37 protein-coding genes, 10 tRNA genes and 6 rRNA genes (1 of these 53 cut by a window edge) are annotated in these 57,671 nt (G+C 46.5%); 18 read left to right on the forward strand and 35 right to left on the reverse strand.

Translation table 11 applies throughout. The features are described from left to right. A protein-coding gene (locus OCU36_RS12825) for a sodium:solute symporter family protein (protein ID WP_261838311.1) crosses the window boundary here: on the forward strand, nucleotides 1-448 show its 3' portion. The gene continues 1,256 nt to the left of window position 1, outside the view; 448 of the gene's 1,704 nt are visible here — the last part of the coding sequence; its start codon lies beyond the left edge, outside the window; its stop codon occupies nucleotides 446-448. A 183-nt stretch (nucleotides 449-631) separates the two neighbouring features. Here the strand turns inward: OCU36_RS12825 and OCU36_RS12830 are convergent, their stop codons facing one another. Together OCU36_RS12830 and OCU36_RS12835 are read right to left on the reverse strand one after the other, a co-directional pair. Further along, nucleotides 632-4,063 (reverse strand): hybrid sensor histidine kinase/response regulator, encoded by a 3,432-nt coding sequence (locus tag OCU36_RS12830; protein ID WP_261838312.1) that lies wholly within the window; start codon nucleotides 4,061-4,063, stop codon nucleotides 632-634. Between the two features lie 118 nt (nucleotides 4,064-4,181). After that, nucleotides 4,182-5,378 carry a 3-phenylpropionate MFS transporter gene (locus tag OCU36_RS12835; RefSeq protein WP_261838313.1) on the reverse strand — a complete coding sequence of 399 codons (1,197 nt, stop codon included), beginning with the start codon at nucleotides 5,376-5,378 and terminating at the stop codon, nucleotides 4,182-4,184. A gap of 231 nt (nucleotides 5,379-5,609) precedes the next feature. On the opposite strand from OCU36_RS12835, the gene OCU36_RS12840 reads away from it, so the two are divergent. The 9 genes from OCU36_RS12840 to fis all read left to right on the forward strand — a co-directional run bounded on the left by OCU36_RS12840 (nucleotide 5,610) and on the right by fis (nucleotide 15,428). After that, complete coding sequence (locus OCU36_RS12840) at nucleotides 5,610-7,442, forward strand: DUF294 nucleotidyltransferase-like domain-containing protein (protein ID WP_261839740.1); 1,833 nt, start codon at nucleotides 5,610-5,612, stop codon at nucleotides 7,440-7,442. Nucleotides 7,443-7,453: 11 nt separating this feature from the next. Beyond that, complete coding sequence (locus OCU36_RS12845) at nucleotides 7,454-8,086, forward strand: 3'-5' exonuclease (protein ID WP_261838314.1); 633 nt, start codon at nucleotides 7,454-7,456, stop codon at nucleotides 8,084-8,086. A 218-nt stretch (nucleotides 8,087-8,304) separates the two neighbouring features. Next, nucleotides 8,305-10,254: an acetate--CoA ligase gene (gene acs, locus OCU36_RS12850; RefSeq protein WP_261838315.1), complete on the forward strand. Its 1,950-nt coding sequence runs from the start codon at nucleotides 8,305-8,307 to the stop codon at nucleotides 10,252-10,254. Nucleotides 10,255-10,575: 321 nt separating this feature from the next. Continuing rightward, a complete protein-coding gene (gene aroQ, locus OCU36_RS12855) occupies nucleotides 10,576-11,025 on the forward strand; it encodes a type II 3-dehydroquinate dehydratase (protein WP_261838316.1) in 450 nt (149 codons plus the stop codon). An 80-nt stretch (nucleotides 11,026-11,105) separates the two neighbouring features. Continuing rightward, nucleotides 11,106-11,564, forward strand: a complete 459-nt coding sequence (accB, locus tag OCU36_RS12860; RefSeq protein ID WP_261838317.1) for an acetyl-CoA carboxylase biotin carboxyl carrier protein — start codon at nucleotides 11,106-11,108, stop codon at nucleotides 11,562-11,564. 15 nt (nucleotides 11,565-11,579) lie between these two features. After that, nucleotides 11,580-12,923, forward strand: a complete 1,344-nt coding sequence (gene accC, locus OCU36_RS12865) for an acetyl-CoA carboxylase biotin carboxylase subunit (protein ID WP_261838318.1) — start codon at nucleotides 11,580-11,582, stop codon at nucleotides 12,921-12,923. A 189-nt stretch (nucleotides 12,924-13,112) separates the two neighbouring features. Then, entirely contained in the window at nucleotides 13,113-14,000 is an 888-nt protein-coding gene (prmA, locus tag OCU36_RS12870; RefSeq protein ID WP_261838319.1) for a 50S ribosomal protein L11 methyltransferase, read from the forward strand. A 139-nt stretch (nucleotides 14,001-14,139) separates the two neighbouring features. Beyond that, nucleotides 14,140-15,108: a tRNA dihydrouridine synthase DusB gene (gene dusB / locus OCU36_RS12875; RefSeq protein WP_261838320.1), complete on the forward strand. Its 969-nt coding sequence runs from the start codon at nucleotides 14,140-14,142 to the stop codon at nucleotides 15,106-15,108. Between the two features lie 23 nt (nucleotides 15,109-15,131). Further along, nucleotides 15,132-15,428, forward strand: a complete 297-nt coding sequence (gene fis / locus OCU36_RS12880) for a DNA-binding transcriptional regulator Fis (protein WP_004729744.1) — start codon at nucleotides 15,132-15,134, stop codon at nucleotides 15,426-15,428. Between the two features lie 129 nt (nucleotides 15,429-15,557). On the opposite strand, the gene zntR is transcribed toward fis, so the two are convergent. Beyond that, entirely contained in the window at nucleotides 15,558-15,989 is a 432-nt protein-coding gene (zntR, locus tag OCU36_RS12885; protein ID WP_261838321.1) for a Zn(2+)-responsive transcriptional regulator, read from the reverse strand. A gap of 324 nt (nucleotides 15,990-16,313) precedes the next feature. On the opposite strand from zntR, the gene purH reads away from it, so the two are divergent. Both purH and purD read left to right on the forward strand, forming a co-directional pair. After that, nucleotides 16,314-17,906 carry a bifunctional phosphoribosylaminoimidazolecarboxamide formyltransferase/IMP cyclohydrolase gene (purH, locus tag OCU36_RS12890; RefSeq protein ID WP_261838322.1) on the forward strand — a complete coding sequence of 531 codons (1,593 nt, stop codon included), beginning with the start codon at nucleotides 16,314-16,316 and terminating at the stop codon, nucleotides 17,904-17,906. A 328-nt stretch (nucleotides 17,907-18,234) separates the two neighbouring features. Beyond that, a complete protein-coding gene (purD, locus tag OCU36_RS12895; protein WP_261838323.1) occupies nucleotides 18,235-19,524 on the forward strand; it encodes a phosphoribosylamine--glycine ligase in 1,290 nt (429 codons plus the stop codon). Between the two features lie 96 nt (nucleotides 19,525-19,620). On the opposite strand, the gene OCU36_RS12900 is transcribed toward purD, so the two are convergent. Beyond that, a complete protein-coding gene (locus OCU36_RS12900; RefSeq protein WP_261838324.1) occupies nucleotides 19,621-20,319 on the reverse strand; it encodes a DUF1481 domain-containing protein in 699 nt (232 codons plus the stop codon). Nucleotides 20,320-20,366: 47 nt separating this feature from the next. Further along, nucleotides 20,367-20,639, reverse strand: coding sequence for a nucleoid-associated protein HU-alpha (hupA, locus tag OCU36_RS12905; protein ID WP_004729753.1), 273 nt, complete (start codon nucleotides 20,637-20,639; stop codon nucleotides 20,367-20,369). Nucleotides 20,640-20,908: 269 nt separating this feature from the next. Here hupA and OCU36_RS12910 point away from each other — a divergent pair, with 269 nt between their 5' ends. Further along, a complete protein-coding gene (locus OCU36_RS12910) occupies nucleotides 20,909-22,093 on the forward strand; it encodes a CNNM domain-containing protein (protein WP_261838325.1) in 1,185 nt (394 codons plus the stop codon). A gap of 80 nt (nucleotides 22,094-22,173) precedes the next feature. Here the strand turns inward: OCU36_RS12910 and OCU36_RS12915 are convergent, their stop codons facing one another. Then, nucleotides 22,174-22,761: a YjaG family protein gene (locus OCU36_RS12915; protein WP_261838326.1), complete on the reverse strand. Its 588-nt coding sequence runs from the start codon at nucleotides 22,759-22,761 to the stop codon at nucleotides 22,174-22,176. Between the two features lie 71 nt (nucleotides 22,762-22,832). Here OCU36_RS12915 and OCU36_RS12920 point away from each other — a divergent pair, with 71 nt between their 5' ends. Beyond that, nucleotides 22,833-23,759: a D-2-hydroxyacid dehydrogenase gene (locus tag OCU36_RS12920; RefSeq protein WP_261838327.1), complete on the forward strand. Its 927-nt coding sequence runs from the start codon at nucleotides 22,833-22,835 to the stop codon at nucleotides 23,757-23,759. A gap of 84 nt (nucleotides 23,760-23,843) precedes the next feature. Here OCU36_RS12920 and hemE read toward each other — a convergent pair whose 3' ends face one another. Then, entirely contained in the window at nucleotides 23,844-24,911 is a 1,068-nt protein-coding gene (hemE, locus tag OCU36_RS12925) for a uroporphyrinogen decarboxylase (RefSeq protein WP_017060530.1), read from the reverse strand. A gap of 332 nt (nucleotides 24,912-25,243) precedes the next feature. Then, complete coding sequence (gene nudC, locus OCU36_RS12930; RefSeq protein ID WP_261838328.1) at nucleotides 25,244-26,029, reverse strand: NAD(+) diphosphatase; 786 nt, start codon at nucleotides 26,027-26,029, stop codon at nucleotides 25,244-25,246. 165 nt (nucleotides 26,030-26,194) lie between these two features. Here nudC and rsd point away from each other — a divergent pair, with 165 nt between their 5' ends. Further along, on the forward strand, nucleotides 26,195-26,692 hold the full coding sequence (rsd, locus tag OCU36_RS12935) for a sigma D regulator (RefSeq protein WP_261838329.1): 498 nt from the start codon (nucleotides 26,195-26,197) through the stop codon (nucleotides 26,690-26,692). A gap of 268 nt (nucleotides 26,693-26,960) precedes the next feature. On the opposite strand, the gene rpoC is transcribed toward rsd, so the two are convergent. The 13 genes from rpoC to OCU36_RS13000 all read right to left on the reverse strand — a co-directional run bounded on the left by rpoC (nucleotide 26,961) and on the right by OCU36_RS13000 (nucleotide 40,889). Next, entirely contained in the window at nucleotides 26,961-31,163 is a 4,203-nt protein-coding gene (rpoC, locus tag OCU36_RS12940; RefSeq protein WP_261838330.1) for a DNA-directed RNA polymerase subunit beta', read from the reverse strand. A 90-nt stretch (nucleotides 31,164-31,253) separates the two neighbouring features. Next, the gene (rpoB, locus tag OCU36_RS12945; RefSeq protein WP_261838331.1) at nucleotides 31,254-35,282 is read right to left on the reverse strand and encodes a DNA-directed RNA polymerase subunit beta; all 4,029 of its coding nucleotides are present in this window, start codon (nucleotides 35,280-35,282) and stop codon (nucleotides 31,254-31,256) included. 234 nt (nucleotides 35,283-35,516) lie between these two features. Then, nucleotides 35,517-35,885: a 50S ribosomal protein L7/L12 gene (rplL, locus tag OCU36_RS12950; RefSeq protein ID WP_017631516.1), complete on the reverse strand. Its 369-nt coding sequence runs from the start codon at nucleotides 35,883-35,885 to the stop codon at nucleotides 35,517-35,519. 57 nt (nucleotides 35,886-35,942) lie between these two features. Continuing rightward, entirely contained in the window at nucleotides 35,943-36,437 is a 495-nt protein-coding gene (rplJ, locus tag OCU36_RS12955; protein WP_010435550.1) for a 50S ribosomal protein L10, read from the reverse strand. Between the two features lie 250 nt (nucleotides 36,438-36,687). Next, entirely contained in the window at nucleotides 36,688-37,392 is a 705-nt protein-coding gene (gene rplA / locus OCU36_RS12960; protein WP_261838332.1) for a 50S ribosomal protein L1, read from the reverse strand. A 4-nt stretch (nucleotides 37,393-37,396) separates the two neighbouring features. Further along, nucleotides 37,397-37,825 carry a 50S ribosomal protein L11 gene (gene rplK, locus OCU36_RS12965; RefSeq protein WP_010435555.1) on the reverse strand — a complete coding sequence of 143 codons (429 nt, stop codon included), beginning with the start codon at nucleotides 37,823-37,825 and terminating at the stop codon, nucleotides 37,397-37,399. 213 nt (nucleotides 37,826-38,038) lie between these two features. Next, entirely contained in the window at nucleotides 38,039-38,587 is a 549-nt protein-coding gene (nusG, locus tag OCU36_RS12970) for a transcription termination/antitermination protein NusG (protein ID WP_012605006.1), read from the reverse strand. A gap of 13 nt (nucleotides 38,588-38,600) precedes the next feature. Next, on the reverse strand, nucleotides 38,601-38,978 hold the full coding sequence (secE, locus tag OCU36_RS12975; protein ID WP_261838333.1) for a preprotein translocase subunit SecE: 378 nt from the start codon (nucleotides 38,976-38,978) through the stop codon (nucleotides 38,601-38,603). A gap of 223 nt (nucleotides 38,979-39,201) precedes the next feature. Next, nucleotides 39,202-40,386, reverse strand: coding sequence for an elongation factor Tu (gene tuf / locus OCU36_RS12980; RefSeq protein ID WP_261838232.1), 1,185 nt, complete (start codon nucleotides 40,384-40,386; stop codon nucleotides 39,202-39,204). 94 nt (nucleotides 40,387-40,480) lie between these two features. Continuing rightward, nucleotides 40,481-40,556: transfer RNA gene (locus OCU36_RS12985), tRNA-Thr, on the reverse strand. 13 nt (nucleotides 40,557-40,569) lie between these two features. Beyond that, nucleotides 40,570-40,644, reverse strand: a tRNA-Gly gene (locus OCU36_RS12990). A gap of 39 nt (nucleotides 40,645-40,683) precedes the next feature. Next, nucleotides 40,684-40,768: transfer RNA gene (locus tag OCU36_RS12995), tRNA-Tyr, on the reverse strand. A 45-nt stretch (nucleotides 40,769-40,813) separates the two neighbouring features. Continuing rightward, a tRNA-Thr gene (locus tag OCU36_RS13000) sits at nucleotides 40,814-40,889 on the reverse strand. A gap of 210 nt (nucleotides 40,890-41,099) precedes the next feature. On the opposite strand from OCU36_RS13000, the gene coaA reads away from it, so the two are divergent. After that, nucleotides 41,100-42,023, forward strand: coding sequence for a type I pantothenate kinase (coaA, locus tag OCU36_RS13005; RefSeq protein WP_261838334.1), 924 nt, complete (start codon nucleotides 41,100-41,102; stop codon nucleotides 42,021-42,023). A 7-nt stretch (nucleotides 42,024-42,030) separates the two neighbouring features. On the opposite strand, the gene birA is transcribed toward coaA, so the two are convergent. Next, a complete protein-coding gene (gene birA / locus OCU36_RS13010) occupies nucleotides 42,031-42,996 on the reverse strand; it encodes a bifunctional biotin--[acetyl-CoA-carboxylase] ligase/biotin operon repressor BirA (protein WP_261838335.1) in 966 nt (321 codons plus the stop codon). Next, complete coding sequence (gene murB, locus OCU36_RS13015; protein ID WP_261838336.1) at nucleotides 42,993-44,039, reverse strand: UDP-N-acetylmuramate dehydrogenase; 1,047 nt, start codon at nucleotides 44,037-44,039, stop codon at nucleotides 42,993-42,995. The genes birA and murB overlap by 4 nt, the downstream gene beginning before the upstream one ends. Nucleotides 44,040-44,105: 66 nt before the next feature. Here murB and OCU36_RS13020 point away from each other — a divergent pair, with 66 nt between their 5' ends. Together OCU36_RS13020 and pssA are read left to right on the forward strand one after the other, a co-directional pair. Further along, nucleotides 44,106-44,549 carry a GNAT family N-acetyltransferase gene (locus OCU36_RS13020; RefSeq protein ID WP_261839741.1) on the forward strand — a complete coding sequence of 148 codons (444 nt, stop codon included), beginning with the start codon at nucleotides 44,106-44,108 and terminating at the stop codon, nucleotides 44,547-44,549. Nucleotides 44,550-44,628: 79 nt separating this feature from the next. Then, a complete protein-coding gene (gene pssA / locus OCU36_RS13025) occupies nucleotides 44,629-45,969 on the forward strand; it encodes a CDP-diacylglycerol--serine O-phosphatidyltransferase (RefSeq protein WP_261838337.1) in 1,341 nt (446 codons plus the stop codon). Nucleotides 45,970-46,235: 266 nt separating this feature from the next. Here pssA and OCU36_RS13030 read toward each other — a convergent pair. From OCU36_RS13030 to OCU36_RS13085, 12 genes are all read right to left on the reverse strand, one after another. After that, nucleotides 46,236-46,312, reverse strand: a tRNA-Asp gene (locus tag OCU36_RS13030). Nucleotides 46,313-46,379: 67 nt separating this feature from the next. Beyond that, nucleotides 46,380-46,495: ribosomal RNA gene (gene rrf / locus OCU36_RS13035) — 5S ribosomal RNA — on the reverse strand. Nucleotides 46,496-46,630: 135 nt separating this feature from the next. Beyond that, nucleotides 46,631-49,524: ribosomal RNA gene (locus OCU36_RS13040) — 23S ribosomal RNA — on the reverse strand. A 351-nt stretch (nucleotides 49,525-49,875) separates the two neighbouring features. Beyond that, nucleotides 49,876-49,951, reverse strand: a tRNA-Ala gene (locus tag OCU36_RS13045). A gap of 14 nt (nucleotides 49,952-49,965) precedes the next feature. Next, nucleotides 49,966-50,042: transfer RNA gene (locus OCU36_RS13050), tRNA-Ile, on the reverse strand. A gap of 67 nt (nucleotides 50,043-50,109) precedes the next feature. After that, nucleotides 50,110-51,664 (reverse strand): 16S ribosomal RNA (locus tag OCU36_RS13055). A gap of 397 nt (nucleotides 51,665-52,061) precedes the next feature. Next, nucleotides 52,062-52,177 (reverse strand): 5S ribosomal RNA (gene rrf / locus OCU36_RS13060). A 135-nt stretch (nucleotides 52,178-52,312) separates the two neighbouring features. Beyond that, nucleotides 52,313-55,206 (reverse strand): 23S ribosomal RNA (locus tag OCU36_RS13065). Nucleotides 55,207-55,647: 441 nt separating this feature from the next. Beyond that, a tRNA-Val gene (locus OCU36_RS13070) sits at nucleotides 55,648-55,723 on the reverse strand. Between the two features lie 25 nt (nucleotides 55,724-55,748). Next, nucleotides 55,749-55,824: transfer RNA gene (locus OCU36_RS13075), tRNA-Lys, on the reverse strand. Between the two features lie 2 nt (nucleotides 55,825-55,826). Beyond that, nucleotides 55,827-55,902: transfer RNA gene (locus OCU36_RS13080), tRNA-Glu, on the reverse strand. A gap of 122 nt (nucleotides 55,903-56,024) precedes the next feature. Continuing rightward, nucleotides 56,025-57,579 (reverse strand): 16S ribosomal RNA (locus OCU36_RS13085). Together the 16S, 23S and 5S rRNA genes with 6 tRNA genes alongside form the textbook arrangement of a ribosomal RNA operon. Nucleotides 57,580-57,671: the final 92 nt, after the last annotated feature.

The following is a 57,671-nucleotide window of genomic DNA, read 5'->3' on the forward strand; positions in this document are numbered from 1 at the left end:
CGACAAGCAGGAGCTGTTAGCCGCTCGTCTAGCAGCCATCATCGCGATTGTCGGTGCTGGTTACTTAGGTATTAATCCACCAGGCTTTGTAGCACAGGTTGTCGCGTTTGCCTTCGGCTTAGCCGCCGCATCCTTCTTCCCTGCGATTATCCTAGGTATCTTCTACAAGAAGATGAACAAGGAAGGCGCAATTGCAGGTATGCTGTCAGGTATAGCCTTCACAGCAAGCTACATCATCTACTTCAAGTTCATAAACCCAGCCGCAAGCACACCTGAAAACTGGTGGTTTGGTATCAGTCCAGAAGGCATCGGTACGCTAGGTATGTGTCTAAACTTCGTCGTATCGATTGTGGTAAACAAAGTAACCGCTGAAGTACCACAAGATGTACAAGATATGGTTGAGAATATCCGTTACCCGAAAGGTGCAGGTGAAGCTCACGACCACTAAGTAGAGATATTTAGCAAATAATGAATCAGTACTGACATGTAGGGATTAGGTACTGACTCCAGAAAGCCGATGCATGATTCATGTGTCGGCTTTTTTATGAGGATCTTTTCATGCCCCCGCAACCGTCGAACACGCCTTATTTAAAGGCTAGCTGAGATCTTATCGATCCCATATGATCTTTATCTACATCACTCGATTTAAGACTGCCCTTAGTTTGAGTGGCTTCACAGGCTTAGCGATAAAGCTAAAGCCATTGGCCTTTATCACGGCCAACATCTCATCGGTTCTATCCGCGCTAATAATAACGCCTTCGAAAGCACCGCCAAGACGTAAACGACACTGTTGTAAAACTTCCAGTCCGGTTCTACCATTATCCAAACGATAATCCGAGAAAATGACATCTGGCTGCCACCCCTCATCTAAACACTTCAAACTTTCAACCAGATCAACCGCCGTCTTAACCTCACAGCCCCAACGACCAATCAAGTTTTCCATGCCGACTAAAATCTCTCGCTCATTGTCGACGCACAATATCTTCAGGTGTTCGATGTCACTGGTCGCCATTGGCATCGAAGCTTGCACAACCGGAGCCACTTTTTCCGCTCGAGCTAAGGTAATGGAAAAGACACTGCCTTGACCTGGCCATGAACGCATCGATATTTGATGACCCAGTACATGGGCAATACCTTTAGAGATGGCTAACCCTAAACCTAGACCTTGATCAGCACGTACTTGACTGCCTCGCGTAAACTCTTCAAAGATCTCTTGCTGTTTATCTTCATCGATGCCGGTTCCGTTATCCCACACATCAATTCGTACCTGTCCGTCGACGCGTCTCGCACCAAGTACCACTTTTCCTTCAGGGTTATAGCGGAAAGCATTGGTCAAAAAGTTCTGAATCACACGTCTTAACAACTTAGGATCTGAATGAATAAACAGTGATGATGGGATCATCTTAAATTGAATCTTTTGTTGTGTAGCAAGAGCGCTGAATTCCGCATTCAAATGAGTGAGAACATCGTGTACTGCAATCGCGTGAACATTGGTTTCTAATTTGCCGGATTCCAATCGAGAAATATCCAACAAGTCACCAATCAGATCTTCAGCGGCACCTAGCGCGCTTTCAATATGAGACGAAAGTTGTTTCACCTCTTGTTCTTTAGCCACCTCCGAAAGCGACGAAGCAAACAGACGAGCAGCATTCAGAGGTTGCATCAAATCGTGACTCACCGCGGCAAGAAAGCGACTCTTCGATTGTGATTCTTGATCCGATATTTGTGTCGCCTTCACCAAACGGTGATTCAACTTTTCCAACTCCTGAGTTCGCTCGTGCACTCTTGATTCTAAGCTCTCGTTGGCCTCTTTTAGTGCTTGCTCTGCTTGCCGGAATACCGTGATGTCGGTAAAGCTCATCACGAAGCCACCACTGGGCATTGGATTACCTTGCACTTCTATGACTCGGCCATCTGGGCGAATGCGGGAAGAGGTATGTCGAGTGCCTTGTTCAAGGTGAGAAATGCGGCGGCGAACGTGATCTTCCGGGTCACCCGGGCCACACAAACCTTGCTCCGCATTGTGACGGATAACATCTGAGATGGGGCGGCCAACTTGAATCAAACCGACCGGGAATTCAAACAATTCTAAATAACGTTGGTTCCATGCAACCAAACGCATCCGTTTATCGACCACCGCAATACCTTGACTAATGTGTTCGATCGCACCTTGCAGTAAGCCACGGCTGAAGTCATACAGTTCTGAAGCTTCATCAACGATGGTCGCCACTTCTTCAAGTTGCATATTTCTGCCCTGCAAAGCAGAAGTAAGTACTAACTTAGCAGACGAAGCACCAAACACCCCTGCAAGTACACGTTCGGCATGTCGAATCAAACTCGCAGGGGCTTGTTGATTAGGGAGTAGCGGCTGACCATGCTGTTGCCAATAACTGTTTAAGGCACTTTTGGCTCGCTTGCGCCCCACAAAACGTGATGCCAGCATCTCCAATTCAGCAACAGTGACACGGCTCTGATAGAGGCTCATGTTTTCATTCTCAGGCCATGGTGTACCAACGAATGCTGCTGATTGTAAGCGCTCACTTAAGCTTGGTCTGGTTGTCATCGAAACCACGGCATAACACAAAGTATTGAGCACAATACTCAATACCATGCCCCAATTTGAGCGGCTGATATCCCAACGACTGAATAACTCTGGCGGCGTAATAATCCACAACAATAGGTTAGTTTCACTATCACCCGCCAACATACTGGTTTGGCTCATCAAGGTAATCAACCAAATCAACGAGCCAACCATTAAGCCGACATACACGCCTTTTCGATTGCCCGGGCGCCAATACAAACCTCCGAGTAATGCAGGGGCAAATTGTGCAATCGCCGCGAAAGAAAGGAAGCCGATAGCAGATAAGGAATGAATCGTATCCAATACCTGATAAAAACCCCAGGCACCAAGCAAAAGCAGCAAGATTAACCCACGGCGAATCACCAATAACAAACCTGAAAAATGCTTATGTGTTCTTTGAGTCAGACGTACGCGACGCAACAGCAGTGGCATCACTAAGTCGTTCGACACCATGATGGCTAATGCAATCGTTGAAACAATCACCATACCACTCGCCGCGGATGTACCGCCAAGGAAGGCCAACAAAGCAATATGATTCGCCCCTTCAGCCATTGGCACACTGATAACATAACTGTCTGCTGGCAGGTGAGAGATCAATCCCTGACCAGCCCAAGCGATGGGTAACACAAACAATCCCATCAAGATTAGGTAAACGGGAAACACCCAACGTGCCGTGTGTAAATCTTGTGGGCGTTCGTTCTCAACCACCATGGTATGAAACTGACGTGGTAAACAAACAATCGCCAACATGGTTAACATCGTATGGATGATTAAGGTGGGGATATTGGGCGATTGATAAGTGGAGGTCGCCACATCAAGCAGGTCTATTTTATCGCTGCTCATCGCCAGATAAAGGATAAACAAACCGACAATCAAGAATGCTACGAGCTTAACGATGGATTCAAATGCCACCGCCATCATCATGCCACGATGGTGCTCCGTGTTGTCAATGTGTCTTGTACCAAACAGCATCGTAAAAATAGCCAAGGCGCCGACCACAAACCAAGAGACATGAACATCCTGATAACCGAAATCCGCCGCCAGGTTAGGCGCGACGATATCTAACCCCATGGTAATACCACGCAGTTGCAGAGCGATATAAGGAAGAATACCGACCACCGCGATAACCGTCACCGCGACCGCTAAGCCCTGAGACTTTCCGTAACGAGCCGCGATAAAGTCGGCAATTGAAGTGATGTGTTCACGCTTAGCGATCAGAATCAGCCGAGCCAAGATCCGCCACCCCAGTGTAAAGACCAGAATCGGGGCGAGATAAATAGGTAAAAAGGACCAAGGGTTATTGCTCGCTTGCCCGACCGTGCCATAGAAGGTCCAAGAGGTACAATACACCGCAATCGAAAGACTATAGATCCACGGTCGCCAACGTGATAGCCAACGAACCTGTCTGTCTCCATACCAAGCGATCAGAAATAACACGCCCAAGTAGGCTAAAGAGACGGGAATGACTATCCATCCTTGCATTGAAAATCCTTTTTTCATCCATAAAAAAACCTCTCCATAAGGGAGAGGTTTCATTTAACTAAGGATGGGTGATTAACTCAATCGCATCGCTTAAATTCTGTGCTTTAGACTCTAATTATCAGCATTGGCTATGTGATTCTGACGATTCTAAATCGGATTGATTCATCTCAACCACTGAACTTCTCTCATCCAACTTGATAAACAGAGCAAGTGCACCCATTGCAGCCATACCCCAGAAAATGTTCGCTCCCCATCGCTCATACCCCCAGCCACTTAAGGTGGTCATGAGTGCGATAAAGGCCCCGAGAGGGATCGCGTTATACAGAGCTTGTAGTGCCACCATCTTGTTCTGTTCTTGAGATTGAATGTATTGAATCGCGGCAATATGTGCCATAGCAAACGTCACGCCATGCAAAAGCTGAACGAGAACCAAAGCAACAATGGCGGTCGTCGAAGCCGTGATCCCCCAGCGAGTTATCACACCGAGTGCAGCAATGACAAACAGAGTACGCAATGTGAGGCCGGAAAAAAGTCGCTTACTTAGCGCAAACACCGCCACTTCCGCGACCACGCCTAAACTCCACAAATAACCAATAATCGCTTCAGAGTGCCCAGCTTCTTTCCAATAAATCGCACTGAAGCTGTAATAAGCCGCGTGACTCCCTTGCAACAATGCCACCAAGGCTAAAAATTTCACCACTGACGACTCACGCAGCAGTTCACCTAGTTTTGGTCGCGCCGCTTGTTGCTCAGATTGTGTGACTGGCATCACGTTAGGATTTCGCATCGCCAGAACCAATGACAACAACACCCCGGCAAGCGCCGTATACAAAATCATATCAGTGCCAAATTGTGCCACCAAATAGCCGACAACCGTTGAACCGGCGATAAAGGCAATCGACCCCCAAAGGCGAGTTCGACCGTAATCAAGCATCTTCAGACGACTGTAATGGTTCGCCATCGCATCCGAAAGTGGAACGATCGGTCCACAGCATAGGTTAAACAGTACCGTGGCAAGTAACATCAATAAAAAGCTGCCGCCGGTAAAGAAGTAGAACCCAACAAACAGTAACGCAGCAAAACTGAGACAACGTAAGGCAGGCATTAAATGTTCCACTTTATGAATACGTGGCGTAATCACTAAGTTAGCCACACAACGAGTTGCAAAGCCGATACCAATCAATACGCCAATATCACCCGCAGACACGCCTTGGTTTTCAAACCACAGCGCCCAAAATGGCAAATAAACGCCATAGGCAAAAAAGAAACCAAGAAAATACTGAGAGATCCAGCCATAGGGAGAAGGACTAAACATGCATAACCTATAAAGTGTGCGAAAAAAGCAGCACCAATTATGCCTATCTCACATGCGATGAAAAAGGGAATTATTACTGAGATAGTATTTCCGTATTCAATGGATTTGGATATCGCATTTCAATGAATCATTTCACACTCACCGATACCCACACTCGCATTTAGACTAAAGTCGTCTGGAGCTTCTCTGGTATTTTGTCAGACTGATTAAAGACGCCCATTTCTTGTTGTGATGCTTATGCCTGACAAATTTAATATGCAGCACCCACCCTTCAATAGCCTATCCGACGTGGAACAGTTGAAGCTTCGTGCTTCATTAGACGTAGTGTATTACCGCTCTCAGGAAGTGATACTGGAAGCTGATAGGCCAAGCCGACACCTGCACATTTTAATCAAAGGGGCTGTTGAAGAGCGCGCGAGCAGTGACGGTGAGATTTACGCTCACTATGCCAATGAAGATATTTTTGATGTCCGCAGTCAGTTTGAACCTCACACTAAACACCAATATATCGCGCTCGAAGATACATTAAGTTATCTGCTGCCCACCGATATTTTTCTCGAGCTTTACCACGCTAACGGCCAATTCGCCGCCTACTTTGATAGCAACCTATCGACACGTAAAGCACTAATTGAAGCAGCCCAGCAACAGCAAAATCTAGCCGAGTTTATCTTGACCAAAGTGGATGACTCTATCTATCACCCACCACTGATACTTGAACCAAACCAACCTATCAACCAAGTCACTCAAACCCTTAAAGAACAAGGGTTGGACTCGGCTCTCATTCATTTAGAACATGATGATCCAAAAGCTTTTGGATCATCATGTTCCTTACCATATGGAATCGTCACTCGAACCAATTTATTGCATGCTGTGATGCTCGATAATTTCCCACTGGATGCGCCCGTTGGTGAGATCGCAACGTTTCCGGTGATGCACGTGAACCAAGGCGATTTCCTGTTTAACGCCATGATTACCATGACCAGAAATCGAGTAAAAAGGTTGATGGTTTGTGATGGTAAAAATGCGGTCGGCATGGTGGATATGACACAGATCCTCAGTGCATTCTCCACCCACTCCCACGTTCTCACTTTACGTATTGCACGCGCCACCAGCGTTGAAGAATTGGCAATGGCCTCTAACAAACAGCGTCAACTGGTCGAAAGCTTACTCCGTAATGGGATTCGAACACGCTTTATCATGGCGCTGATTTCTGCGGTTAATGAGCAGATCATAGAGAAGGCTTTTGAGTTGATTATCCCGCCAGCACTGCATAATCACTGCTGCCTCATCGTGTTAGGTTCCGAAGGTCGCGGCGAACAAATTCTCAAAACCGATCAAGACAACGCACTAATCATTCAAGATGGTTTGCAGTGGCATCAATGCCAAAGTGCGATGAACGATCTCACTCATACCCTTCAACAATTGGGTTACCCACTGTGCCCGGGCAATGTGATGGTCAACAATCCGAAGTGGGTACACTCAGAACAAGAGTGGAAACAGACCCTCACCCGTTGGGTAAAAAAAGCCACGCCAGACACCGTAATGGATATTGCGATCATGGCAGATGCACACGCAGTGGCGGGTAATAGAGAGTTATTAAAACCAGTCAAACAGCACCTCAGTGATTTAATGCTCGGACAGGAATTGATTTTGGCGGAATTCTGCCGCCCGGCGCTGAACTTCTCGGTTCCCCTCACCCTATTTGGCAACGTCAAACAATCCAAGTCAGGGCTCGATATCAAACAAGGTGGTATTTTCCCTATCGTGCATGGTGTGAGAGCGCTTTGTCTGGAGCATGGTGTCACCGTAAACAATACCTTCAAACGTCTTGAACAGTTGGTCAGCCAAAAAGTACTCGAGCAAAGTACCGCGGATAATCTCAGTGAAGCGCTCAAGCAATTCTTTAAGTGGCGCTTAGCCCAAAGGCTTTCTCAGCAGCACAGCAGCAACAAGATTAACATCAAACTGATGGAGCGGGCAGACAGAGATCTGCTTCGTCATAGCCTGCATGTGGTGAAGAAATTCAAGCAATGGCTCGGCTACCACTATCAGATACGGGATTAGGCGATTGAACGATGAATAGGTTAGTTCGCTATTACTGGCACCACAAGCTCAAAGGCTCTCTTTACCAGCCTCTGTTTACTGCGCCTATTGATCATGAATATGTATCGCTCGATTGTGAAACCACCAGCCTAGACCCCAATCAGGCGGAGTTAGTCACCATCGCCGCAACAAAGATCATCGGTAACCGTATCATAACCAGCCAGCCCTTTGAGGTTCGGCTGCAAGCACCTCAATCGCTCGATTGCAATTCAATCAAAATCCACCGCATTCGCCATCAAGATCTAAAGCACGGCATCGAAGAAAAACAAGCTTTAATCGAACTGCTCGAGTTTATCGGTAACCGCCCTTTAGTCGGCTACCACATCCGCTATGATAAAAAAATTCTCGACCGAGCCTGCTTAAAACAGCTCGGATTTCCACTGCCTAACCGATTGATCGAAGTGAGTCAGCTTTATCAAGATAAACTGGAAAGACAGCTGCCCAACGCCTATTTCGATCTCAGTATCGACGCCATCTGTCGCCAACTCGATTTGCCTATCCCGGTCAATAAACATGATGCATTACAAGACGCTATCTCTGCTGCACTGATTTTCGTTCGCCTGAAACATGGTGACCTGCCCCGTTTCAACTCTTCATATTCTTAATTCAACCACAGCCTCTTCACATAGAGAGCAACCTCTCAAAAATGAACTTAACTCGCTATTTTGTAAGTGAAAAACAGCGTCTCATCCTAAAGTCTAATTGTGAAAATCGCCATCCTAGCCGAGAGTGATAGCACAAAGACAGTCCTGAAATTGACTTAAAAACTGAACACAAAGGAAGTTGCCAGTTCATTAGGAATGTAGGCACAAGGAGAGATGCAATGAGTGAAGCCCACGTTTATCCGGTAAAAGACAATATTCAATCAACCACACACGCGGATAATGACACTTACCTAGCCATGTACCAGCAATCGGTTTCTGACCCTGAAGGCTTTTGGGGTGAACACGGAAAAATCGTGGATTGGATCAAGCCTTTCACACAGGTAAAAAACACCTCTTTCGATCCTGGCCACATTGATATTCGTTGGTTTGAAGACGGCACGCTTAACGTTTCGGCTAACTGTATCGACCGCCACCTTGCAGAGCGCGGTAATGAAATCGCTATCATCTGGGAAGGCGATGACCCGGCTGATGACAAAACGCTAACGTTTAATGAACTGCACAAAGAAGTGTGCCTATTTTCGAATGCTTTAAAAGAGCAAGGCGTACGCAAAGGGGATGTGGTTTGTTTATACATGCCAATGGTGCCAGAAGCGGCAGTAGCCATGCTGGCGTGTACCCGTATCGGGGCGGTTCACACAGTAGTATTTGGTGGTTTCTCACCAGAGGCACTGTCTGGTCGTATTATCGACTCCAATTCTAAAGTCGTTATCACGGCTGATGAAGGCGTGCGTGGCGGCCGTGCGGTTCCACTGAAGAAGAATGTCGATGAAGCACTGACCAACCCTGAAGTGAAAAACATCGAGAAGGTTGTGGTATTCAAACGCACTGGCGGTGATGTGGCTTGGCACGAACACCGTGATGTGTGGTGGCACGATGCAATTGCTAATGTATCTGCAGATTGCCCACCAGAAGAGATGAACGCCGAAGATCCACTATTCATCCTTTATACGTCAGGCTCAACAGGTAAACCGAAAGGCGTTATGCACACCACAGGTGGCTACCTTGTCTATGCAGCGATGACCTTCAAATACGTATTCGATTACCAAGAAGGCGAGACTTTCTGGTGTACAGCCGATGTGGGTTGGATTACAGGTCACACATACCTTGTTTACGGGCCACTAGCTAATGGTGCAAAAACAATCCTATTCGAAGGCGTGCCTAATTACCCGAACACTAGCCGCATGAGTGAAGTGGTCGATAAGCATCAAGTTAATATTCTTTATACTGCACCAACCGCGATTCGCGCTTTGATGGCGAAAGGCAATGAAGCGGTTGAAGGTACTTCGCGTGACAGCCTGAGAATTATGGGCTCAGTGGGTGAGCCTATCAATCCTGAAGCGTGGGAGTGGTATTACAAAACAATTGGTAATGAGCAGTCTCCGATTGTCGATACATGGTGGCAAACAGAAACGGGCGGTATATTAATCTCACCACTGCCGGGGGCAACAGACCTAAAACCGGGGTCAGCGACTCGCCCATTCTTCGGCGTACAGCCCGCGCTGGTTGATAACATGGGTAACATCATTGAGGGTGCAACAGACGGCAACCTTGTGATTCTTGACTCTTGGCCAGGCCAAATGCGTACCGTACATGGCGATCATGACCGCTTTGAACAGACTTACTTCTCAACCTTTAAAGGCATGTACTTTACCAGTGATGGTGCTCGTCGTGATGAAGACGGTTACTACTGGATTACGGGCCGAGTCGATGACGTGCTGAACGTATCGGGTCACCGTATGGGGACGGCAGAGATAGAATCGGCTCTCGTCGCATTCGATAAAATTGCAGAAGCCGCGATTGTCGGTATCCCTCATGATATAAAGGGCCAAGCTATTTATGCATACATCACACTCAATGATGGTGAGTTCCCAACGGCTGAACTGCATAAAGAAGTAAAAGACTGGGTACGCAAAGAGATAGGCCCAATCGCAACGCCCGATGTGCTGCATTGGACAGATTCTCTGCCAAAAACACGTTCGGGTAAGATCATGCGTCGTATTCTACGTAAAATTGCCACCGGCGATACCAGTAACCTCGGTGATACATCAACCCTCGCAGACCCAAGCGTGGTTGATAAACTGATTGCCGAAAAGGCAGAACTCGCCTAAGTAATAAAGCGCATCGGCGACTTACTGTTTAAACTATCCCGCCTTAAACCGTCACCTTTGTGGCGGTTTTTTATGGTTGCTCTTGATCTCAAATCTCTTCGATAAAATTAAGGTCATTGCTTTTTTTTGTTAAGTTGATAACAATTGAATTCAACGCTCATAGGAGATTAGACCAGTAAATTGCTGCGATTTGCGCTGAATTAGCTATAATCTGGTTCTAATTTTTAAATTTGGGTTTTTCTCACTGGAAATCAATCCCAAATTTTCAATAAAATGGCAACATTCACGTTCGTAAACACGATAAAGGAAGATAGCCCCATAATGTCTACAAAGTTTCGCATTCTAGTTTTAAATGGCCCAAACCTTAACTTGTTAGGCCTTAGAGAGCCCGCACACTATGGCTCTCAAACACTTGAACAGATTATTAGCTCATTGACCGAGCAAGCGAAAGCACACGATGTTGAGCTGTCTCACTTACAGTCAAATCGTGAGTATGAACTGATTGAAGCTATCCATAGTGCTTATCAAAATGTTGATTTTATTATTATCAACCCAGCGGCCTTTACACATACCAGTGTGGCACTGCGTGATGCATTACTTGGCGTTGCAATCCCATTTATTGAGGTTCATCTATCGAATGTTCACGCACGTGAACCATTCCGTCACCACTCTTACCTATCTGATAAAGCAGAAGGTGTGATTTGTGGCTTAGGTGCCCAAGGTTATCAATTTGCTTTGACCGCTGCACTCAGCAAGCTCAACGCAAAATAAACATAAACATAAACAACGAACTATTACTAACCTACTCCGTCATAGAGTAAGTTCAATTAACAGATAAAGAGAAAGAAACAATGGATATTCGCAAAATCAAAAAGCTAATCGAATTGGTTGAAGAGTCTGGTATTTCTGAGCTAGAAATCTCTGAAGGTGAAGAGTCAGTACGAATCAGTCGTAACAGCACAGCACCTGTCGCACCGGTTCAATATGCAGCGGCTCCAGCTCCAGCTCCAGCTCCAGCCGCCGCTCCAGCTCCTGTAGCAGCACCTGCTGTAGCGGAAACACCTGCGGCACCAACAGGCCACCAAGTTCTTTCTCCAATGGTTGGTACTTTCTACGGCGCGCCAAGCCCTGATGCCAAACCATTCGTTAAGGTTGGTCAATCGGTGACTGCCGGCGAAACACTATGTATCGTTGAAGCAATGAAAATGATGAACCAAATCGAAGCTGACAAGTCTGGTGTTGTCACGGCAATTCTACTTGAAGATGGTCAACCAGTAGAATTCGATCAAGCTCTAGTAATTATCGAATAATAGAGAGCACTCATTATGTTAGATAAATTAGTCATCGCGAACCGCGGTGAAATTGCACTGCGTATTTTGCGTGCATGTAAAGAACTGGGCATTAAAACGGTAGCGGTTCACTCAACCGCAGACCGCGACCTTAAGCACGTACTGCTTGCGGATGAAACCATTTGTATCGGTCCAGCGCGTGGTATTGATAGCTACCTGAACATCCCTCGCATCATCAGCGCCGCTGAAGTGACTGGTGCTGTCGCGATTCACCCTGGCTACGGCTTTCTATCTGAAAATGCCGACTTTGCAGAACAAGTAGAGCGCAGCGGTTTTATCTTCGTTGGCCCTAAAGCAGAAACCATTCGCATGATGGGTGACAAAGTGTCAGCTATCACGTCAATGAAGAAAGCGGGCGTACCTTGTGTACCTGGTTCTGACGGCCCACTTGATGATGATGACGCAAAAAACAAAGCGCACGCTAAGCGCATTGGTTTCCCTGTCATCATCAAGGCATCTGGTGGTGGTGGCGGTCGTGGTATGCGTGTTGTCCGTTCTGAAGCAGAACTAACAGAAGCTATCGCAATGACTCGTGCTGAAGCAAAAGCCTGTTTCAACAACGACATGGTTTACATGGAGAAATTCCTAGAAAACCCTCGTCACATTGAAGTACAAGTGCTTGCAGATGGTCAAGGTAATGCTATCCACCTAGGTGAGCGTGACTGTTCTATGCAGCGTCGTCACCAGAAAGTTGTCGAAGAAGCACCCGCTCCAGGTATCACTGAAGAGATGCGCAAGTACATCGGCGAACGTTGTACTCGTGCGTGTATTGAGATTGGATATCGCGGTGCTGGTACATTTGAATTCCTATACGAGAACGGTGAGTTCTACTTCATCGAAATGAACACTCGTATCCAGGTTGAGCACACGATTACTGAAATGGTAACGGGTATCGACCTAGTAAAAGAGCAGCTGCGTATTGCTGCCGGTCAGCCTCTATCATTCACTCAGGATGATATTAAGCTACGCGGCCACTCAATCGAATGTCGTATCAATGCTGAAGATCCTGTTCGTTTCCTACCTTCACCAGGTAAGATTGAACGTTTCCACGCACCAGGCGGCATGGGCGTACGTTGGGAATCTCACATCTACACGGGTTACACAGTGCCACCACACTACGATTCAATGATTGGTAAGCTGATCACTTACGGTGAGAACCGTGATGTGGCTATCGCTCGTATGAAGAACGCATTGGGTGAGATGATTGTTGAAGGTATCAATGTCAACACTGCACTACAACTCGCGATAATGAACGACGAAAACTTCCAACACGGTGGTGCAAACATCCACTACCTTGAGAAGAAGCTTGGTCTGCAATAGCAGCTAGCCATCGGTAATACGTTCTCTGTAGGACGGTAATAAATGCTCACTTAGGTGGGCATTTTTGTTTTTAAACACTCGTGAAAATCCCCCCTATAATCCCTCTTATTATCCACGGTGTTTTGATGAATTTGCTCATATTTTCTGCTAGACTCCCCATCCAATTTTTCTCATATAGAAGATGCAGCCATGCCTTGGATTCAAATCAAGCTTAATGCGACCAATGAAAATGCCGAACAAATCGGCGACATGTTAATGGAAGAGACAGGTGCTCTTTCCGTAACTTTCCTTGATGCACAAGATACCCCTGTATTTGAGCCTCTGCCGGGTGAAACTCGCCTTTGGGGTAACACTGACATTCTCGCGCTTTACGACGCTGAGACTGATACAGGCGTCGTCCTAGCACAGATTAAAGCCAGCAACATGTTCCCTGCGGACTTTGCTCATAAAGTAGAGCAAATTGAAGACAAGGATTGGGAGCGTGAATGGATGGACAACTTCCACCCAATGAAGTTTGGTGAGCGTCTTTGGATCTGCCCTAGCTGGCGCGATATCCCAGAACCGGACGCTGTAAATGTAATGCTGGATCCCGGTCTTGCATTTGGTACCGGTACTCACCCAACCACCGCATTGTGTCTTGAGTGGCTTGAAGGTCTCGATCTAACAGGCAAAACGGTTATCGACTTCGGTTGTGGTTCTGGCATCCTAGCAATTGCTGCGATCAAACTGGGCGCCGCAAGAGTTATCGGGATCGACATTGATCCTCAAGCTCTGCTGGCCTCAAAAGATAATGCACAGCGCAACGGCGTGGCTGATCAATTAGACGTGTTCTTACCACAAGATCAACCGGAAGGTTTGTTAGCGGACGTCGTCGTTGCCAATATTCTTGCCGGTCCATTACGCGACCTATCAAGCATCATCAAGGGCCTAGTTAAGCCAAATGGTGTGCTCGCCATGTCGGGCGTTTTAGATACCCAAGCGGAAGATGTCGCGACATATTATCGTGATGAGCTTCACATTGATCCAATTATCGAGCAACAAGAGTGGTGTCGAATCTCTGGTCGCAAACAAGGCTAGACAAGACTTTCAGCGCTAATTGATTGAATTTTATGCCAATTACAAAAACAAATTGTAAATGCTCAAATATTAGTCTTTTCACGCAGCGAAAAAATGCGTAAAATGCGCGCCCTTGCTGGTACAGAACTGTGATGACGTTTTGAAAATCGGAAATTATCAACTTAAGAACAATCTAATCGTCGCTCCAATGGCTGGCGTAACGGATAGACCATTCCGTGAGTTGTGTCTTCGCTATGGTGCGGGGATGGCCGTCAGTGAAATGATGTCCTCCAACCCGCAAGTTTGGAAAACGTCAAAGTCTCAGCAGCGTATGGTACATGAAGGCGAATCGGGCATTCGTTCAGTACAAATCGCTGGTGCGGATCCACAGCTTATGGCCGAAGCTGCTCAATTCAATGTTGCTAACGGTGCGCAAATCATCGATATCAATATGGGTTGTCCAGCCAAAAAAGTGAATAAGAAGCTTGCGGGCTCAGCCCTACTGCAGCATCCAGAACTCATCGAAGATATTCTGAAAGCGGTGGTAAATGCTGTCGATGTTCCAGTAACGTTGAAAACGCGCACGGGCTGGGATACAGACAATCGAAACTGTGTCCAAATTGCTAAAATAGCCGAACACTGTGGCATACAAGCTCTTGCCCTTCACGGGAGAACTCGCGCTTGTATGTACAAAGGTAAGGCAGAATACAAACACATTAAAGCGGCAAAACAAGCCGTATCTATTCCGGTTATCGCTAACGGTGATATCGATAGCCCGGAAAAAGCGAAGTTTGTGCTGGAGTACACTGGCGCTGACGCTTTAATGATAGGTCGACCTGCCCAAGGACGTCCTTGGATTTTTAATGAAATCCAACACTATTTGGAAAACGGCACCACGATGGATCCGCTCCCGATTTCGGAAGTGAAAGACATCATGCTTGGTCATGTGAACGCTCTCCATGAGTTTTATGGTGAGTTTTTAGGCCCCCGAATTGCCCGCAAGCATGTGGGTTGGTACCTAAAAGAACATGAACAAGCGAGTGAGTTTCGCCGTACCTTCAACGCATTCGAAGCAGGTGATCTGCAGCTTGAAGCGCTCGAAGGTTTTTTTGATAACGTTGCACCATAATTACGAGAAGAGCTAGACCGAATATGTTCGAACAAAATCTGACTTCAGAAGCATTGACAGTAACTACAGTTACATCACAAGACCAAATCACGCAGAAGCCACTACGTGACTCAGTTAAAGCATCATTGAAAAATTACCTTGCTCAATTAAACGGTCAAGAAGTCAGCGAGTTATACGAATTAGTATTAGCTGAAGTTGAACAGCCACTACTAGACACTATCATGCAGTACACTCGCGGCAACCAAACTCGCGCAGCAACCATGATGGGTATTAACCGCGGTACTCTTCGCAAGAAACTTAAAAAATACGGCATGAACTAATCGTTCTTTCGTAATTTTTTGAATTGAAAGCCGAGCTCACTTTTTGAGCTTGGCTTTTTTTTGCCCGGTCGATAGTATCGCAGAGAGCGGACTGTACGGGAGATGCCCCTCCTCTTGATACAACACCGGTTAGCGGCAACAGCGCCCTTTGTCGACGTTGGCTGAGTCTAAGGCTGCCAGAATCGAACAATGGCTTGCATCATCGTCTACATGGCCACAACACGCATCATTAATCTTTTTAAGTGCGGTACGAATCTTAGTTAACTCGGAAATCTTCTCATCGATCATCTCTAGTTTTGCTGAGGTAATCGACTTCACTTCGGCGCAACTGTGCTGTGTTGCTTCTAAGCGAATCTCAAGCAATTCTTTAATCTCATCCAAACTTAGCCCCAACGCTTTAGATTTGAGAATAAACGTCACCTGTTTCTGGTTATTTTCATCATATAGACGATAACCCGATTCACTGCGACCAGCTGGCGCGATCAGGTTATTCTTCTCATAAAATCGTAAGGTATCGGCTGTCACGCCACATCTTTTCGCTAATTCACCAATCTGAAACATGTTCTGTCCTATTCTTTCGTCCATTCCACGATTAACCTTGTTGTTACTTTTCAGGCTGAAATGACACTTTTCATAATTAATTTTGAGATGCCAAACGATTGCGCGAGCTTTTTTGTAATAAATTAGTTAGAATCTGCGCCATCAAATTTGGTGTTGGTTATCTTATCGCTAAATCATAAGACGAACCCAAAAGGTCTTTACCAAAACTGACCAATATTTTATCTCTTACTGGTATCTAAGATACTCCACGCTGAGAAGATAGAAACAAGTTCTTTTTTGGCAAATATCTTTATTTTAACCCCATGAATTTGAGGAAATGGAAGCATGAATAACGCTCGTCCAATTCGCCGCGCTCTCATCAGCGTATCAGACAAAACTGGTATCGTTGAATTTGCACAAGCTCTTGCTCACCGTGGTGTAGATATCCTATCTACCGGTGGCACTGCTCGCCTGCTTGCTGAAAAAGGCATCTCTGTTACAGAAGTATCTGACTACACTGGTTTCCCAGAAATGATGGATGGCCGTGTTAAGACTCTGCACCCAAAAGTTCATGGTGGTGTTCTAGGCCGTCGTGGTCAAGATGATGACGTGATGGAAACTCACGGTATCAACCCTATCGATATGGTAGTTGTAAACCTATACCCATTCGCAGAAACCGTGGCTAAAGAAGGTTGTACCCTTGCTGACGCGGTTGAGAACATCGACATCGGTGGCCCAACAATGGTTCGCTCTGCAGCGAAAAACCACAAAGACGTGACTATCGTTGTTAACGCACACGACTACGAGCGTGTTGTGGCTGAAATGGACGCGAACGAGCAATCTCTAACGCTAGAGACTCGCTTTGATCTCGCTATCGCAGCATTCGAGCACACCGCTGCTTACGACGGCATGATCGCTAACTACTTCGGCACTATGGTTCCTAGCTACGGTGAGAACAAGGAAGGAGACGAAGAGTCTAAATTCCCTCGCACGTTCAACCAGCAGTTCGAGAAAAAACAAGACATGCGCTACGGTGAGAACAGCCACCAGGCAGCCGCATTCTACGTTGAAGCAAACCCTGAAGAAGCATCTGTTTCTACTGCTCGCCAAATTCAAGGTAAAGCCCTTTCTTACAACAACATCGCTGACACGGACGCTGCACTGGAGTGTGTGAAAGAGTTCGACCAGCCAGCATGTGTCATCGTTAAGCACGCTAACCCATGTGGTGTTGCACTCGGTGAAGACATCCTAGAAGCTTACGACCGCGCATTCAAAACAGACCCAACGTCTGCATTTGGCGGCATCATTGCTTTCAACCGTGAGCTAGACGCGGCAACAGCAACCGCTATCACTGAGCGTCAATTCGTTGAAGTTATCATTGCACCATCAGTTTCTGCTGAAGCAGTAGCAATCGTAGCGGCTAAGAAAAACCTGCGCCTACTTGAATGTGGCGAGTGGACAACGAAGACGACTGGCTTTGACGTGAAACGCGTTAACGGTGGCTTACTCGTTCAAGACCGCGACCAAGGCATGGTGTCTGAAGATGACCTGAAAGTGGTGTCTAAACGTCAACCAACCGCTGAAGAATTGAAAGATGCCCTATTCTGCTGGAAAGTCGCGAAATACGTGAAATCTAACGCGATTGTTTACTCGAAAGGCGATATGACGATTGGGGTGGGTGCTGGCCAAATGAGCCGCGTTTACTCTGCGAAAATTGCAGGCATCAAAGCGGCAGACGAAGGTCTACAGGTTGAAGGTTGTGTGATGGCATCTGACGCGTTCTTCCCATTCCGAGACGGTATCGATGCGGCAGCAGAAGCGGGCATCAAGTGTGTTATCCAACCGGGCGGCTCTATGCGTGATGACGAAGTTATCGCTGCTGCAGATGAACACGGCATGGCGATGATCTTTACGGGCATGCGTCACTTCCGCCACTAATTCTCTTGTCATCATTGGGGCGGTAACTGCGTTGACTACGCTCGCTTACCCTAATCACATAGCGGGCTATGCTCATAGGGATAAGCTCGCTTGTCGCCTTGTTAGCGCTCCCACTGATTTAAAGAGACCTCAAATAGTTGAATGACGTAAGCACCGACTACTTTGAGCAAGACTTATAATTTTGTTTTTTTTAAATATTCCAATATTTGAAATACGTAGAGCAAGTCAGAGACTTTAGTTCAAGGAAAACACGCGGAGCTTATGACCATAAGTGAGCATGTTTGACACAGAAATAAAGGCTCTGAAGCAGCTATAAGGATTTTAAAACATGAATGTACTAATTATTGGTGCCGGCGGTCGTGAGCACGCACTAGGTTGGAAAGCAGCACAAAACCCAAACGTTGAAACAGTCTTCATCGCGCCAGGTAACGCAGGCACTGCCCTTGAGCCGAAACTTGAGAACGTAAACATCGGCGTTGAAGACATCGCTGGTTTAGTCGCGTTTGCTCAAGAGAAAAAAATCGAACTGACTATCGTGGGCCCAGAAGCACCATTAGTCATTGGCGTGGTTGACGCATTCCGAGAAGTGGGTCTGCCTATTTTTGGTCCAACTCAAGCGGCAGCACAGCTTGAAGGTTCGAAAGCCTTCACCAAAGATTTCCTAGCTCGTCATGACATCCCAACGGGTTACTACGCCAACTTCACTGAGATTGAGCCAGCTCTTGCTTACGTACGTGAGCAAGGCGCTCCAATCGTAGTAAAAGCTGACGGTCTTGCGGCGGGTAAAGGCGTTATCGTTGCGATGACCCTTGAAGAAGCTGAAGACGCAATCAAAGACATGCTAGCGGGCAACGCCTTTGGCGAAGCGGGCAGCCGCGTGGTTATCGAAGAGTTCCTTGAAGGCGAAGAAGCAAGCTTCATCGTAATGGTTGACGGTTCTAGCGTTCTTCCTATGGCCACCAGCCAAGATCACAAACGTGTTGGCGACAAAGACACGGGGCCTAATACTGGCGGCATGGGTGCTTACTCTCCAGCTCCAGTTGTGACGCCTGAAATCCACAACCGTATCCTTGAGGAAGTTATCTACCCAACGGTACGTGGTATGGACGCAGAAGGCGCACCTTACACGGGTTTCCTTTACGCAGGCCTAATGATCGATGCTGACGGCACCCCTAAGGTTATCGAATACAACTGCCGCTTCGGCGACCCTGAAACGCAACCTATCATGATGCGTATGGAGTCAGACCTTGTTGAACTTTGCCTAATGGCTATCGACGAGAAACTCGACCAAGCCGAATCGAAGTGGGATCCGCGCGCGTCTATCGGTGTTGTTCTTGCGGCTGGCGGTTACCCGGCTGACTACGCAAAAGGTGACGTTATTTCACTCCCAACAAGCGAAGTTGAAGGCCAAAAGATTTTCCATGCAGGTACGACAAATAACGAAGCTGGCGATGTGGTGACAAACGGCGGTCGTGTACTGTGTGCTACCGCACTGGGTAACACGGTTTCTGAGGCTCAGGAGCGCGCCTACGCGTTAACTAAGCAGGTTAGCTGGAAAGGTATGTTCCACCGTAATGACATAGGTTACCGTGCGATTGCGCGCGAGCAAGAGCAGTAATCCACTGCATCACTCGTATAGTTCCGTATAAGCAGTACTAAATAACAAGAAAAGGCGCCTTAATCGGCGCCTTTTTATTGCTTAGTCTTTTTAACTCTACTTTTTGAGCAATGATGGTCTTGTCACACAATCATGGCTGCCATCACCTAACATCAATAACTCTTTAACCGTCACGTTACTCCGTGAATTGCTGCCAAGAAATGCGGCATAGCTTTTCACAGGTGCTAAGCTATCGGTCGCGAAACTTGGTAAGGGTTGATTGAACTCAAAGCGAACAAGCTTACCCTCTGAGCACACATCAAAAGAGTGACCATTCCAGTAACCCTGAATCATTCTTAGCCCCTCATCATTTTGCTCCCTGACGGTTTCTAGAACTGACCGAGCTTCTGCCTGATAGTTTTCAAGCTGCTTTGTTTGAATGGGTAATACCTTACTACCGAGACGGTACTGTTGATACACAGCTTCGCCTGACTTATTAAAGCGTACGTGGACATGGTAAGGAACCCGCTCAATCGATGCATTTCGCTGTTCGCCTTCACGAACAAATTCGCGAAGTATACCGTTCGACCAGACATAATCGGTTTTGTACCAACCGTAATCGCCCATAATGACGTAGTCAGCGGAGGTGTGAGGTTGTGTTGATTGGTTAGTAACCCAATAGAAACTTGTCGCGTCGCCCATAACTTGGCCGCCGGTGTAGGTTTCGAATTGCTCTAAACTTGTGTGAGGGCTTGTTGAAGAACAGCCAATAAGAAATGTAGATAACAGTGAAACGAGAATGAATGCTTTTTTCATAAAAACCTGTACCGAGGTGAAATACGACTACCTCGGTACAGTTTAGATTATTTCACCGAATCTTTCAGTGCTTTACCTGCTACAAATGCAGGAACATTTGCCGCAGCGATTTGGATCTCATCACCCGTTTTTGGGTTGCGACCCGTACGAGCTGCACGGTGGTTTACTTTAAAAGTACCAAAACCAATTAGCTGAACTTGATCGCCATCTTTAAGCGCATCTGTAACACCGCCAAGAGTCGCCTCTAGAGCCGCTTTCGCTTGCGCCTTTGAAAGGTCCGCTTTTTCAGCAATAAAGTCGATTAATTGAGTCTTGTTCATTTAGGTTTCCCTTCTTTGTAATTTTGAATTCAATTCACTCTAAAACATAAATGCCCTATCTGGCAAAGGTTTGTCGTCGATCTTTAGCTCTAATGCCGTAGTTTTAGCCACAATATGAGTAATAACTCACAATTTGTTACTGATTTTCTACAGCGACCCCTTGTTTAAAAGGGCTTGAGAGTGAAATTAATGATGACCTAACGAGTATTTATTCTCTATAATCCACGCTGAATCGCTGCTAAAGCGTACAATTTAATTTAAGGGCAAACATGCTGCTGCTAACTATTTACGTCTCCATTGCTATTGGAGTTTCTTTCATTTGTTCTGTTTTGGAAGCTGTACTTTTGAGTATTAGTCCGAGCTACATTGCTCAGCTAAAACAAAATGGGCACCCTGCAGCAAAGTCTTTAGACAAACTGAAAACAGATATTGACCGCCCACTTGCGTCAATTTTAACGCTCAACACCATTGCACATACTATCGGCGCGGCGACAGCAGGTGCACAAGCGGCGGTCGTTTTTGGTAGCCAATGGTTAGGCGTCTTCTCTGCCGTGCTAACACTGGGTATTTTAGTCTTATCTGAAATTGTTCCCAAAACCATTGGTGCAACCTACTGGCGTCAACTGGCTCCAACGTCAGCAAGTGTGCTTCGTTGGATGGTGTTCTTCCTGACACCGTTTGTATGGTTCTCTGAGCAAATCACGAAGCGCCTAGCTCGCGGTCACCAAGCACCAAAAATGCGAGAAGAGCTATCGGCGATGGCGATTTTGGCAAAAGAGAGTGGTGAGTTTGCAGAAGGCGAATCAAAAATTCTGAGTAACCTACTGGGTATTCAAGACGTCCCTGTGACTCAAGTCATGACGCCGCGCCCCGTGGTATTCCGTGTTGATGCAGAAATGAGTGTAAATACCTTCCTAGAGCAACATAAAGACACGCCATTCTCACGCCCACTGGTTTACAGCGAGCAGAGCGACAACATTATCGGTTTTGTTCACCGCTTAGAGCTGTTTAGATTGCAGCAAGCAGGTTGTGGTGAGAAAGCGTTAGGTGAAGTCATGCGCCCTATCCATGTACTCCTGAACAACATGGGCTTAGCGAAAGCCTTTGACCAGATGATGGCAAACCGCCTGCAACTGTCTTTGGTTGTGGACGAGTACGGCACCATTCAGGGCATCATCACCCTAGAAGATATCTTTGAGCACCTAGTGGGCGAAGAGATTGTCGACGAGGCGGATAAGACGACTGACATGCAAGAACTGGCGTTCCAACGCTGGGAAAAATGGAAAGAAACACACGGTGTTATCGAAAACCGCGATGACGACGAGGATGAGCAAGAGCAAGACACTCCAACTGACAACCACTCTTCAGACACAAGATCAGCGGATGACAACAACGAATCCAAAGATAAGGCATCAAAAGACAAAGTGCAGAACGAAGACAAAAAAGACGCTTAATCTCAATGTGATACCGTCAAATGCAACAAAGGCTCCCTAGGGAGCCTTTGTTTTTATTCATGTTTTGGTGCTATTGCGAATTATAACGCAACACCAATGTTACTGACTGGATCTTCGCGCAGTTCGTGGCGTAGATCTTTGATCAGCTCTAAGTCACGCTCCGTCGTTTCACGTAGAGGTCGGAAAATCGCCCACTGAACGTCCCACTCTTCGCACACCGCTTCGTTTTCTTTCTGGTTTTCGTTCGTCACTTCATCTGCGCCTTGAGCAAACTCAAGCTCAGCAACCGTCTTCACCGATTGTTGACTGACTTTAATAACCGCTTCAAGCATATGTTCACGGTCAAGCAGACCATGAATGAGCGTCGCCAAACCTTGGCAGGCGTCCATTGCTGGATAAACCCCATAAAAATCAAAATCATCACCGCTAGGGAAGAGCTCTTCTACTTTTTCAAGTTGACGCTCAAAGTTCACCTTTGCCGTTTTAACCGTTAAAATTTCCCAAACACTATCCAAAACATCACGATAAATTCGAGCTTCCGCAAATTCGGTATTCTCACAAAACATGGCATAGTTAGGGTACATACGCTCACATAGACACGCCATAAAGGTAATTTGTTGCCAAGGTTCTAACTTTTCAAGACGAACCTGCAATGGATTCTGAAGCATAGTCACTCAATAATTGCAGAAAAAGACAGCGAAAGTGTACTTGATAAACCCTGAGGGGAAAAGATAAGCCGATGAACAATTTTACGAATAAGCTCTATATTCTTACTGAGCATGACGATACCTATACGCAACTGATTCTAGACCAGGAGTTACCCGATCTAGAAATCACTCAAAACCCCGAATCAGCACAGATTGTATTAGCGTCACCGCCCCTAATCGCACAGCGCCTCAACGAGTTTAAAGAGCTAGACTGGGTACAGAGTACCTATGCTGGCATCAATAAACTCACTCAGCCGGACCTGCGTCAGGACTATACGTTAACCAACGTCAAAGGCATCTTTGGCCCAGCTATCGCAGAATACGTGCTAGGTTACACAATCAGTCATTGTAGACACTTCCCTCATTACCACCAGCATCAACAACAACGCCACTGGCAGCCACAGCTTTATACTGGCCTAACTGACAAAACCATGGTGATTTTAGGAACCGGGTCAATTGGCAGTCATTTGGCGAAAACCGCGGCGGCTTTTGGTCTTCATACCATCGGTGTCAATCGTACCGGCATCCCATCCAAACAAGAAACCTTTAAAGAGACGTTCCACGTTAATGAGATAGAAGCAGCTTTTAAGCAAGCCGATATTGTGGTCAACACCTTACCATCAACAACCGAAACCTATCAGCTGTTGAGTCAAACCACGTTAGGCTACTGCTCTAATGTGTTGCTGTTTAATGTCGGTCGCGGAGAAAGCCTAGACAACAAGGCCTTGTTGCTTGCCATAAAAAACAGATGGGTAGAGCATGCATTTTTAGATGTGTTTGAAAATGAGCCCCTCTCGCAGGATCACCCATTCTGGACATTGCCACAGGTCACCATCACTCCACACATCGCTGCACTCAGTGAACCAAAACAAGTGGTCGAGATCTTCGCCGAGAATTACAAACAGTGGCGAGATGGCTTTACACTGAATCATGTCATCGATTTTGAAAAAGGTTACTGATGCGCTCTTCGTTACTGAAAGAGGTTCGTCAATAAAAAAGCGCCGTTGGTTCCCCAACAGCGCTTTCAATAAACTGACTCAGAATTACTTGTGGTAAGGCTTAGACAATTCGTGAACAGCGTCAACGAATACGCCTGCGTTCTCTGGCGGCACATCTAAGTGGATACCGTGGCCAAGGTTAAATACATGACCTGTACCGCCGTCGCCAAAGCCTTCAAGAATGCTGCCCACTTCTTCACGAATACGTTCAGGTTGAGCGTAAAGCATCGAAGGGTCCATGTTACCTTGCAGTGCCACTTTGTCGCCGATGCGAGCTTTTGCGTCTGCGATGTTGATTGTCCAGTCTAGGCCAACCGCATCACAGCCCGTTGCTGCGATAGACTCAAGCCACATCCCGCCATTCTTAGTAAACAGAGTCACTGGCACACGACGACCTTCATTCTCACGGATTAGACCATCAACGATTTTGTGCATGTATTGCAGTGAAAATAGATTATAGTCACGAGGCGTCAGTACCCCACCCCAAGTATCAAAGACCATGACCGATTGAGCACCCGCTTTAATTTGCGCGTTCAGGTATTCAATAACACTGTCAGCCAACTTATCTAGCAACAGGTGTAGGGTTTGTGGCTCTGCGTACATCATCTTCTTGATCTTAGTGAACGCTTTAGAGCTTCCACCTTCAACCATGTATGTCGCCAGTGTCCATGGACTGCCCGAGAAACCGATCAGTGGCACTTCGCCTTTCAAATCTTTACGGATCTGACGAACCGCATTCATTACGTATTGAAGCTCGCCTTCTGGATCCGGTAGGCCAATCTTCTCTACGTCCGCTTTACACGTGATAGGACGCTCAAATTTAGGACCTTCGCCCGTTTCAAAGTACAAGCCTAAGCCCATCGCATCAGGGATGGTTAGGATGTCAGAAAACAAGATTGCCGCATCAAGCGGGAAACGACGCAAAGGTTGAAGCGTGACTTCTGATGCCAGCTCCGCATTTTTGCATAAAGACATGAAATCGCCGGCTTCAGCGCGCGTTGCTTTGTACTCTGGAAGGTAGCGGCCAGCTTGGCGCATCATCCATACCGGTGTGTAATCAACAGGCTGTTTCAAAAGTGCGCGTAAATAGCGATCGTTTTTTAATTCGGTCATTCCGTTAAATTCCAATTCAATCTTGTCTAGTTTTAATGGCAAGTATTCTAACACTGATTAATAGGTAAAAGCTGTGTGCTTTGCAACCTAGATCAAGTTATTAACTTTTAAATCAATGCTTAATTTGCACCCACTTAAGAGAGCATGTTAAAAATTTGTTTGCTAGCGAAAATTACAATTATAACATCTGAGTAGTCACTACTCAGCATCTCATAACGACATCTTACTTACCCCCTCCACTCGTGGAGGGTTTTTTTTAACTTTTGGCTCCCATCAGCCAAGTACACTTGGGATCTCCCTGGGCTCAAGTTAATAGTCAATCTTCTTACCAGCTAAACTTTCAGCATCACATCATCAACCGTTTTTTCGATCAATTGCCTTGCAATGGTTCCGGCAGGGGCAACATCAGGTAAATTGGTGACATCAAACCATTGAGCATCTGACAATTCACTGTAATCGGGCTTGAGCGTACCACCAGCATAATCGGCGAGAAAGCCCATCATCATACTCGACGGAAACGCCCACGGCTGGCTGCCAAAGTAACGAATATTGTCCACATCGACCCCCGTCTCTTCTTTGACTTCTCTTGCCACACACTGATCTAAGGTCTCTCCAACCTCGAGGAAGCCTGCAATCACGGTGTACATCCCTGTTTTATGCCTTGGGTGCTGAGCAAGCAATATCTTGTTATCGTTTCGTACCGCGACAATAATGCATGGGAAAATGCGAGGATAATGGAGCGTTCGACAATCTCCGCACTGCATCGCCACCTGATTGTGATTGAGATGATTACGACCACCACACTGAGGACAAAAACGTATGCTCTGCGTCATGTGGCCATACTGGATCGCTTTACTTGCCATCAGAAATTTCGATTCAGGCCAGTGCAGCAACTCTCTTAGACTGACCATACTCAGCTCATTCTCCACATCACCATCGTTGAGCCAATACACCTTACGACCCTGATACTGACCAATGCAAATGGCATGCTCGACACTCAACCCTAACTCTTCAGCTGAGCCAAAAGGAAATTGGTCATCATTGACCCAAATATCACTACCAGAAACGACGCACCAATAAGCTTGATCTATCATTTTATTATCACTTTTATTTAACATCCTTATACCTCATTGCTTGCAGTTCGTTCATTTTACTGGCAATCTAATTTCATACTAGAGTGATAGCAGAGAATAATTCAAACTATTGCTTTTAGTCGCTACCAATAAAACGGACCCTGCTTAGGCAATTACTTGATCACAAGGTTGTGATCAGATCATGAGGACATGGTCATGCTAAATAAATTCAAACAAGTACAACAACAATGGGGTGGCTCCAATGAGGTCATCGATCATTGGCTCGAAACTCGACAGTCTCTAATCGTTGAGTATTGTAAGCTTGCTGCTCTAAAGCCTTCATCATCAAAAACACCCTCTATCACTGAACTTCCCACTCCAGAAGCGCTCCAAAAATTCAGCCAACATCTTGTGGATTACATCTCTGAAGGCCACTTTAAGATCTATGACATGGTGATGGATAGATGGCAGTCTACTGGCTTCAAAGCAACAGACGAAATCAACCAATCATATGGTCACATCGTTCTGACCACGGATCCACTGCTCAACTTCACCGATAAATACGCAGCCATTGAAGCGACCGATACATTAGAAAGCTTTGATAGCGAGCTATCACTCGTTGGTGAGATTCTTGAGGCGAGGTTTGCGGTTGAAGACCAGTTGATACAACAAATTGCCGACAGCCTAGCGGTTCCACCAGGGGCTTAATGGCTTAGCACCTTCTAAGCTTGCCTCTGTGCAAGCTTTTTGTTTTGCCTGTCCGTTAACCAAAACTCGCTCTTCACCACGAACCTTCTTGTCAGGTCCAAAGCCGCCCGAGATAAAACGCTCACCACTCCGCCTATCCCTTATCCGCTATCCGCCAAGTAATCAAACATATCGATTAGATTCAAACCTATAAGCCTCTTTATACACCAGATACAAAAAAGGCACCCGAAGGTGCCTTTTCTTATCTCTTAGAGATGACTCGTAGAGCTTACTCTTCTGAAGAGAAACCAGCGTTTAGAAGTGCTGCTAGATTGTCAGTCGCTTGTTCAGCTGAAGGACCTTCTTGCTCTTCTTCACGTTGCTTTTGACGCTCTTGGTGGTATGCGAAACCAGTACCAGCTGGGATCAGACGACCAACAATTACGTTCTCTTTCAGGCCGCGAAGGTCATCACGTTTACCAGAAACCGCAGCTTCTGTTAGTACGCGAGTCGTTTCTTGGAACGATGCAGCTGAGATGAATGACTCAGTTGCAAGAGAGGCTTTAGTAATACCCAGTAGGTCACGTTCGAAACGTACTAGTTCTTTACCTTCAGCTTCTAGCTTACGGTTAGCAATCTTAACATTGTGGTACTCAACTTGTTCGCCAGGTAGGAACTGAGAGTCACCAGAATGAGTTATTGTACACTTACGTAGCATTTGACGAACGATAGTCTCAATGTGCTTATCGTTAATCTTAACGCCTTGTAAGCGGTAAACTTCTTGAACTTCGTTCGCGATGTACTGAGTTACTGCGTGGATACCACGTAGACGCAGGATATCGTGTGGAGTTTCTGGACCGTCGGCGATAACATCACCACGCTCAATCTTCTCACCTTCGAACACGTTCAATTGACGATGTTTAGGAATCATCTCTTCGTAAGTGTCACCACCTTCACGAGTGATAACTAAACGACGCTTACCTTTCGTTTCTTTACCGAAAGACACAGTACCTGTGTGTTCAGCAAGGATCGCAGGCTCTTTAGGCTTACGAGCTTCGAATAGGTCGGCTACGCGTGGTAGACCACCGGTGATATCTTTGTTACCGCCAGATTTCTGAGGGATACGAGATAGTGTGTCACCGATGCCAACTTCAGCGCCATCTTCGATGTTTACAATCGCTTTACCTGGTAGGAAGTAGTGAGCTGGCATATCAGTACCAGGAATCATTACGTCGTTACCTTGCTCATCAACCAGTTTGATAGCTGGACGCATATCTTTACCGGCTGCTGGGCGAGCTGCTGCGTCTGTAACTTCACTTGAAGAAAGACCCGTTAGATCGTCAGTTTGACGAGAAACGGTAATACCATCGATCATATCTACGAATTGGATACGACCGGCCACTTCAGTGATGATTGGCATGGTATGCGCTTCCCAGTTAGCTACAACTTCACCAGCCGTAACGGCTGCGTTGTCGCCTTTGGTTAGCATCGAACCGTAAGGAAGTTTGTGCTTCTCTTTAGTACGGCCGAATTCATCAATAATCGTCATCTCAGATGCACGAGAAGTGATAACCAGTTTCTTATCTTTGTTCACGACGAACTTAGCATTGTGAAGTTTCACAGTACCCGTTGTCTTAGCTTGGATGCTGTTCTCTGCCGCAGCAGTAGATGCCGCACCACCGATGTGGAACGTACGCATCGTTAGCTGTGTACCCGGCTCACCGATAGATTGAGCAGCGATAACACCCACGGCTTCACCTTGGTTCACTAGGTGACCACGTGCTAGATCACGACCGTAACACTGTGCACAACAACCGAAGTCTGCATCACAGGTAACAACAGAACGCACTTTCATGCTATCTACAGAGTTGTCTTCCATGATCTGACACCACTTCTCATCAATCAGAGTATTACGTGGAATCAGTACTTCTTCAGTACCTGGCTTAAGAACGTCTTCAGCGACTACACGACCTAGGGCAAGCTCAGAAAGTGCAACTTTAACGTCACCACCTTCGATGTGAGGCATCATGTCGATACCTTCATGCGTTCCACAGTCATGTTCGTGTACTACAACGTCTTGAGCAACGTCTACTAGACGACGAGTTAGGTAACCCGAGTTTGCTGTTTTCAGTGCTGTATCCGCAAGACCCTTACGAGCACCGTGCGTTGAGATAAAGTACTGAAGAACGTTTAGACCTTCTTTAAAGTTCGCTGTGATCGGCGTTTCGATGATTGAACCATCTGGACGCGCCATCAGACCACGCATACCTGCTAGCTGACGAATCTGAGCTGCAGAACCACGAGCGCCCGAGTCGGCCATCATGTAGATGCTGTTGAACGATTCTTGCTGTTCTTCTTCGCCGTCACGGTTAATAACGGTTTCAGAAGATAGGTTATCCATCATTGCTTTCGCAACGCGGTCGTTAGTAGACGCCCAGATATCGATAACTTTGTTGTAACGCTCACCCGCAGTAACAAGACCAGATTGGAATTGTTCTTGGATTTCGCGAACTTCTTCTTCAGCCGACTCAATTTCATCGTATTTCGCTTGAGGTACAACCATATCGTCGATACCTACAGAAACACCAGAAAGTGCCGCGTATGCAAAACCTGCGTACATGATTTGGTCAGCAAATACTACTGTATCTTTTAGACCAAGCTTACGGTAACACTCGTTAAGAAGGTTAGAAATTTGCTTCTTACCTAACTTTTGGTTAACGATGCTGTACGGTAGGCCAGCTGGAACAATCTGCCACAACATTGCACGACCGACAGTCGTATCAACTAGGCCAGTATTCGTTGTGCTATTACCGTCTTCGTCTACTACAGTTTCAGTGATACGTACCTTAACGCGAGCGTGCAGCTCAGCCGTCTTAGTACGGTATGCCTTTTCAGCCTCTTCAGGGCCAGCAAGGTACATACCTTCACCTTTCACGTTGATCTTGTCACGTGTCATGTAGTAAAGACCCAATACAACGTCCTGAGAAGGTACGATGATCGGATCACCTGATGCTGGCGACAGAATGTTATTCGTCGACATCATTAGGGTACGAGCTTCAAGCTGTGCTTCTAGAGTTAGAGGCACGTGTACCGCCATTTGGTCACCATCGAAGTCGGCGTTGTATGCCGCACACACAAGTGGGTGAAGCTGAATCGCTTTACCTTCGATTAGTACTGGTTCAAACGCTTGGATACCTAGACGGTGAAGTGTAGGTGCACGGTTAAGCAGTACTGGGTGTTCACGGATAACTTCGTCTAGGATATCCCAAACAACCGCTTCTTCACGCTCTACCATTTTCTTAGCAGCTTTGATTGTCGTCGCCATGCCACGAGTTTCTAGCTTGCTGTAGATGAACGGCTTAAATAGCTCAAGTGCCATCTTCTTAGGAAGACCACACTGATGCAGACGAAGGTATGGACCCACTGTAATTACAGAACGGCCAGAGTAGTCTACACGTTTACCTAGAAGGTTCTGACGGAAACGACCTTGCTTACCCTTGATCATATCAGCAAGAGATTTCAGAGGACGCTTGTTAGAACCCGTGATCGCACGACCGCGACGACCGTTATCTAGAAGGGCATCAACAGACTCTTGCAACATACGCTTTTCGTTACGTACGATGATGTCTGGAGCCGCTAGCTCTAGAAGGCGCTTCAAACGGTTGTTACGGTTGATCACACGACGGTAAAGGTCGTTCAGATCAGAAGTCGCAAAGCGACCGCCATCTAGTGGTACTAGAGGACGTAGATCTGGCGGTAGCACTGGAAGTACAGTTAGAATCATCCACTCAGGCTTGTTGCCTGATGAGATGAACGCTTCAACTAGCTTCAAGCGCTTAGTAACTTTCTTACGCTTAGTTTCAGAGTTAGTCGTTTCCAACTCTTCGCGCATTTCTTCCACTTCTTGATGAAGGTCCATTGTTGAAAGCAGATCTTTGATCGCTTCAGCACCCATCTTAGCCGTGAATTCATCACCCCACTCTTCTAGACGATCCAGATACTCTTCTTCAGTAAGCATCTGAGATTTTTCTAGATCAGTCATACCTGGTTCAGTTACTACGTACATTTCGAAGTAAAGAACACGTTCGATATCACGTAGCGGGATATCCATTAGTAGACCGATACGAGACGGTAGTGATTTTAAGAACCAGATGTGAGCAACTGGTGAAGCAAGCTCGATGTGGCCCATACGGTCACGACGAACTTTAGTTTGTGTAACTTCAACGCCACACTTCTCACAGATAACACCACGGTGCTTCAGGCGCTTGTATTTGCCACAAAGACATTCGTAGTCTTTAACTGGACCAAAAATACGTGCACAGAACAGACCATCGCGTTCAGGTTTGAACGTACGATAGTTAATTGTTTCTGGCTTTTTAACTTCACCAAAAGACCACGAACGGATCGTGTCTGGTGAAGATAGACCGATTTTGATTGCATCAAATTCTTCGGTCTTATGCTGTGCTTTTAGAAAGTTTAATAAGTCTTTCACGTTCAGCTCCTGTAAGGAGTTAAAGGAGCTCACCGACTAAAGTGAGCCCCCTTTACCAAGTAATCCAATCTTTTTTATAAAAAAGAGGGATTACTCTTCGTCTTCTAGCTCGATGTTGATACCTAGCGAGCGAATCTCTTTCAACAGTACGTTGAACGACTCTGGCATGCCAGGTTCCATGCTATGGTTGCCATCTACGATGTTCTTATACATCTTAGTACGGCCGTTAACGTCATCCGACTTAACTGTTAGCATTTCTTGTAGAGTATATGCAGCACCGTATGCTTCTAGTGCCCATACTTCCATCTCACCGAAACGCTGACCACCGAACTGAGCTTTACCACCAAGTGGTTGCTGAGTTACTAGGCTGTAAGAACCCGTTGAACGAGCATGCATCTTGTCATCAACCAAGTGGTTCAGTTTCAGCATGTACATGTAACCAACCGTTACAGGACGCTCAAACGAATCACCAGTACGACCATCAAACAGTTTAAGCTGACCAGACTCTGGCAGATCACCCAGTTTAAGTAGTTCTTTGATTAGAGACTCAGAAGCACCGTCGAACACTGGAGTCGCGATCGGTAGACCGCCACGTAGGTTCTTAATCAGTGTACGAACTTGATCATCAGACAGTTCAGCAATATCAACTTTCTGACGAGTATCACCAAGATCATAAACCTTCTGTAGGAACTCACGGAACTTATGCAGTTCTTGTTGCTCCTTAACCATTTGGTTGATCTTGTCACCGATACCTTTTGCAGCCAAACCTAAGTGTACTTCTAGGATCTGACCGATGTTCATACGCGATGGTACACCCAGTGGGTTAAGTACGATGTCTACAGGCTGACCTTTCTCATCGTATGGCATGTCTTCAACAGGGTTAATCTTAGAGATTACACCTTTGTTACCATGACGACCGGCCATTTTATCACCAGGCTGGATACGACGTTTAACCGCTAGGTAAACTTTAACAATCTTAAGAACGCCAGGTGCTAGATCATCACCTTGAGTGATTTTACGACGCTTAGTTTCAAACTTCTTATCGAAGTCTGCTTTTAGCTCGTCCCACTGCTCAGCAAGTTGCTCAAGCTGTGTTTGTAGCGCATCGTCTTCTAGAACTTGCTCTAGCCATTGCTTACGACCGATCGTATCAAGCTTAGCTTCAGAGTAACCACCAGACAGAAGTACAGCTTTAACACGGTTAAGAAGGCCACCCTCAAGAATTTGGAACTCTTCAGTTAGATCTTTCTTCGCTTCTTTAAGCTGCATCTGTTCGATTTCAAGTGCACGTTTGTCTTTCTCTACGCCATCGCGAGTGAAGACTTGTACATCGATGATAGTACCTGAAACAGAGTTTGGTACACGTAGTGATGTATCTTTAACATCAGATGCTTTTTCACCGAAGATTGCACGTAGTAGCTTCTCTTCAGGAGTCAGTTGCGTTTCACCTTTAGGGGTTACTTTACCAACCAGGATGTCGCCACCCTTAACTTCAGCACCGATGTAAACGATACCTGACTCGTCTAGTTTAGACAGAGCAGACTCACCTACGTTTGGAATATCAGCTGTGATCTCTTCAGAGCCCAGCTTAGTATCACGAGCCACACAAGACAGTTCTTGAATGTGGATTGTCGTGAAACGGTCTTCTTGAACTACGCGCTCAGATACTAAGATCGAGTCTTCGAAGTTGTAACCGTTCCAAGGCATAAATGCGATACGCATGTTTTGGCCAAGCGCGAGTTCACCAAGGTCAGTTGAAGGACCATCAGCAAGAACATCGCCGCGTGCAACTGGTTCACCAGGAAGTACAGTTGGACGTTGGTTAATACATGTGTTTTGGTTCGAACGCGTGTACTTAGTTAGGTTGTAGATATCGATACCAGCTTCGCCAGGTACCAATTCATCTTCGTTAACCTTAACTACGATACGAGAAGCGTCAACAGACTGAACTTGACCACCACGTTTAGCAACCGCTGTAACACCAGAGTCAACAGCGATGTTACGTTCAATACCAGTACCGACTAAAGGCTTATCTGCTCTCAGTGTTGGTACTGCTTGACGTTGCATGTTGGCACCCATCAATGCACGGTTCGCATCATCGTGTTCTAGGAACGGGATAAGCGAAGCAGCAATAGATACTACTTGGTTTGTTGCAACGTCCATGTAGTCAACGTGATCGCGTGGGTGAAGACCAGATTCACCTTTTTGACGAGCCGTGATTAGCTCATCTGCAAACGTCGATTCTTCAGTAAGAACTGTGTTTGCCTGTGCGATAACGAATTGACCTTCCTGAATTGCAGACAGGTAATCAACTTCTTCTGTTACTACACCATCTACAACACGACGGTACGGAGTTTCTAGGAAACCGTAATCGTTACAACGTGCAAACGCAGATAGCGAGTTAATCAGACCGATGTTTGGACCTTCAGGCGTTTCGATCGGACATAGACGACCGTAGTGCGTTACGTGAACGTCACGTACTTCGAAGCCTGCGCGTTCACGAGTAAGACCACCAGGACCTAAAGCAGAAATACGACGTTTGTGCGTCACTTCTGACAATGGGTTGTTTTGGTCCATAAACTGTGAAAGCTGTGAAGAGCCAAAGAATTCTTTAACTGCAGCAGAGATCGGCTTAGCATTGATAAGATCTTGAGGCATGATTGCATCAAGGTCACCCAGGCTTAGACGTTCTTTAACGGCACGTTCTACACGAACTAAACCAACACGGAATTGGTTTTCTGCCATTTCACCTACAGAACGGATACGACGGTTACCAAGGTGGTCGATATCGTCCACTTCGCCTTTACCGTTACGGATGCCGATCAGTTTCTTCATCACTTCAATGATGTCTGATTCATCCAGAGTACCGCGCTCTTCTTCTTCTTCACGCTCGATAGAGCTGTTGAATTTCATACGGCCTACAGTTGATAGGTCGTAACGATCTTCAGAGAAGAATAGGCTTTCGAATAATGATTCTGCAGCTTCTTTTGTTGGTGGCTCGCCAGGTCGCATCATGCGGTAGATTTCTACCAATGCAGAAATGCGATCCACTGTGCTATCTGCACGTAGAGTGTCTGACATGAATGGACCATGGTCTAGGTCATTCGTGAACAGCACTTCTAGAGTCTTGTGACCCGCTTGAGACAGGTTAGCCAGCGCTTCTAGACTAATTTCTTGGTTCGCACCAACAATGATCTCGCCCGTTGCTTCGTTGATGTAATCTTTCGCAGCAATCTTTTCAACGATGTACTCTACTGGTACTTCGATGTGCTCAACGCCATCTTTTTCAAGTTGACGGATGTGGCGAGCAGTAACGCGACGGCCAGTCTCAACGTAAGTTTTACCGTTAGCTTCGATGTCGAATGACGCAGTTTCACCACGTAGACGTTCAGGCACTAACTCCATAAGTAGAGTTTGGTCTTTCACTTCGAAGTTCACTTTGTCGAAGAACAGATCTAAGATCTCTTCTGTCGATTTACCAAGTGCACGAAGGATAATCGATGCTGGTAGCTTACGACGACGGTCGATACGTACGAATAAGTTATCCTTAGGATCGAACTCAAAGTCTAACCATGAGCCACGGTAAGGAATTACACGTGCGTTATAAAGAACTTTACCTGATGAGTGAGTCTTACCCTTATCACTGTCGAAGAACACGCCTGGGCTTCGGTGCAGCTGGGATACGATAACCCTCTCGGTACCATTAATTACGAAAGTACCATTGTCTGTCATAAGCGGAATTTCGCCCATGTAGACTTCTTGTTCTTTAATGTCTTTTACAGTACCTGCTGGTGCATCTCGATCAAAGATAACTAGACGTAGTTTTACGCGTAGTGGCTTTGAGTAAGTAACACCGCGGATTTGACATTCTTTAACGTCAAAAACTGGCTCACCAAGACGGTAGCTAACGTATTGCAGCTCAGAATTGCCGTTGTAGCTCTGAATTGGAAATACAGAACGGAAAGCAGCTTCAAGACCGTATTGACCTTCAGGATCCTGTTCGATGAATTTATCGAAAGAATCAAGCTGGATCGATAACAGGTATGGAATGTCCAAAACTTGTGGACGAGTACCAAAATCCTTACGGATGCGCTTTTTCTCGGTATAAGAGTAAACCATGGGGTTCCTCAGCTCGCTGATAAGTGACCCAAACCACCCAAAACACTCTTCAGAGGGGGTGGTGACAAACAGCTGTTTACTGTAGTGAACAATCATTTCGAAAAAATGACTGTTTTTTTGCTTGGATTATGACGGTTAAACAGCGGAAAATTCGTCATAGCCCTACAGCGCAAAAAGGCCGGTGGTTAATAAACCACCAGCCATTAGCCTTGCGGCTAAGAAATTAAGTAATAATTACTTGATTTCAACAGAAGCGCCAGCTTCTTCTAGCTGTGCTTTAAGAGCTTCAGCTTCAGCTTTGTCAACGCCTTCTTTAAGCGCTGCAGGAGCTGAGTCTACAAGACCTTTAGCTTCTTTAAGACCTAGGCCAGTTGCGCCACGTACAGCTTTGATAACTTGTACTTTGTTAGCGCCAGCAGCAGTTAGGATAACGTCGAATTCAGTTTGCTCAGCAGCAGCGTCGCCGCCAGCTGCGCCGCCAGCTACAACAGCAGCAGCTGCAGTAACGCCGAATTTTTCTTCCATAGCTTCGATAAGCTCAACAACTTGCATTACAGACATTTCTGCAACTGCGTCTAGGATTTGCTCGTTAGTAATAGACATAACAATTCTCTTTTAAGTCAACAATAAGTTTAAATAGCAACCAGTGAAAAGCAAGGCTTATGCCGCAGCTTCTTCTTTTTGGTCGCGAACAGCAGCGATAGTACGAACCAGCTTGCCAGCAGAAGCTTCTTTCATGCACATCATTAGGCGTGCGATAGCTTCGTCGTAAGTTGGTAGTGTCGCTAGTACTTCAGCATCAGTAACTGCGCCTTCAAATGCAGCAGCTTTGATCTCGAAATCTTTATTCTCTTTAGCGAAGTCTTTGAAAAGACGCGCTGCAGCACCTGGGTGCTCATTAGAGAATGCGATCAGAGTTGGACCAGTGAAAGTGTCTACTAGACACTCGTAGTCTGTACCCTGAACCGCACGGCGTGCTAGTGTGTTACGAACAACTTTCATGTAAACACCCGCTTCGCGAGCTTGTTTACGTAGAGAAGTCATTGCGCCAACTTCAACGCCACGAGAATCAGCTACAACTGCAGAAAGTGCACCACTGGCAGCTTCGTTGACTTCAGCAACAATTGCTTTTTTGTCTTGAAGATTTAAAGCCATTTGGATTAACCTCTGGTTGTGATTACAGCACCCAATACAAAATGTATTGAGCGTTTACGATATTATTTAAAAATGAATAAATTCACTTCAAACCACAATATCGCCTACGTAGGTTTTATTAAGCCATCAACAATCTAATGAAAATCGACGGCGCCTACGGTCTTGGGATAGATGATTTCAAATTGCTTTAAAACCACCCAACCACAAATATTAGGCGCAGAAGTATACACTAAATCTGCACCTAAGCAAATTAGTTTGCTTGAGTGTTCAGGCTAGCCTGATCTACAGCAACACCAGCACCCATCGTAGTAGAGATGCTTACTTTCTTCAGGAAAGTACCTTTCGCTGAAGAAGGCTTAGCTTTCTTAAGAGCAACTAGAAGAGCTTCTAGGTTCTCTTGAAGCTGGTTAGCTTCGAAAGATGCTTTACCGATAGTAGTGTGGATGATGCCGTTCTTGTCGTTACGGTAACGAACCTGACCTGCTTTAGCGTTCTTAACCGCTTCAGCAACGTTAGGAGTTACAGTACCAACTTTAGGGTTTGGCATTAGACCGCGTGGACCTAGGATTGTACCTAGTTGACCAACAACGCGCATTGCATCTGGAGAAGCAACAACAACGTCGAAGTTCATTTCGCCTTTTTTCACTAGCTCTGCAAGATCTTCCATACCAACGATATCTGCGCCAGCTGCTTTAGCTGCTTCTGCGTTTGCACCTTGAGTGAACACAGCAACGCGGATATCACGGCCAGTACCGTGAGGTAGCACAGTTGCGCCACGTACGTTTTGGTCAGATTTACGAGCATCGATGCCTAGATTAACAGCAACATCTACAGACTCAACGAATTTAGCAGTCGCTAGTTCTTTAAGAAGAGCAACAGCTTCGTTGATTTCGTATTCTTTAGTCGCGTCAACTTTGTCGCGGATTACGCGCATGCGCTTAGTAAGTTTAGCCATGATCTTATCCCTCTACCACTAGGCCCATTGAACGAGCAGTACCAGCAATAGAACGCTTCATTGCTTCGATGTCAGCACCAGTCATATCAGCAGCTTTAGTTTCTGCGATTTCCTGTACTTGAGCGTCAGTTACTGTGCCCACTTTTTCAGTGTTTGGACGACCTGAACCAGACTTAACGCCAGCAGCTTTCTTAAGAAGAACAGCAGCAGGTGGAGTCTTAGTTACGAACGTGAAAGAACGGTCGTTGTAAACAGTAATAACTACTGGAGTAGGTAGACCTTTCTCAACAGATTCTGTTTTTGCGTTGAACGCTTTACAGAATTCCATGATGTTCACGCCGTGTTGACCTAGTGCAGGACCAACCGGTGGACTTGGGTTTGCCATACCAGCTGCAACTTGCAGTTTGATATAAGCTTCAACTTTCTTAGCCATGATATTTCCTAATATTTTGGGTACATGCGCTAGCCGCAAGGCGAGCTCCCCATAAATTCAATGAACTCTTCTTTACTTCCATAGAAGCAAAAAGGCGCGAAATTATAATCATAATTCGCGCCTTTAACAACCCTAACAAGGTGATTTTTTATACTCTTTTATTTTGAACAACTTATGAAGTAATTATCCACAGCTTGCTCAAAGATTCGAGTATTAGTCCAGTTTTTCAACTTGACCGAATTCAAGCTCAACCGGTGTTGCACGACCAAAGATCGATACAGATACCTTAATGCGGCTTTTCTCGTAATCGACTTCTTCAACAGTACCGTTGAAGTCAGCAAATGGACCATCGTTCACACGAACCACTTCACCCGCTTCGAACATTGTCTTAGGACGTGGAGACTCGCTCGCTTTCTCTAGACGGTTCAAGATAGCATCAGCTTCTTTATCAGTGATTGGTGCTGGACGATCAGAGGTACCACCAATGAAGCCCATAACACGAGGAATGCTACGTACTAAGTGCCATGATTCATCATTCATGATCATTTGCACTAATACGTAACCTGGGAAGAACTTACGTTCGCTTTTACGGCGTTGACCTGCACGCATTTCCACTACTTCTTCAGTAGGTACTAAAACGTCACCAAAGAATTCTTCCATGTCGTGCATTTTAATATGTTCGCGTAGCGATTGAGATACACGACCTTCATAGCCAGAAAAGGCTTGAACTACATACCAACGTTTTTTTGGAGCTTCACTCATGAATCAGAACCCTCTACACCCCAGTCGCTAGAGAAACCAGACGGACCATAATGCCGTCAATTCCCCATAGCACTAGAGACATAACAATACATACAGCTAAAACGATCAATGTAGTTTGCATAGTTTCTTGGCGAGTAGGCCAAACTACTTTACGAATCTCCATACGGGATTCTTTTGCAAAATCGATCGCAGCTTTACCTTTAGTTGTTGTTGCTGCAACGCCTAATGCGGCAGCAATCAGCACAACTACACCTGCAGCGCGAATTACAACAGACAATTCACCATACAGGTAATTACCCACAACAGCAGCAGCTAACAGAACAAAAGCGGCGACCCACTTCATTGTATCTGCTGCACCTGAGCTATCAGGAGTTTCAGCGTTTGCTTTCATAAAACCAACCTGTGATAAGTCTTAAATATAGACGACAATAACCCCGCTGTTGCAGGGCACATTCCTTTGCGTTGCAAAACAACACATTTAACAGTCATTTTAGTCAAAAAGACCGTTTAATTCTTTACTAAGAGCTAAAATCGATGCCAAAACATCCAACTCTTTTTTCAGCGCAGAAAAAGGGCATCAAATGATGCCCTTTTTACTAGTGGTTCGTCAAATCTTATGCAAAGATTTTAGCTACAACACCAGCACCAACTGTACGGCCACCTTCGCGGATTGCGAAACGTAGACCTTCGTCCATTGCGATTGGAGCGATTAGCTCAACCGTCATTTGAACGTTGTCACCTGGCATTACCATTTCTACGCCTTCTGGTAGAGTGATGTCGCCTGTTACGTCAGTCGTACGGAAGTAGAACTGTGGACGGTAACCTTTGAAGAAAGGTGTGTGACGGCCGCCTTCGTCTTTAGAAAGTACGTATACTTCAGACTCAAACTTAGTGTGTGGGTTGATAGAACCTTTCGCAGAAAGTACTTGACCACGTTCAACGTCATCACGCTTAGTACCACGTAGAAGTGCACCAACGTTCTCACCTGCACGACCTTCGTCAAGCAGTTTACGGAACATTTCAACACCAGTACAAGTAGTAACAGTCGTCTCTTTGATACCAACGATTTCTACTTCGTCACCTACGCGTAGGATACCACGCTCGATACGACCAGTTACAACTGTACCACGACCTTGAATTGAGAATACATCTTCAATTGGTAGTAGGAACGGTTGGTCTACTGCACGCTCTGGCTCAGGGATGTAAGAATCTAGTGCTTCTGCAAGCTCAATGATCTTGTCTTCCCACTGCTTCTCGCCGTTTAGTGCGCCAAGTGCAGAACCTTGGATAACTGGTAGGTCATCACCAGGGAAGTCGTATTCAGAAAGAAGTTCACGAACTTCCATCTCAACTAGCTCTAGAAGCTCTTCGTCATCAACCATGTCACATTTGTTCATGAATACGATGATGTAAGGGATACCAACTTGACGACCAAGTAGGATGTGCTCACGAGTTTGAGGCATAGGGCCGTCAGTCGCAGCAACAACTAGGATACCGCCGTCCATTTGTGCAGCACCAGTGATCATGTTTTTAACATAATCCGCGTGTCCTGGACAGTCTACGTGTGCGTAGTGACGTGCTGGAGTGTCGTACTCAACGTGAGAAGTTGCGATTGTGATGCCGCGCTCACGCTCTTCTGGAGCGTTATCGATAGATGCGAAATCTTTAGCAACACCGCCGTATACTTTTGCAAGAGTAGTACAGATAGCAGCAGTTAGAGTTGTTTTACCGTGGTCAACGTGGCCGATAGTACCAACGTTTACGTGCGGTTTCGTACGTTCAAATTTTTCTTTAGACATGGGGTGTCCCTCTAGGTACGGATTAGGTGGTTTAAAATAAGACCACGCAACCAAAAAAATAGTTGTCTTTATTAAAGGAGAAGAAGCTTTAGACTGGTGCTAATACCCAGAGTCGAACTGGGGACCTCACCCTTACCAAGGGTGCGCTCTACCGACTGAGCTATATCAGCACACAAAATGAGTTGGAGCGTGCAGCGGGAATCGAACCCGCATCATCAGCTTGGAAGGCTGAGGTAATAGCCATTATACGATGCACGCAACACGTAACTCTGTTTGAGCTATTTAACCTTTAGAATATGGTGGAGGGGGACGGATTCGAACCATCGAAGGCAGTGCCGGCAGATTTACAGTCTGCTCCCTTTGGCCACTCGGGAACCCCTCCAAATTTTGAGCTTTCTCTCGCTGACCTTATCGATAAGGGAGAAAGTGGTGCCGACTACCGGAATCGAACTGGTGACCTACTGATTACAAGTCAGTTGCTCTACCTACTGAGCTAAGTCGGCACAAGTGGGGCGCATTTTATTGAATGATTTTCCACCTTGCAATAGTAAATTGAAAAAAAATGGAAAATTCTCTTATCAAATTCCCATATACAGCAATTTAGCTCAAGGTTTACGCCTTTAACCTACATCTAGTACAGGAAGATATTTAATTTATCTAACGCTTGATGTATTTTCCATGCACTTGTTTTGTCATTCACTATAGAGTTTTGTATGAGTCCATATATGTCATTCGACCGCGAACGTTGGTCCGAGCTAAGGAATTTAGTTCCGATGACACTTTCTGAAAGCGACTTAAAAGAGCTGCAAGGCATCAATGAAAAGCTCACTATGGAAGAGGCAGTAGAGATCTACTTACCGCTATCTCGTCTATTGAACCTCTATGTGGCAGCCAGACAGAATAGAAACTCGGTGCTCCACCAATTTCTAGATAAGAAAGAAAAAGCGCCGCCTTTTATCATCGGTATTGCGGGTAGTGTTGCCGTTGGTAAGAGCACGACTGCACGATTGCTTAAAGCCCTACTCTCGCGCTGGGAGAACCATCCGAAAGTCGAGCTAGTGACGACAGACGGTTTCTTATACCCAAATGAAGTGCTGGAAGAGAAAGGGTTGATGAGTAAGAAAGGCTTCCCCGAGTCTTACGACATCAAGCGTCTAGTGAACTTTGTCTCTGATGTGAAGGCGTGCAAACGAAATGTCACCGCACCGGTATACTCGCACCTAACTTACAACATTACTGATGATGTTAAGTGTGTCGACCTACCCGATGTACTTATTATTGAAGGGCTAAACGTCTTGCAAAGTGGTATGAATTATCCGCATGAACCACATCGTGTTTTCATATCCGATTTTCTCGATTTCTCACTCTATGTCGATGCGGATAGCAAGCAAATAAAAGAGTGGTATATCAACCGTTTCATGAAATTTCGAGATGGGGCATTCACCAAGCCTGACTCCTACTTTCATCATTATACACGACTCTCAAATCAAGCGGCATTGGATAAGGCAGAAGAAATCTGGAGCTCAATCAATGGTTTGAACCTAGAGCAGAATATCCTTCCAACAAGAGAAAGAGCTCACTTGATCTTGCATAAAGGTGCTGATCATATGGTTGAAGAAGTGTTACTCAGAAAATAATAACGCTTTAATCCCCTTTTCTTAGTGATATCTCGCCACCGATATAACTTTCGATGCCGTTAGCCGTTTTGAGTAATATAGCACCTTGTGCATCGATCCCTTGTACGATACCTTCAATTTCCCTAGGTCCAATGATAAGTCTTACATTGCGACCTAAGAAATTATCTAAACGATTCCATCGACTTACAAAGTTAGACATCCCTTTGAGTTCGTAATCAACAAGTGTTTTATTCCATGCGTTAATCAGAACTTGGGCGAGGTCATTTCGATCGGGCACTTGTCCATCACACACTTCTTTTAATGAAGTCCATGGCTGTCCAATACCGGATATTGTGGGCTCCATGGATAGGTTAAGCCCTAAACCAATCACAATATGAGCAGCACCACCAGATTGACCTGACAACTCGACTAAAATGCCTGCGAGCTTCTTGTCATTGTGGTAAAGGTCGTTCGGCCATTTGAGCTTTACACCTTCTACGCCCATTTCTTCCAAAGCTTCAACAACAGCGACACCAACCACAAGGCTTAAGCCCATTGCGGCAGCCATCCCTGCGTCGAGTCTCCAATACATTGAAAGATAGAGGTTTGCACCGAATGGCGACACCCACTCTCGTCCACGACGCCCACGGCCCGCTGTTTGATATTCCGCAATACAGACAGAACCCGATTCGAGGGTGTTAGTACGCTCTAATAGGTGTTGGTTTGTAGAACCTATAATGGGAATCAGTTCAAGAGAAGCATCGCGACTAACTGCAGACAATTTTTCTTGGTCAAGCATATCTAAACGGCTGGCTAGCTTGTAACCCTTGCCTTGTACTCGATAGATATCTAAACCCCACTCTTGAATACCCTTAATATGCTTACTTATCGCCGCTCGTGACACACCAATCATTTCACCTAGGTCTTCACCTGAATGAAACTCACCGTCAGCAAGGCATCTCAATAGTGCAAGCTTGGTACTGTGTTCTCTCATGCCAATGACCCCAAAGCCTTGTCTAGGTTTGTCTCGCAGTCTCGTCCCATAAAGCGCACTTCATGTTCCAATCGAATATTGAATTTATTCAAGACGGACTGGCGCACTCGCTCTGCAAGCTTAAGGATATCCACAGCAGAAGCCTCATCATAATTGATAATAACCAATGCTTGGTTAGGGTGAACCTGAGCGCCACCTTCTGTCACACCCTTGAACTGGCATTGATCAATCAGCCAGCCAGCAGCAACTTTGATCATGTCATTACTCTCATAGCCGACAATATTTGGATATAGAGCTAACAAGCGATCAAAATGATCTTTGGTGATCACAGGGTTTTTGAAGAAACTGCCCGCATTCCCTTGTACTCTAGGGTCTGGCAGCTTACTTGAACGGATAGCACACACTTCATCAAATATAGTGCGAGGAGAGAGCGTATCGGCTGCTAGGCTTTTTAACGGGCCGTAGTGATTACATGGCTCCCACTCTTTCGGCAACGTTAAACCAATCGCCACCACAATCGCTTTACCGTAGAGAGCGTGTTTGAAAATAGAATCTCGGTAACCAAAGAGACACTCTTTCCTGCTTAATCGCTTAACTGTATAAGTATCCAGACATAGGATATCGACATACTCGCATACGTCTTGTAGCTCAACACCATACGCACCAATATTTTGAATCGGAGCAGAGCCTGAACAGCCGGGTATCATTGCTAGGTTTTCTAGACCACCCAGCCCTTTATCCACACTCCATTCAACCAAACTTGGCCAATCCTCGCCACCACTTACATGCAGTAGGTGATGACTGTCCGTCTCAGTCAGCTCAATCCCGGCTAATTTATTCACAATGACCAGGCCAGCGAAGTGCTCAGTAAAAAGCATATTGCTACCCTTACCCAGTATTAACTTGGGTAAAGCTGACCATTTAGGGTCTTTGTAAAGCGAAATCAGTTCTTCGATAGTGGTGACTTCAAGCAACGCATCACACGTCTGATCGATAGAAAAAGTATGAACATTTTTTAAACTAGCATTGAGATGGAATTGCATGACGATATTCAATTAATTTACACTGCAGCCATTCTACAGCAGATAAACCAATGGCGCAGTGACAGAATGAACAATGTCATCATTACTCAACTAGAGCCTATCAAGGTTCCTTTAGTTAAACGTTTCTATAAAGAGCATTACCCAACAGGGAAAGCCAATAAAAGTGAATTGATCTTTTCATTATTGCTAGATGACGAGCTGTGCGGTGTCGTGCGTTTTCGTACAATAGAAAATAATCGCTTGCTGACTGGAATGGCGATATCAAAACAACATCGTGGTAAGCAATTAGGCTCCCAGCTTATGGATTATTGTGCGCAACATACGCTTACGGAAGACGACTACTGCTTTGCGTACACTCATCTCACCAATTTTTACACTCGACACCAATTCGTACAAGTAGACCCTAAAGATCTGCCAAACGGTTTAAGAGTTTTATACGAGCGCTATTCGAATAGCGGAAAAGATCTCATTCCTATGCATTATCAGAAAAATTGTCACAGAATGCCCTGATTATCTAGTATTTAAGGCTAACCCTTTGGTAAAATTAAAGGTTAGCAATTTTGCATATTTTTAAGGTAAAACAGTCAATATGATTGCCAGTAGGAATCCATTCATACAGTTGCCAACCATAGCGCAGAATCCTGACAAGTTTGAAGTACTACTATCAGCGCAAGAGTTTCGAACTCGCCTACTTGATGAGATATCTCGCGCAACGACTCGTATTAGTTTAGTCGCTTTGTATCTTGAAGATGATGAGGCTGGCCGTGAGATCCTAACTGCCTTATATGAAGCAAAGCAAAATAATCCAGCATTAGACGTGAGCGTTTGTGTTGATTGGCACCGAGCACAGCGCGGATTGATTGGCGCAGAGTCTTCTGAAGGCAATGCAGCCATGTATAAAGAGTTCGCAGAAAAATATCAGCATTCTGTACCTGTCTATGGCATTCCAGTTCGCGGCAAAGAAGTCTTTGGCGTGTTGCACTTAAAAGGCTTTATCGTCGATGACACCGTGATATACAGCGGTGCAAGCCTTAACAATATCTACCTGAATTACCATGACCGCTATCGCTTTGATCGTTACCACGTTTTAAACAACGCAGCGCTTGCTGACTCAATGTTTACGTACGTGCACGAACAGATGGTTGCGGACAGCGCTGTTTATGACTTGGCTGACAAAAATAAACCAATGACTAAAGAGTTAAAACCAGCGATTCGCCAGTTCCGAGCTTTGCTAGCACGATCTCAGTATCAATTCGATGGTCAAGAGGTTTCAACAGACCAAGTTGCTATAACACCATTGGTTGGTATCGGTAAGAGACGTAACCGTCTGAATCAGGGAATCAATCAACTCGTAGCGCAAGCTAAAGATGAAATCTTTATCTGCACGCCATACTTCAACTTCCCACCGAGCCTCGCTAAAGAAGTGAAGAAAGCGCTTAAGCGTGGCGTAAAGGTCAGCATTGTTGTTGGCGATAAAACAGCTAATGATTTCTTTATCTCGCCAGAAGAAGAATTTAAAACAATTGGTGGTTTGCCATACCTTTACGAATTGAACTTACGTCATTTCGCTAAAGCCAATGAAGCTCATATTGCTAGCCGCAATCTATCAATTCGACTATGGCAACACGATTCAAATAGCTTCCACCTAAAGGGGATTTGGGTCGATAAACGCTATATGCTGCTAACGGGTAATAACCTAAACCCTCGCGCATGGAAATTAGATCTAGAGAATGGCATTTTTATCCAAGACAACTACCACCACCTAACAGACAAGTTTCAGGCTGAAGTGGATAACATCCTTCAACACACTCAGCTTATCTGTACTTATAAGCAGTTAGACAAGGTAGAGAGCTACCCGATGGAAGTTCAGAAGTTGATTCGCAAGATCACTCGGGTAAAAGCCGACAGAATACTCAAACAAATACTGTAATCGATGTATTAGAAGATACTATTTATCAACGCCTAGCAAACGCTAGGCGTTTTTGTATCTATCAAACATACAAAACGACCATATATTTCTCTCAAACGAGACCAATCCTTTTCGATAGACATACAGAGCCAAATAAATAGAGAAATAACTAGGGTCAATGTGTATAAGCATACTGCGGAGGAGGGCTCTTCGCTTGTTCAATAGCGAAAACTCTATGTATCAAACGTAAAAAAGCCTCGCTATTGCTAGCGAGGCTTCTTAATAAGTGGCGGAGTGGACGGGACTCGAACCCGCGACCCCCGGCGTGACAGGCCGGTATTCTAACCAACTGAACTACCACTCCGCAGTGGTCAACTCACTAAGTGAGCGTCCATATCTCCAGGTCGGTCAACCTAAAGATTTAATTTAAAGCCTGGCGATGTCCTACTCTCACATGGGGAAGCCCCACACTACCATCGGCGCTATTGTGTTTCACTTCTGAGTTCGGCATGGAATCAGGTGGGTCCACAATGCTATGGTCGCCAAGCAAATTTTGCTTTTACTTTCAGTTTTTTAAAAACTGAAGGCAAAATAATCTGGAAAACTGATTTAAAAGTCTATCTCTTCAAACGCATTCAAGGTCTGTCTTTCTATTGAGTCCACAAAACCCCTTGGGTGTTGTATGGTTAAGCCTCACGGGCAATTAGTACAGGTTAGCTCAATGCCTCGCAGCACTTACACACCCTGCCTATCAACGTCGTAGTCTACGACAACCCTTTAGGACGCTTATAGCGCCAGGGAAAACTCATCTCAAGGCTCGCTTCCCGCTTAGATGCTTTCAGCGGTTATCGATTCCGAACTTAGCTACCGGGCAATGCCATTGGCATGACAACCCGAACACCAGAGGTTCGTCCACTCCGGTCCTCTCGTACTAGGAGCAGCCCCTTTCAATTTTCCAACGCCCACGGCAGATAGGGACCGAACTGTCTCACGACGTTCTAAACCCAGCTCGCGTACCACTTTAAATGGCGAACAGCCATACCCTTGGGACCGACTTCAGCCCCAGGATGTGATGAGCCGACATCGAGGTGCCAAACACCGCCGTCGATATGAACTCTTGGGCGGTATCAGCCTGTTATCCCCGGAGTACCTTTTATCCGTTGAGCGATGGCCCTTCCATTCAGAACCACCGGATCACTATGACCTGCTTTCGCACCTGCTCGAATTGTCATTCTCGCAGTCAAGCGGGCTTATGCCATTGCACTAACCACACGATGTCCAACCGTGTTTAGCCCACCTTCGTGCTCCTCCGTTACTCTTTGGGAGGAGACCGCCCCAGTCAAACTACCCACCAGGCACTGTCCGTAACCCCGATTCAGGGGCCAACGTTAGAACATCAAAACTACAAGGGTGGTATTTCAAGGACGACTCCACCACATCTAGCGACGCGGTTTCATAGTCTCCCACCTATCCTACACATGTAGGTTCAATGTTCAGTGCCAAGCTGTAGTAAAGGTTCACGGGGTCTTTCCGTCTAGCCGCGGGTACACTGCATCTTCACAGCGATTTCAATTTCACTGAGTCTCGGGTGGAGACAGCGTGGCCATCATTACGCCATTCGTGCAGGTCGGAACTTACCCGACAAGGAATTTCGCTACCTTAGGACCGTTATAGTTACGGCCGCCGTTTACCGGGGCTTCGATCAAGAGCTTCGACCGAAGTCTAACCCCATCAATTAACCTTCCGGCACCGGGCAGGCGTCACACCGTATACGTCATCTTACGATTTTGCACAGTGCTGTGTTTTTAATAAACAGTTGCAGCCACCTGGTATCTGCGACTCTCGTCTGCTCCATCCGCAAGGGACTTCACTGATAAGAGCGTACCTTCTCCCGAAGTTACGGTACCATTTTGCCTAGTTCCTTCACCCGAGTTCTCTCAAGCGCCTTGGTATTCTCTACCCGACCACCTGTGTCGGTTTGGGGTACGATTCCTTACAATCTGAAGCTTAGAGGCTTTTCCTGGAAGCATGGCATCAATGACTTCACTACCGTAGTAGCTCGACATCGTATCTCAGCGTTAGTAGCGGTCCGGATTTACCTAAACCACCCGCCTACGTACTTGAACCTGGACAACCGTCGCCAGGCCCACCTAGCCTTCTCCGTCCCCCCATCGCAATTGTAAGAAGTACGGGAATATTAACCCGTTTCCCATCGACTACGCCTTTCGGCCTCGCCTTAGGAGTCGACTTACCCTGCCCCGATTAACGTTGGACAGGAACCCTTGGTCTTCCGGCGAGGGAGTTTTTCACTCCCTTTATCGTTACTCATGTCAGCATTCGCACTTCTGATACCTCCAGCAGCCCTTACAGACCACCTTCAACGGCTTACAGAACGCTCCCCTACCCCACATACCCTAAGGTACATAGCCGCAGCTTCGGTGTATAGCTTAGCCCCGTTACATCTTCCGCGCAGGCCGACTCGACCAGTGAGCTATTACGCTTTCTTTAAATGATGGCTGCTTCTAAGCCAACATCCTGGCTGTCTGAGCCTTCCCACATCGTTTCCCACTTAGCTATACTTTGGGACCTTAGCTGGCGGTCTGGGTTGTTTCCCTCTCCACGACGGACGTTAGCACCCGCCGTGTGTCTCCCGGATAGTACTTACTGGTATTCGGAGTTTGCAAAGGGTTGGTAAGTCGGGATGACCCCCTAGCCTTAACAGTGCTCTACCCCCAGTAGTATTCGTCCGAGGCGCTACCTAAATAGCTTTCGGGGAGAACCAGCTATCTCCAGGTTTGATTGGCCTTTCACCCCTAGCCACAAGTCATCCGCTAATTTTTCAACATTAGTCGGTTCGGTCCTCCAGTTGATGTTACTCAACCTTCAACCTGCCCATGGCTAGATCACCTGGTTTCGGGTCTAATCCTAGCAACTGTACGCCCAGTTAAGACTCGGTTTCCCTACGGCTCCCCTAAACGGTTAACCTTGCTACTAAAATTAAGTCGCTGACCCATTATACAAAAGGTACGCAGTCACACCACGAAGGTGCTCCTACTGCTTGTACGTACACGGTTTCAGGTTCTATTTCACTCCCCTCACAGGGGTTCTTTTCGCCTTTCCCTCACGGTACTGGTTCACTATCGGTCAGTCAGTAGTATTTAGCCTTGGAGGATGGTCCCCCCATATTCAGACAGGATATCACGTGTCCCGCCCTACTCGTTTTCACTGATTATGATGTGTCGGTTACGGGGCTATCACCCTTTACTGCGAGACTTTCCAGACTCTTCACCTGCATCATTAAAAGCTTAAGGGCTAATCCAATTTCGCTCGCCGCTACTTTCGGAATCTCGGTTGATTTCTCTTCCTCGGGGTACTTAGATGTTTCAGTTCCCCCGGTTTGCCTCCTGCTGCTATGTATTCACAACAGGATACGTACTTATGCACGTGGGTTTCCCCATTCAGGAATCCCAGACTCAAAAGGTTATTACTACCTAATCTGGGCTTATCGCAAGTTATTACGCCTTTCATCGCCTCTGACTGCCAAGGCATCCACCGTGTACGCTTAGTCACTTAACCATACAACCCGAAAGGGTCTTGTGTATGATACAAATTTGCTTTCACTTTTAAAAAGTGAAGACAAAAAGCAACCAAGGTTTTTGGTTGTCATTAAGAAGGGTTAATTCTTAATAACTGTTTGCCGGACTCAATTGTGATTCAAACAAGTTTGAATCGAATACAAGACACTTGAATGTGTTTGTTGTGTTTATCTAATGAAAGATAAACATTGAGAACTTTTAAATTTGATTGAATTACTCGTAAGTAAATCAATCAGTCAGCTTTCCAAATTGTTAAAGAGCTTGATTCAATAAATTGAACCATTTTTAAAGACTCTCGTAAGACTTTTTATCTAACAAGAACGCTTAAAGATGGTGGAGCTATGCGGGATCGAACCGCAGACCTCCTGCGTGCAAGGCAGGCGCTCTCCCAGCTGAGCTATAGCCCCATCTAGGTCGATATTGGTGGGTCTGAGTGGACTTGAACCACCGACCTCCCGCTTATCAGGCGAGCGCTCTAACCAGCTGAGCTACAGACCCAATATCGTCTCTTAACTTTTCTAAACCTAATCAATCTGTGTGGACACTCATCGTAAGTATCTTCGTATAAGGAGGTGATCCAGCCCCAGGTTCCCCTAGGGCTACCTTGTTACGACTTCACCCCAGTCATGAACCACAAAGTGGTGAGCGTCCTCCCCGAAAGGTTAAACTACCCACTTCTTTTGCAGCCCACTCCCATGGTGTGACGGGCGGTGTGTACAAGGCCCGGGAACGTATTCACCGTGACATTCTGATTCACGATTACTAGCGATTCCGACTTCATGGAGTCGAGTTGCAGACTCCAATCCGGACTACGACGCACTTTTTGGGATTCGCTCACTATCGCTAGCTTGCTGCCCTCTGTATGCGCCATTGTAGCACGTGTGTAGCCCTACTCGTAAGGGCCATGATGACTTGACGTCGTCCCCACCTTCCTCCGGTTTATCACCGGCAGTCTCCCTGGAGTTCCCGACATTACTCGCTGGCAAACAAGGATAAGGGTTGCGCTCGTTGCGGGACTTAACCCAACATTTCACAACACGAGCTGACGACAGCCATGCAGCACCTGTCTCAGAGCTCCCGAAGGCACACCTGCGTCTCCGCTGGCTTCTCTGGATGTCAAGAGTAGGTAAGGTTCTTCGCGTTGCATCGAATTAAACCACATGCTCCACCGCTTGTGCGGGCCCCCGTCAATTCATTTGAGTTTTAATCTTGCGACCGTACTCCCCAGGCGGTCTACTTAACGCGTTAGCTCCGAAAGCCACGGCTCAAGGCCACAACCTCCAAGTAGACATCGTTTACGGCGTGGACTACCAGGGTATCTAATCCTGTTTGCTCCCCACGCTTTCGCATCTGAGTGTCAGTATCTGTCCAGGGGGCCGCCTTCGCCACTGGTATTCCTTCAGATCTCTACGCATTTCACCGCTACACCTGAAATTCTACCCCCCTCTACAGTACTCTAGTTCACCAGTTTCAAATGCAGTTCCGAGGTTGAGCCCCGGGCTTTCACATCTGACTTAATGAACCACCTGCATGCGCTTTACGCCCAGTAATTCCGATTAACGCTCGCACCCTCCGTATTACCGCGGCTGCTGGCACGGAGTTAGCCGGTGCTTCTTCTGTTGCTAACGTCAAGAGATAGCGCTATTAACACTACCCCCTTCCTCACAACTGAAAGTACTTTACAACCCGAAGGCCTTCTTCATACACGCGGCATGGCTGCATCAGGCTTGCGCCCATTGTGCAATATTCCCCACTGCTGCCTCCCGTAGGAGTCTGGACCGTGTCTCAGTTCCAGTGTGGCTGATCATCCTCTCAGACCAGCTAGGGATCGTCGCCTTGGTGAGCCATTACCTCACCAACTAGCTAATCCCACCTAGGCATATCTTGACGCGAGAGGCCCGAAGGTCCCCCTCTTTGGCCCGTAGGCATTATGCGGTATTAGCCATCGTTTCCAATGGTTATCCCCCACATCAAGGCAATTTCCTAGGCATTACTCACCCGTCCGCCGCTCGACGCCCATTAACGCACCCGAAGGATTGTTAGTGTCGTTTCCGCTCGACTTGCATGTGTTAGGCCTGCCGCCAGCGTTCAATCTGAGCCATGATCAAACTCTTCAATTTAAGATTTTGTCGACTCAACGAATACTGACTTCAAAACTACAAAAAGTAATTCTAAAGCTATTATCATTCCAACAGAATGATAATGAATTGACTGTGCCAAGACTAAGTAAACTTAATCTCGATTGGTCACTCAGTTCATTGAAATCAATTTTGATTCCGAAGAATCTGTTTTATCTAATGATAAAACGTTTTGATATTCATCAACGAGTGCCCACACAGATTGATAGGTTTAAATTGTTAAAGAGCTTGTTCTCTAAAAAGAGAACGCTTTCAGTGCCTTAGCACTTAAGCAGGACGCGTATAATACGCTTTCCACTTTGAAAGTCAACATAATATTCTAAGTTTTTACTCAGAAAACTATGTTGACTCATCTCTTTCGAGATAAGTCGAAATTAAAGCCTGGCGATGTCCTACTCTCACATGGGGAAGCCCCACACTACCATCGGCGCTATTGTGTTTCACTTCTGAGTTCGGCATGGAATCAGGTGGGTCCACAATGCTATGGTCGCCAAGCAAATTTTGCTTTTACTTTCAGTTTTTTAAAAACTGAAGGCAAAATAATCTGGAAAACTGATTTAAAAGTCTATCTCTTCAAACGCATTCAAGGTCTGGTCTTTCTTTGAGTCCACAAAACCCCTTGGGTGTTGTATGGTTAAGCCTCACGGGCAATTAGTACAGGTTAGCTCAATGCCTCGCAGCACTTACACACCCTGCCTATCAACGTCGTAGTCTACGACAACCCTTTAGGACACTTATAGCGCCAGGGAAAACTCATCTCAAGGCTCGCTTCCCGCTTAGATGCTTTCAGCGGTTATCGATTCCGAACTTAGCTACCGGGCAATGCCATTGGCATGACAACCCGAACACCAGAGGTTCGTCCACTCCGGTCCTCTCGTACTAGGAGCAGCCCCTTTCAATTTTCCAACGCCCACGGCAGATAGGGACCGAACTGTCTCACGACGTTCTAAACCCAGCTCGCGTACCACTTTAAATGGCGAACAGCCATACCCTTGGGACCGACTTCAGCCCCAGGATGTGATGAGCCGACATCGAGGTGCCAAACACCGCCGTCGATATGAACTCTTGGGCGGTATCAGCCTGTTATCCCCGGAGTACCTTTTATCCGTTGAGCGATGGCCCTTCCATTCAGAACCACCGGATCACTATGACCTGCTTTCGCACCTGCTCGAATTGTCATTCTCGCAGTCAAGCGGGCTTATGCCATTGCACTAACCACACGATGTCCAACCGTGTTTAGCCCACCTTCGTGCTCCTCCGTTACTCTTTGGGAGGAGACCGCCCCAGTCAAACTACCCACCAGGCACTGTCCGTAATCCCGATTCAGGGACCAACGTTAGAACATCAAAACTACAAGGGTGGTATTTCAAGGACGACTCCACCACATCTAGCGACGCGGTTTCAAAGTCTCCCACCTATCCTACACATGTAGGTTCAATGTTCAGTGCCAAGCTGTAGTAAAGGTTCACGGGGTCTTTCCGTCTAGCCGCGGGTACACTGCATCTTCACAGCGATTTCAATTTCACTGAGTCTCGGGTGGAGACAGCGTGGCCATCATTACGCCATTCGTGCAGGTCGGAACTTACCCGACAAGGAATTTCGCTACCTTAGGACCGTTATAGTTACGGCCGCCGTTTACCGGGGCTTCGATCAAGAGCTTCGACCGAAGTCTAACCCCATCAATTAACCTTCCGGCACCGGGCAGGCGTCACACCGTATACGTCATCTTACGATTTTGCACAGTGCTGTGTTTTTAATAAACAGTTGCAGCCACCTGGTATCTGCGACTCTCGTCTGCTCCATCCGCAAGGGACTTCACTGATAAGAGCGTACCTTCTCCCGAAGTTACGGTACCATTTTGCCTAGTTCCTTCACCCGAGTTCTCTCAAGCGCCTTGGTATTCTCTACCCGACCACCTGTGTCGGTTTGGGGTACGATTCCTTACAATCTGAAGCTTAGAGGCTTTTCCTGGAAGCATGGCATCAATGACTTCACTACCGTAGTAGCTCGACATCGTATCTCAGCGTTAGTAGCGGTCCGGATTTACCTAAACCACCCGCCTACGTACTTGAACCTGGACAACCGTCGCCAGGCCCACCTAGCCTTCTCCGTCCCCCCATCGCAATTGTAAGAAGTACGGGAATATTAACCCGTTTCCCATCGACTACGCCTTTCGGCCTCGCCTTAGGAGTCGACTTACCCTGCCCCGATTAACGTTGGACAGGAACCCTTGGTCTTCCGGCGAGGGAGTTTTTCACTCCCTTTATCGTTACTCATGTCAGCATTCGCACTTCTGATACCTCCAGCAGCCCTTACAGACCACCTTCAACGGCTTACAGAACGCTCCCCTACCCCACGCACCCTAAGGTACGTAGCCGCAGCTTCGGTGTATAGCTTAGCCCCGTTACATCTTCCGCGCAGGCCGACTCGACCAGTGAGCTATTACGCTTTCTTTAAATGATGGCTGCTTCTAAGCCAACATCCTGGCTGTCTGAGCCTTCCCACATCGTTTCCCACTTAGCTATACTTTGGGACCTTAGCTGGCGGTCTGGGTTGTTTCCCTCTCCACGACGGACGTTAGCACCCGCCGTGTGTCTCCCGGATAGTACTTACTGGTATTCGGAGTTTGCAAAGGGTTGGTAAGTCGGGATGACCCCCTAGCCTTAACAGTGCTCTACCCCCAGTAGTATTCGTCCGAGGCGCTACCTAAATAGCTTTCGGGGAGAACCAGCTATCTCCAGGTTTGATTGGCCTTTCACCCCTAGCCACAAGTCATCCGCTAATTTTTCAACATTAGTCGGTTCGGTCCTCCAGTTGATGTTACTCAACCTTCAACCTGCCCATGGCTAGATCACCTGGTTTCGGGTCTAATCCTAGCAACTGTACGCCCAGTTAAGACTCGGTTTCCCTACGGCTCCCCTAAACGGTTAACCTTGCTACTAAAATTAAGTCGCTGACCCATTATACAAAAGGTACGCAGTCACACCACGAAGGTGCTCCTACTGCTTGTACGTACACGGTTTCAGGTTCTATTTCACTCCCCTCACAGGGGTTCTTTTCGCCTTTCCCTCACGGTACTGGTTCACTATCGGTCAGTCAGTAGTATTTAGCCTTGGAGGATGGTCCCCCCATATTCAGACAGGATATCACGTGTCCCGCCCTACTCGTTTTCACTGATTATGATGTGTCGGTTACGGGGCTATCACCCTTTACTGCGAGACTTTCCAGACTCTTCACCTGCATCATTAAAAGCTTAAGGGCTAATCCAATTTCGCTCGCCGCTACTTTCGGAATCTCGGTTGATTTCTCTTCCTCGGGGTACTTAGATGTTTCAGTTCCCCCGGTTTGCCTCCTGTTGCTATGTATTCACAACAGGATACTTACTTATGTAAGTGGGTTTCCCCATTCAGGAATCCCAGACTCAAAAGGTTATTACTACCTAATCTGGGCTTATCGCAAGTTATTACGCCTTTCATCGCCTCTGACTGCCAAGGCATCCACCGTGTACGCTTAGTCACTTAACCATACAACCCGAAAGGGTCTTGTGTATGATACAAATTTGCTTTCACTTTCAAAAAGTGAAGACAAAAAGCAACCAAGGTTTTTGGTTGTCATTAAGAAGGGTTAATTCTTAATGACTGTTTGCCGGACTCAATTGTGATTCAAACAAGTTTGAATCGAATACAAGACACTTGAATGTGTTTGTTGTGTCTATCTAATGAAAGATAAACATTGAGAACTTTTAAATTTGATTAACTTAATCACAGCTTGAGCTGTTTGATTTCACTTTTTAAAGTGAAAACCAATTAAGTAATCAGTCAGCTTTCCAAATTGTTAAAGAGCATGAGATTTTAAGAACCAGTGTTCTAAAATTCACATTTTCTAAAGATTCTCACCGTCAAAGACTCCAACCAACAACAAAAGAAGTGGTTTGGATATGATGATAACCAAGAATATTTAGAGAATGGTGGGCGATACCGGGCTCGAACCAGTGACCCCCTGCTTGTAAGGCAGGTGCTCTCCCAACTGAGCTAATCGCCCCAAATTTTATTTCCTTGGGAGGAAATGGTGGGTCGTGCAGGATTCGAACCTGCGACCAATTGATTAAAAGTCAACTGCTCTACCAACTGAGCTAACGACCCAATGGTATCCCGTAGGGGAGTCGAACCCCTGTTACCGCCGTGAAAGGGCGGTGTCCTAGGCCTCTAGACGAACGGGACACTGCTAATTTATCTCCACTTTAAAAGCAGAAACAAACTTCGAAGAACTTGGGAGTTCTTCATCTCTTTGCTTTTCTAAACCTAATCAATCTGTGTGGACACTCATCGTAAGTATCTTCGTATAAGGAGGTGATCCAGCCCCAGGTTCCCCTAGGGCTACCTTGTTACGACTTCACCCCAGTCATGAACCACAAAGTGGTGAGCGTCCTCCCCGAAAGGTTAAACTACCCACTTCTTTTGCAGCCCACTCCCATGGTGTGACGGGCGGTGTGTACAAGGCCCGGGAACGTATTCACCGTGACATTCTGATTCACGATTACTAGCGATTCCGACTTCATGGAGTCGAGTTGCAGACTCCAATCCGGACTACGACGCACTTTTTGGGATTCGCTCACTATCGCTAGCTTGCTGCCCTCTGTATGCGCCATTGTAGCACGTGTGTAGCCCTACTCGTAAGGGCCATGATGACTTGACGTCGTCCCCACCTTCCTCCGGTTTATCACCGGCAGTCTCCCTGGAGTTCCCGACATTACTCGCTGGCAAACAAGGATAAGGGTTGCGCTCGTTGCGGGACTTAACCCAACATTTCACAACACGAGCTGACGACAGCCATGCAGCACCTGTCTCAGAGCTCCCGAAGGCACGCCTGCGTCTCCGCTGGCTTCTCTGGATGTCAAGAGTAGGTAAGGTTCTTCGCGTTGCATCGAATTAAACCACATGCTCCACCGCTTGTGCGGGCCCCCGTCAATTCATTTGAGTTTTAATCTTGCGACCGTACTCCCCAGGCGGTCTACTTAACGCGTTAGCTCCGAAAGCCACGGCTCAAGGCCACAACCTCCAAGTAGACATCGTTTACGGCGTGGACTACCAGGGTATCTAATCCTGTTTGCTCCCCACGCTTTCGCATCTGAGTGTCAGTATCTGTCCAGGGGGCCGCCTTCGCCACTGGTATTCCTTCAGATCTCTACGCATTTCACCGCTACACCTGAAATTCTACCCCCCTCTACAGTACTCTAGTTCACCAGTTTCAAATGCAGTTCCGAGGTTGAGCCCCGGGCTTTCACATCTGACTTAATGAACCACCTGCATGCGCTTTACGCCCAGTAATTCCGATTAACGCTCGCACCCTCCGTATTACCGCGGCTGCTGGCACGGAGTTAGCCGGTGCTTCTTCTGTTGCTAACGTCAAGAGATAGCGCTATTAACACTACCCCCTTCCTCACAACTGAAAGTACTTTACAACCCGAAGGCCTTCTTCATACACGCGGCATGGCTGCATCAGGCTTGCGCCCATTGTGCAATATTCCCCACTGCTGCCTCCCGTAGGAGTCTGGACCGTGTCTCAGTTCCAGTGTGGCTGATCATCCTCTCAGACCAGCTAGGGATCGTCGCCTTGGTGAGCCATTACCTCACCAACTAGCTAATCCCACCTAGGCATATCTTGACGCGAGAGGCCCGAAGGTCCCCCTCTTTGGCCCGTAGGCATTATGCGGTATTAGCCATCGTTTCCAATGGTTATCCCCCACATCAAGGCAATTTCCTAGGCATTACTCACCCGTCCGCCGCTCGACGCCCATTAACGCACCCGAAGGATTGTTAGTGTCGTTTCCGCTCGACTTGCATGTGTTAGGCCTGCCGCCAGCGTTCAATCTGAGCCATGATCAAACTCTTCAATTTAAGATTTTGTCGACTCAACGAATACTGACTTCAAAACTACTATGTAATTTTAAAGCTATTACCATTCCAACAGAATGGTAATGAATTGACTG

Source organism: Vibrio artabrorum (assembly GCF_024347295.1).
GTDB lineage: Bacteria > Pseudomonadota > Gammaproteobacteria > Enterobacterales > Vibrionaceae > Vibrio > Vibrio artabrorum.

Coding starts and splice junctions, on each gene's coding strand:
- OCU36_RS12910 (WP_261838325.1), top strand. CDS start 20,909: ATGCTGCTGCTAACTATTTACGTCTCCATTGCTATTGGAGTTTCTTTC.
- OCU36_RS12835 (WP_261838313.1), bottom strand. CDS start 5,378: ATGTTTAGTCCTTCTCCCTATGGCTGGATCTCTCAGTATTTTCTTGGT.
- fis (WP_004729744.1), top strand. CDS start 15,132: ATGTTCGAACAAAATCTGACTTCAGAAGCATTGACAGTAACTACAGTT.
- OCU36_RS12840 (WP_261839740.1), top strand. CDS start 5,610: ATGCTTATGCCTGACAAATTTAATATGCAGCACCCACCCTTCAATAGC.
- secE (WP_261838333.1), bottom strand. CDS start 38,978: ATGAAAGCAAACGCTGAAACTCCTGATAGCTCAGGTGCAGCAGATACA.
- hupA (WP_004729753.1), bottom strand. CDS start 20,639: ATGAACAAGACTCAATTAATCGACTTTATTGCTGAAAAAGCGGACCTT.
- rplL (WP_017631516.1), bottom strand. CDS start 35,885: ATGTCTATTACTAACGAGCAAATCCTAGACGCAGTTGCAGAAATGTCT.
- hemE (WP_017060530.1), bottom strand. CDS start 24,911: ATGACCGAATTAAAAAACGATCGCTATTTACGCGCACTTTTGAAACAG.
- OCU36_RS12830 (WP_261838312.1), bottom strand. CDS start 4,063: ATGCAAGGATGGATAGTCATTCCCGTCTCTTTAGCCTACTTGGGCGTG.
- acs (WP_261838315.1), top strand. CDS start 8,305: ATGAGTGAAGCCCACGTTTATCCGGTAAAAGACAATATTCAATCAACC.
- murB (WP_261838336.1), bottom strand. CDS start 44,039: ATGCAATTCCATCTCAATGCTAGTTTAAAAAATGTTCATACTTTTTCT.
- coaA (WP_261838334.1), top strand. CDS start 41,100: ATGAGTCCATATATGTCATTCGACCGCGAACGTTGGTCCGAGCTAAGG.
- tuf (WP_261838232.1), bottom strand. CDS start 40,386: ATGTCTAAAGAAAAATTTGAACGTACGAAACCGCACGTAAACGTTGGT.
- rplK (WP_010435555.1), bottom strand. CDS start 37,825: ATGGCTAAGAAAGTTGAAGCTTATATCAAACTGCAAGTTGCAGCTGGT.
- OCU36_RS13020 (WP_261839741.1), top strand. CDS start 44,106: ATGAACAATGTCATCATTACTCAACTAGAGCCTATCAAGGTTCCTTTA.
- purD (WP_261838323.1), top strand. CDS start 18,235: ATGAATGTACTAATTATTGGTGCCGGCGGTCGTGAGCACGCACTAGGT.
- pssA (WP_261838337.1), top strand. CDS start 44,629: ATGATTGCCAGTAGGAATCCATTCATACAGTTGCCAACCATAGCGCAG.
- OCU36_RS12920 (WP_261838327.1), top strand. CDS start 22,833: ATGAACAATTTTACGAATAAGCTCTATATTCTTACTGAGCATGACGAT.
- nudC (WP_261838328.1), bottom strand. CDS start 26,029: ATGTTAAATAAAAGTGATAATAAAATGATAGATCAAGCTTATTGGTGC.
- OCU36_RS12900 (WP_261838324.1), bottom strand. CDS start 20,319: ATGAAAAAAGCATTCATTCTCGTTTCACTGTTATCTACATTTCTTATT.
- OCU36_RS12915 (WP_261838326.1), bottom strand. CDS start 22,761: ATGCTTCAGAATCCATTGCAGGTTCGTCTTGAAAAGTTAGAACCTTGG.
- prmA (WP_261838319.1), top strand. CDS start 13,113: ATGCCTTGGATTCAAATCAAGCTTAATGCGACCAATGAAAATGCCGAA.
- rplJ (WP_010435550.1), bottom strand. CDS start 36,437: ATGGCTTTAAATCTTCAAGACAAAAAAGCAATTGTTGCTGAAGTCAAC.
- rplA (WP_261838332.1), bottom strand. CDS start 37,392: ATGGCTAAACTTACTAAGCGCATGCGCGTAATCCGCGACAAAGTTGAC.
- accB (WP_261838317.1), top strand. CDS start 11,106: ATGGATATTCGCAAAATCAAAAAGCTAATCGAATTGGTTGAAGAGTCT.
- zntR (WP_261838321.1), bottom strand. CDS start 15,989: ATGTTTCAGATTGGTGAATTAGCGAAAAGATGTGGCGTGACAGCCGAT.
- birA (WP_261838335.1), bottom strand. CDS start 42,996: ATGAGAGAACACAGTACCAAGCTTGCACTATTGAGATGCCTTGCTGAC.
- purH (WP_261838322.1), top strand. CDS start 16,314: ATGAATAACGCTCGTCCAATTCGCCGCGCTCTCATCAGCGTATCAGAC.
- nusG (WP_012605006.1), bottom strand. CDS start 38,587: ATGAGTGAAGCTCCAAAAAAACGTTGGTATGTAGTTCAAGCCTTTTCT.
- rpoB (WP_261838331.1), bottom strand. CDS start 35,282: ATGGTTTACTCTTATACCGAGAAAAAGCGCATCCGTAAGGATTTTGGT.
- accC (WP_261838318.1), top strand. CDS start 11,580: ATGTTAGATAAATTAGTCATCGCGAACCGCGGTGAAATTGCACTGCGT.
- rsd (WP_261838329.1), top strand. CDS start 26,195: ATGGTCATGCTAAATAAATTCAAACAAGTACAACAACAATGGGGTGGC.
- OCU36_RS12845 (WP_261838314.1), top strand. CDS start 7,454: ATGAATAGGTTAGTTCGCTATTACTGGCACCACAAGCTCAAAGGCTCT.
- aroQ (WP_261838316.1), top strand. CDS start 10,576: ATGTCTACAAAGTTTCGCATTCTAGTTTTAAATGGCCCAAACCTTAAC.